At 71.4% G+C, this 57,330-nt stretch carries 48 protein-coding genes; 26 read left to right on the plus strand and 22 right to left on the minus strand.

Going from position 1 to position 57,330, the window contains the following annotated elements:
- Positions 1 to 35: 35 nt before the first annotated feature.
- Positions 36 to 674, minus strand: a complete 639-nt coding sequence (locus tag PSH03_RS02310; RefSeq protein WP_210784652.1) for a response regulator — start codon at positions 672 to 674, stop codon at positions 36 to 38.
- Positions 671 to 1,870, minus strand: a complete 1,200-nt coding sequence (locus PSH03_RS02315; protein WP_238688101.1) for a sensor histidine kinase — start codon at positions 1,868 to 1,870, stop codon at positions 671 to 673. The genes PSH03_RS02310 and PSH03_RS02315 overlap by 4 nt, the downstream gene beginning before the upstream one ends.
- A gap of 146 nt (positions 1,871 to 2,016) precedes the next feature.
- Here PSH03_RS02315 and PSH03_RS02320 point away from each other — a divergent pair, with 146 nt between their 5' ends.
- Positions 2,017 to 2,775, plus strand: coding sequence for an ABC transporter ATP-binding protein (locus tag PSH03_RS02320; RefSeq protein WP_238688102.1), 759 nt, complete (start codon positions 2,017 to 2,019; stop codon positions 2,773 to 2,775).
- 8 nt (positions 2,776 to 2,783) lie between these two features.
- A complete protein-coding gene (locus PSH03_RS02325) occupies positions 2,784 to 5,303 on the plus strand; it encodes an ABC transporter permease (RefSeq protein ID WP_238688103.1) in 2,520 nt (839 codons plus the stop codon).
- A 52-nt stretch (positions 5,304 to 5,355) separates the two neighbouring features.
- Here the strand turns inward: PSH03_RS02325 and PSH03_RS02330 are convergent, their stop codons facing one another.
- Together PSH03_RS02330 and PSH03_RS02335 are read right to left on the minus strand one after the other, a co-directional pair.
- Positions 5,356 to 6,966: a ricin-type beta-trefoil lectin domain protein gene (locus tag PSH03_RS02330; protein WP_238688104.1), complete on the minus strand. Its 1,611-nt coding sequence runs from the start codon at positions 6,964 to 6,966 to the stop codon at positions 5,356 to 5,358.
- A gap of 96 nt (positions 6,967 to 7,062) precedes the next feature.
- Positions 7,063 to 7,485, minus strand: coding sequence for a DUF2000 domain-containing protein (locus tag PSH03_RS02335; protein ID WP_210784656.1), 423 nt, complete (start codon positions 7,483 to 7,485; stop codon positions 7,063 to 7,065).
- 50 nt (positions 7,486 to 7,535) lie between these two features.
- Here PSH03_RS02335 and PSH03_RS02340 point away from each other — a divergent pair, with 50 nt between their 5' ends.
- A complete protein-coding gene (locus tag PSH03_RS02340) occupies positions 7,536 to 8,339 on the plus strand; it encodes a helix-turn-helix transcriptional regulator (protein ID WP_210784657.1) in 804 nt (267 codons plus the stop codon).
- 6 nt (positions 8,340 to 8,345) lie between these two features.
- Here PSH03_RS02340 and PSH03_RS02345 read toward each other — a convergent pair whose 3' ends face one another.
- The 7 genes from PSH03_RS02345 to PSH03_RS02375 all read right to left on the minus strand — a co-directional run bounded on the left by PSH03_RS02345 (position 8,346) and on the right by PSH03_RS02375 (position 14,893).
- Positions 8,346 to 9,179 (minus strand): helix-turn-helix transcriptional regulator, encoded by an 834-nt coding sequence (locus PSH03_RS02345; protein WP_210784658.1) that lies wholly within the window; start codon positions 9,177 to 9,179, stop codon positions 8,346 to 8,348.
- Between the two features lie 98 nt (positions 9,180 to 9,277).
- Positions 9,278 to 10,702 carry an aldehyde dehydrogenase family protein gene (locus PSH03_RS02350; RefSeq protein ID WP_210784659.1) on the minus strand — a complete coding sequence of 475 codons (1,425 nt, stop codon included), beginning with the start codon at positions 10,700 to 10,702 and terminating at the stop codon, positions 9,278 to 9,280.
- 84 nt (positions 10,703 to 10,786) lie between these two features.
- Positions 10,787 to 11,752 (minus strand): quinone oxidoreductase family protein, encoded by a 966-nt coding sequence (locus tag PSH03_RS02355; protein WP_210784660.1) that lies wholly within the window; start codon positions 11,750 to 11,752, stop codon positions 10,787 to 10,789.
- Positions 11,749 to 12,111 (minus strand): hypothetical protein, encoded by a 363-nt coding sequence (locus tag PSH03_RS02360; protein WP_210784661.1) that lies wholly within the window; start codon positions 12,109 to 12,111, stop codon positions 11,749 to 11,751. Before PSH03_RS02360 ends, PSH03_RS02355 begins: the two co-directional genes overlap by 4 nt.
- Positions 12,108 to 12,971, minus strand: a complete 864-nt coding sequence (locus PSH03_RS02365) for a DODA-type extradiol aromatic ring-opening family dioxygenase (protein ID WP_210784662.1) — start codon at positions 12,969 to 12,971, stop codon at positions 12,108 to 12,110. The genes PSH03_RS02360 and PSH03_RS02365 overlap by 4 nt, the downstream gene beginning before the upstream one ends.
- A 30-nt stretch (positions 12,972 to 13,001) precedes the next feature.
- A complete protein-coding gene (locus PSH03_RS02370; RefSeq protein ID WP_210784663.1) occupies positions 13,002 to 13,772 on the minus strand; it encodes a citryl-CoA lyase in 771 nt (256 codons plus the stop codon).
- On the minus strand, positions 13,757 to 14,893 hold the full coding sequence (locus PSH03_RS02375) for a CaiB/BaiF CoA transferase family protein (RefSeq protein WP_238688105.1): 1,137 nt from the start codon (positions 14,891 to 14,893) through the stop codon (positions 13,757 to 13,759). Before PSH03_RS02375 ends, PSH03_RS02370 begins: the two co-directional genes overlap by 16 nt.
- 196 nt (positions 14,894 to 15,089) lie before the next feature.
- On the opposite strand from PSH03_RS02375, the gene PSH03_RS02380 reads away from it, so the two are divergent.
- The 5 genes from PSH03_RS02380 to PSH03_RS02400 all read left to right on the plus strand — a co-directional run bounded on the left by PSH03_RS02380 (position 15,090) and on the right by PSH03_RS02400 (position 21,481).
- Positions 15,090 to 16,526, plus strand: a complete 1,437-nt coding sequence (locus PSH03_RS02380; RefSeq protein WP_210784665.1) for an amidohydrolase family protein — start codon at positions 15,090 to 15,092, stop codon at positions 16,524 to 16,526.
- Positions 16,527 to 16,530: 4 nt separating this feature from the next.
- Positions 16,531 to 17,334, plus strand: coding sequence for an IclR family transcriptional regulator domain-containing protein (locus PSH03_RS02385; protein WP_210784666.1), 804 nt, complete (start codon positions 16,531 to 16,533; stop codon positions 17,332 to 17,334).
- A gap of 78 nt (positions 17,335 to 17,412) precedes the next feature.
- Complete coding sequence (locus PSH03_RS02390) at positions 17,413 to 17,988, plus strand: DinB family protein (protein WP_238688106.1); 576 nt, start codon at positions 17,413 to 17,415, stop codon at positions 17,986 to 17,988.
- Between the two features lie 108 nt (positions 17,989 to 18,096).
- A complete protein-coding gene (locus PSH03_RS02395) occupies positions 18,097 to 19,347 on the plus strand; it encodes an HNH endonuclease signature motif containing protein (protein ID WP_210784668.1) in 1,251 nt (416 codons plus the stop codon).
- Positions 19,348 to 19,900: 553 nt separating this feature from the next.
- Positions 19,901 to 21,481, plus strand: coding sequence for a DHA2 family efflux MFS transporter permease subunit (locus PSH03_RS02400; RefSeq protein ID WP_210784669.1), 1,581 nt, complete (start codon positions 19,901 to 19,903; stop codon positions 21,479 to 21,481).
- A 53-nt stretch (positions 21,482 to 21,534) separates the two neighbouring features.
- Here PSH03_RS02400 and PSH03_RS02405 read toward each other — a convergent pair whose 3' ends face one another.
- The 4 genes from PSH03_RS02405 to PSH03_RS02420 all read right to left on the minus strand — a co-directional run bounded on the left by PSH03_RS02405 (position 21,535) and on the right by PSH03_RS02420 (position 25,104).
- On the minus strand, positions 21,535 to 21,996 hold the full coding sequence (locus PSH03_RS02405) for a DUF5709 domain-containing protein (RefSeq protein ID WP_210784670.1): 462 nt from the start codon (positions 21,994 to 21,996) through the stop codon (positions 21,535 to 21,537).
- 121 nt (positions 21,997 to 22,117) lie between these two features.
- Positions 22,118 to 23,002 carry an alpha/beta fold hydrolase gene (locus tag PSH03_RS02410; protein ID WP_238688107.1) on the minus strand — a complete coding sequence of 295 codons (885 nt, stop codon included), beginning with the start codon at positions 23,000 to 23,002 and terminating at the stop codon, positions 22,118 to 22,120.
- A 114-nt stretch (positions 23,003 to 23,116) separates the two neighbouring features.
- Entirely contained in the window at positions 23,117 to 24,040 is a 924-nt protein-coding gene (locus PSH03_RS02415) for an RNA polymerase sigma factor (RefSeq protein ID WP_238688108.1), read from the minus strand.
- A gap of 95 nt (positions 24,041 to 24,135) precedes the next feature.
- The gene (locus PSH03_RS02420; protein WP_210784673.1) at positions 24,136 to 25,104 is read right to left on the minus strand and encodes a helix-turn-helix transcriptional regulator; all 969 of its coding nucleotides are present in this window, start codon (positions 25,102 to 25,104) and stop codon (positions 24,136 to 24,138) included.
- A gap of 62 nt (positions 25,105 to 25,166) precedes the next feature.
- On the opposite strand from PSH03_RS02420, the gene PSH03_RS02425 reads away from it, so the two are divergent.
- The 3 genes from PSH03_RS02425 to PSH03_RS02435 are packed head-to-tail and all read left to right on the plus strand — an operon-like array spanning position 25,167 to position 28,256.
- Positions 25,167 to 26,300 carry an epoxide hydrolase family protein gene (locus PSH03_RS02425; protein ID WP_238688109.1) on the plus strand — a complete coding sequence of 378 codons (1,134 nt, stop codon included), beginning with the start codon at positions 25,167 to 25,169 and terminating at the stop codon, positions 26,298 to 26,300.
- Positions 26,297 to 27,454 (plus strand): winged helix DNA-binding domain-containing protein, encoded by a 1,158-nt coding sequence (locus PSH03_RS02430; protein WP_238688110.1) that lies wholly within the window; start codon positions 26,297 to 26,299, stop codon positions 27,452 to 27,454. Before PSH03_RS02425 ends, PSH03_RS02430 begins: the two co-directional genes overlap by 4 nt.
- A 37-nt stretch (positions 27,455 to 27,491) precedes the next feature.
- Positions 27,492 to 28,256, plus strand: a complete 765-nt coding sequence (locus tag PSH03_RS02435; protein WP_238688111.1) for a YqjF family protein — start codon at positions 27,492 to 27,494, stop codon at positions 28,254 to 28,256.
- On the opposite strand, the gene PSH03_RS02440 is transcribed toward PSH03_RS02435, so the two are convergent.
- Positions 28,250 to 29,227, minus strand: a complete 978-nt coding sequence (locus tag PSH03_RS02440) for an aldo/keto reductase (RefSeq protein ID WP_238688112.1) — start codon at positions 29,225 to 29,227, stop codon at positions 28,250 to 28,252. The two genes, PSH03_RS02435 and PSH03_RS02440, sit on opposite strands and share 7 nt — an antisense overlap.
- 170 nt (positions 29,228 to 29,397) lie before the next feature.
- Between PSH03_RS02440 and PSH03_RS02445 the strand changes: the two genes are divergently transcribed.
- The 5 genes from PSH03_RS02445 (at position 29,398) to PSH03_RS02465 (ending at position 33,124) form a co-directional block, all read left to right on the plus strand.
- Positions 29,398 to 29,757, plus strand: coding sequence for a hypothetical protein (locus tag PSH03_RS02445; protein ID WP_210784677.1), 360 nt, complete (start codon positions 29,398 to 29,400; stop codon positions 29,755 to 29,757).
- 34 nt (positions 29,758 to 29,791) lie between these two features.
- Entirely contained in the window at positions 29,792 to 30,352 is a 561-nt protein-coding gene (locus tag PSH03_RS02450) for a carboxymuconolactone decarboxylase family protein (protein ID WP_238688113.1), read from the plus strand.
- 4 nt (positions 30,353 to 30,356) lie between these two features.
- Positions 30,357 to 30,923, plus strand: coding sequence for a TetR/AcrR family transcriptional regulator (locus PSH03_RS02455; RefSeq protein WP_238688114.1), 567 nt, complete (start codon positions 30,357 to 30,359; stop codon positions 30,921 to 30,923).
- 135 nt (positions 30,924 to 31,058) lie between these two features.
- Positions 31,059 to 31,661, plus strand: a complete 603-nt coding sequence (locus tag PSH03_RS02460; protein WP_238688115.1) for a dihydrofolate reductase family protein — start codon at positions 31,059 to 31,061, stop codon at positions 31,659 to 31,661.
- 110 nt (positions 31,662 to 31,771) lie between these two features.
- A complete protein-coding gene (locus PSH03_RS02465; protein WP_238688116.1) occupies positions 31,772 to 33,124 on the plus strand; it encodes a cellulase family glycosylhydrolase in 1,353 nt (450 codons plus the stop codon).
- 124 nt (positions 33,125 to 33,248) lie between these two features.
- Here the strand turns inward: PSH03_RS02465 and PSH03_RS02470 are convergent, their stop codons facing one another.
- On the minus strand, positions 33,249 to 34,193 hold the full coding sequence (locus PSH03_RS02470) for a GlxA family transcriptional regulator (protein WP_238688117.1): 945 nt from the start codon (positions 34,191 to 34,193) through the stop codon (positions 33,249 to 33,251).
- Between the two features lie 53 nt (positions 34,194 to 34,246).
- On the opposite strand from PSH03_RS02470, the gene PSH03_RS02475 reads away from it, so the two are divergent.
- The 6 genes from PSH03_RS02475 to PSH03_RS02500 all read left to right on the plus strand — a co-directional run bounded on the left by PSH03_RS02475 (position 34,247) and on the right by PSH03_RS02500 (position 42,532).
- Entirely contained in the window at positions 34,247 to 34,813 is a 567-nt protein-coding gene (locus PSH03_RS02475) for a DJ-1/PfpI family protein (RefSeq protein WP_238688118.1), read from the plus strand.
- Between the two features lie 114 nt (positions 34,814 to 34,927).
- Positions 34,928 to 37,597, plus strand: a complete 2,670-nt coding sequence (locus PSH03_RS02480; protein ID WP_238688119.1) for a carboxylate--amine ligase/circularly permuted type 2 ATP-grasp protein — start codon at positions 34,928 to 34,930, stop codon at positions 37,595 to 37,597.
- Between the two features lie 99 nt (positions 37,598 to 37,696).
- Positions 37,697 to 39,475, plus strand: coding sequence for an N-acetylglutaminylglutamine amidotransferase (locus PSH03_RS02485; protein ID WP_238688120.1), 1,779 nt, complete (start codon positions 37,697 to 37,699; stop codon positions 39,473 to 39,475).
- Complete coding sequence (locus PSH03_RS02490) at positions 39,476 to 41,320, plus strand: S9 family peptidase (RefSeq protein WP_238688121.1); 1,845 nt, start codon at positions 39,476 to 39,478, stop codon at positions 41,318 to 41,320.
- 17 nt (positions 41,321 to 41,337) lie between these two features.
- Complete coding sequence (locus PSH03_RS02495) at positions 41,338 to 41,904, plus strand: hypothetical protein (protein ID WP_238688122.1); 567 nt, start codon at positions 41,338 to 41,340, stop codon at positions 41,902 to 41,904.
- 73 nt (positions 41,905 to 41,977) lie between these two features.
- Positions 41,978 to 42,532 carry a dihydrofolate reductase family protein gene (locus PSH03_RS02500; protein WP_238688123.1) on the plus strand — a complete coding sequence of 185 codons (555 nt, stop codon included), beginning with the start codon at positions 41,978 to 41,980 and terminating at the stop codon, positions 42,530 to 42,532.
- A 7-nt stretch (positions 42,533 to 42,539) separates the two neighbouring features.
- On the opposite strand, the gene PSH03_RS02505 is transcribed toward PSH03_RS02500, so the two are convergent.
- Positions 42,540 to 45,581 carry an AfsR/SARP family transcriptional regulator gene (locus PSH03_RS02505; RefSeq protein WP_238688124.1) on the minus strand — a complete coding sequence of 1,014 codons (3,042 nt, stop codon included), beginning with the start codon at positions 45,579 to 45,581 and terminating at the stop codon, positions 42,540 to 42,542.
- A gap of 323 nt (positions 45,582 to 45,904) precedes the next feature.
- Here PSH03_RS02505 and PSH03_RS02510 point away from each other — a divergent pair, with 323 nt between their 5' ends.
- Positions 45,905 to 47,779, plus strand: coding sequence for a pectate lyase-like domain-containing protein (locus tag PSH03_RS02510; RefSeq protein WP_238688125.1), 1,875 nt, complete (start codon positions 45,905 to 45,907; stop codon positions 47,777 to 47,779).
- Here PSH03_RS02510 and PSH03_RS02515 read toward each other — a convergent pair.
- On the minus strand, positions 47,703 to 48,140 hold the full coding sequence (locus tag PSH03_RS02515; protein ID WP_210784690.1) for a hypothetical protein: 438 nt from the start codon (positions 48,138 to 48,140) through the stop codon (positions 47,703 to 47,705). The two genes, PSH03_RS02510 and PSH03_RS02515, sit on opposite strands and share 77 nt — an antisense overlap.
- Positions 48,141 to 48,233: 93 nt before the next feature.
- Positions 48,234 to 49,541: a glycosyltransferase family 2 protein gene (locus PSH03_RS02520; RefSeq protein ID WP_238688126.1), complete on the minus strand. Its 1,308-nt coding sequence runs from the start codon at positions 49,539 to 49,541 to the stop codon at positions 48,234 to 48,236.
- Positions 49,542 to 49,842: 301 nt separating this feature from the next.
- On the opposite strand from PSH03_RS02520, the gene PSH03_RS02525 reads away from it, so the two are divergent.
- Both PSH03_RS02525 and PSH03_RS02530 read left to right on the plus strand, forming a co-directional pair.
- Complete coding sequence (locus PSH03_RS02525) at positions 49,843 to 50,895, plus strand: NAD-dependent epimerase/dehydratase family protein (protein WP_238688127.1); 1,053 nt, start codon at positions 49,843 to 49,845, stop codon at positions 50,893 to 50,895.
- A gap of 124 nt (positions 50,896 to 51,019) precedes the next feature.
- Positions 51,020 to 53,407, plus strand: a complete 2,388-nt coding sequence (locus PSH03_RS02530; protein WP_238688128.1) for a glycoside hydrolase family 99 protein — start codon at positions 51,020 to 51,022, stop codon at positions 53,405 to 53,407.
- A gap of 303 nt (positions 53,408 to 53,710) precedes the next feature.
- Here the strand turns inward: PSH03_RS02530 and PSH03_RS02535 are convergent, their stop codons facing one another.
- Entirely contained in the window at positions 53,711 to 54,547 is an 837-nt protein-coding gene (locus tag PSH03_RS02535) for an NAD(P)H-binding protein (protein ID WP_238688129.1), read from the minus strand.
- Positions 54,544 to 55,437: an NAD(P)H-binding protein gene (locus tag PSH03_RS02540; RefSeq protein WP_238688130.1), complete on the minus strand. Its 894-nt coding sequence runs from the start codon at positions 55,435 to 55,437 to the stop codon at positions 54,544 to 54,546. Before PSH03_RS02540 ends, PSH03_RS02535 begins: the two co-directional genes overlap by 4 nt.
- Before the next feature lie 357 nt (positions 55,438 to 55,794).
- On the opposite strand from PSH03_RS02540, the gene PSH03_RS02545 reads away from it, so the two are divergent.
- Positions 55,795 to 56,544 carry a DUF429 domain-containing protein gene (locus PSH03_RS02545; RefSeq protein WP_238688131.1) on the plus strand — a complete coding sequence of 250 codons (750 nt, stop codon included), beginning with the start codon at positions 55,795 to 55,797 and terminating at the stop codon, positions 56,542 to 56,544.
- The last annotated feature ends 786 nt before the right edge of the window (positions 56,545 to 57,330 follow it).

Genomic DNA, 57,330 nt, shown 5'->3' on the forward strand with positions numbered 1-57,330 from the left:
CGCCGCCCGCGAGCCGCCGCCCACCAGAGCCCGATCTAGCCGACGAGGCGGCGTTCCCACGCCCAGGCGGCGATCTCGACCCGGTTGCGGGCCTTGAGCTTCATCTGCACGCTCGCCAGGTGGGTCTTGACAGTGCCCACGGCGATGAAGAGCTGGGTGGCGATCTCGGCGTTGGTCAGGCCGCGGGCGACGAGCTTCACGACGTCGAGTTCCCGGGGCGACAGGCCACCGTCGTCGCGCGCCGGAGCCGGCGAGCTGAGGTGCGCCAACAGCCGTACCGTGATCGAGGGGCTGATCAGCGCGTCGCCGGACACGGCCGCGCGGACCGCCTCCACCAGCAGGGCCGGGCCGGAATCCTTGAGCAGAAAGCCGCACGCGCCGTTGGAGAGCGCGGTGTGCACGTACTCGTCGAGGTCGAAGGTCGTCACGACGACCACTCGGATCGGGTCGGCGACGCCCGGCCCCGCGAGCAGCCGCAGTGCCTCAAGACCGTCGAGGCGGGGCATCCGGATGTCCAGCAGCACCACGTCCGGGCGCAGTCGTCGGGCCAGTTCGACGGCCTGGACGCCGTCGGCGGCCTCGCCGACCACCTCCATGTCCGACTGGGCTCCAATGATCATGCCGAAGCCGGTCCGGACCATGGCCTGGTCGTCGGCGATCAGCACCCGGATCACCGCGTCACCGCCACCTGGAGCGGGAACGCCGCGTCGAGCACCCAGCCACCGGCGACGCCGGGCCCGGCGGTGATCGTGCCGCCGAGGGCGCGTACCCGCTCGGTGAGGCCGATCAGGCCGAAGCCGTGCCCCCGGGCCGGCGCGGTCCGCGGCGACGCGCCGTCGTCGGCGACGCGGACCAGCAGCCAGTCCGGGGTACGCCGCACGGCCACGGTCACGGACCGCGCGTCCGGCGCGTGCTGGCGGGTGTTGGTGAGCCCCTCCATCACCACCCGGTACGCCGACGTCGAGACCTCCACCGGCAGCCCGTTCAGGTCGCCGTCGACGTGCAGTCGTGCCGGCGCGTTCGCCGCGCCGTTGAACCCGGTCAGCAGCGGCTCCAGTTCGGTCAACCCGGCCAGTGGAGCCAGCGGCGCGTCCGGCGGGGCGTCCGGGTTGCGCAGGATGCCGACCATCCGCCGCATCGAAGCCATCGTCTCCGCGCCGGCCCGCTCGATCTGCTCCAGGGCGACGATCACCCGTCGCGGGTCCTGCTCGGCGACGAACCGGGCACCCTGTGCCTGCACCACGATGCCGGTGACGTGGTGGGCGATGAAGTCGTGCAGATCCCGGGCGAACTCGGCACGTTGCTCGGCCCGGACCAGCGCGATGGCCCGCTCCCGGCCGGCGGCCACGATGCGCAGGTAGAGCCCCACCCCGGCGGCGCCGGCCGCGGCCAGCACCTGGAGCAGGCCGAAGATCACCAACAGGCTCTCGGTGCCGACGCGCAGCGGCATCGCGGCGACGGCGAGCCCGGCGGCCACCGCGGCCCACGGGGCGAGCCGCGGCGCGCCCCAGCGGGCCACCACGAAGACCACGCCGATCAGCCCTGCCGACTCGGCGAGCCCCCAGGTGCGGGCGAGCAGGATGCCGCCGCCTCCGGAGAGGAGCACCACCCCTGCGGTCACGGCCAGTGAGGCGGTGGCGAGTGCCAGCGCGGCCAGCGGCAGCCGGCGGGAGCCCAGCCGGTGCACCGGCAGCCACAGCGGCACCGTCGCCACCGCCAACCCCATCGGCACCAGGAGCAGGAGAGTACCGATGCCGGAGTCATCCGCCGTGCTGGCCGCAAAGTCGAAGAGGGCGAGCAGGCCGAAGGCCACCAGCCCGGCCGCCTGGGCCAGGCGTACCCACAGTCGTCGAAGATCCGGCGTGCTCATGGTGACCCAGCGTAGCCAGCCGGGTGGAGGTGGCGGATCGGCCAAAAGGCAGACCCGGCACCGGCGATACCCGGCCCCGGGCCGATGCGAACACCTGCCGGCGGCGGCGACGCTTTCCGGGTCACCACGCAGCCACTGGAGGAACGATGACAACCCACGCCCCGCCGGAGACCAGCCACGCCGCGGTCGCCGCGGTCGACCTGGTGAAGGTGTACGGCAGCGGCGACACCGCCGTCCGTGCCCTGGACGGGGTCTCGGTCGGCTTCGGCCGGGCCGAGTTCACCGCGATCATGGGCTCGTCCGGGTCCGGCAAGTCGACCCTGATGCACTGCCTCGCCGGCCTCGACACGGCCACCTCCGGTCGCGTCCTGCTCGGCGGTACGGAGCTGACCGGCCAGTCGGACCGGACGCTGACCCGGGTACGCCGGGAGCGGATCGGGTTCGTCTTCCAGTCCTTCAACCTGCTGCCGCAGCTCACCGCCGCACAGAACATCACGCTGCCGCTGGACCTCGCCGGTCGGCAGCCCGACGGTGAACTCCTCGCGCACCTGGTGCGGGTGCTGGGCCTCGGCGATCGCCTGGACCACCGGCCCAGCGAGCTGTCCGGCGGCCAGCAGCAGCGGGTGGCGCTGGCCCGGGCGCTGGTGGCGCGGCCCGAGGTGGTCTTCGCCGACGAGCCGACCGGCAACCTCGACTCCCGCTCCGGCGCGGAGGTGCTCACCATCCTGCGCGACTCGGTGCGCGACCTCGGTCAGACCGTCGTCATGGTCACCCACGACCCGATCGCCGCGGCGTACGCCGACCGGGTGGTGCTGCTCGCCGACGGGCGGCTGGCCGGCGAGATCGACAAGCCGAACCAGGTGTCGGTCACCGACGCCCTGCGTGACCTGGCGGCCCGCCGATGAGGGCGACAGTGTTGCGTACCCAGACGACCGCCGCGGCCCGGCGGCCCGGCCGGCTGATCCTGACCGGCCTGGCGATCCTGGTCGCGTCGTTCGTCGTCTTCGGCACCGTGCTGGTGCAGCAGATCACCGAACGGACCGTGCGGGACAACCTCAGCGGCACCCCGTCCGTCACCGACCTGGTGATCGGCAACGTCGACGTGCCGCCACCCACAGTGATCGACGTGCGGCAGATCCGGGCCGTGCCGGGGGTGGCCGAGGCGGTGGCCCGGGTCTCGACCGGGGTCTCCATCGGCGAGGGGTACCTCAACCTCCAGTCCGATCCGGGCACCGGCCCGCTGAGCACGGTCCGAGTCATCGAGGGCAGCTACCCGGATCAGCCCGGCGAGATCGCGATCACGCCGCGCACCGCCGAACGGCTCGGGCTCTCGGTCGGCACCACCACCAGCGGCACCGGCGGTGAACTCACCACGCCCGCCCCACTCACCGTGACCAGCGTGGTGGAGACCAGCGCCGACGCCGGCTACGACGCGTACGCCCCGGACAGCGCCGTGATCGCCTGGGCGCGCCTGACGACTGTGGAGCGCGTCGACGTGCGGGTGGCGCCCGGCGCCTCGACCGACGCGGTCCGTCAACGGGTGACCGCAGCGGTCGCCGGCCAGCCGATCCGCTCCGGCGCCGAGGTGCGCGAGGCCGAGGCCCAGGCGGCGGCCCAACAGGTCGGGAGACTCTTCATCCTGGTCGGCATGTTCGTCTCCATCGCTGTCGTCGCGGCCGCGCTGGTGGTCACCTCGACCTTCCGCATCGTCTTCGCGCAGCGGATGCGGCAGCTCGCGCTGCTACGGGCGGTCGGTGCGAGTCGGGCCACACTGGTCGCGGCCTTGACCGCCGAGGGAGCCCTGACCGGGCTGGTCGCCGGCGTCGTCGGGGTCGCCAGCGCCCTCACCCTCGGGTACGCGCTGCCGGCGATCCTGCGCACCGCCGGCCACGCGGTCTCCTCGCCGGGCCTGCCACTGGTGGAGGCGGTCACTGTGGTGATCGGCGCCGTCGTGATCACCGTGCTGGCCGTGCTGGCACCGGCGCTGTCGGCCGCCCGGGTCTCCCCGCTGGAGGCACTGCGGGCGGCGAGCGTCACCGCCGGCCGTCGCGGCATCGGCCTGCTGCGTCTGATCTTCGGGCTACTCCTGGCCGTCGGCGCGATCCTGGCGGCGGTCGGGACGATCAACCAGTTGCCGAAGCCGGAGCAGTCGGACTACGACCCGTCGATACCGCTGCTCCTGCTGGTCGGGTCCGGCGCGTTGGCGTTCTTCGCGCTGGTGGCTCTCGGCCCGCTACTGGTGCGCCCGGTGCTGGCCGTTGTGGGTTGGCCGCTGCGCCAGCTCGGGCCGGTCGGGCGGATGTCGGTCGGCGGGATCGGCGGGACGCCGCGCCGCGCCGCCGCGGTCTCCGTCGTGGTCGCCCTGGGCGTGACCCTGATCTCAGGGGTGGTCATCGGCGGCGCGTCCTTGCAGATTCTCGCCGACCGCGAGATGGCGCTCTCGGCCCCTACCGACTTCGAGGTCACCAGCAACGGTGGGACGCTGCCGCCGGCCGTCGTGACCCGGGCCGAGGCGGCACACGGCGCGCTGGCGAATGTGGTGCCGTACCGGATGGTCGGCGACGTCACGCTGCTGCGCGGCGGCGACAAGCTCGGCGACGTCGAGTCCGGTTATCCGACCAGCGACCTGGACCTGGGCGCGTTGCCGAGCACCGGTGCCCTGGACGTGGCCCAGGGCACCCTGGCCGATCGTGGCCCCGGCCGGATCGTGCTCAACAGCTGGGTCGCGCGGGACGCGGGTCTGCGGGCCGGCGACACGGTCACGCTCGCCGTCGCCACCGGCAGTGTCGACGTGCGGGTGGCAGCGGTCCTGCCCGGCGACGGGCCGCTGCACGCCGGCATCCTCGCCGATCCGGCCGACCTGGACCGGCTCGGTGTGCCGGCCGCGTACACCGGTCTGCTGGCCGACGCGGCCGGGGCCGGCGAGGACGGTCGTACCGCCGGCGTGCGGGCGCTGCGGCAGGCGATCGGGGGCAGCGACGGGGTGGGCCTCGCGGTGCTCGCCGACGAACGGGACCGCAACGACGCGTTGGTGCGCACCCTGGTCTGGATCGCTGTCGGTCTGGTCAGCCTGACCGTGCTGATCGCTGTGGTCGGCGTGGGCTCCACGACCGCGCTCTCGGTGGTGGAGCGGGTACGCGAGTCCGGGTTGCTCCGGGCGATCGGGCTGTCCCGGCCCGGTCTGCGCACCATGCTGACCGTCGAGTCCGGCCTGTACGGGGTGATCGGCGCGACCATCGGCCTGGTGCTCGGCATTCCGTACGCCTGGTTGGCGGTCCAGACCCTCGGGATCGAGGCGCCGCTGACCGCGCCGGTGCTGCCGTTGGCCGGGCTCTTCGTGGTGCTGGTCGGGCTGACCGCGCTGGCCGGGGTGCTACCGGCCCGTCGGGCGTCGCGGGTCAGCCCGGTGGAGGCGCTGGGGGCCGACAACTGAGCACCGCCGTGGGGTGACGCCGCGCCTTCGGCGCCACCCCACGGCAGCATGGTCAGTTGGGGTTGTTGGCGTGGGTCAGCGTCTCCCAGGCGACGAAGAGGTTGTTGGTTCCGGCCGGACGTTGTTGCAGCGTGAGGGTCTGGGTGTTGGTCATGACGTTGCCCAGCCGGGTGCTCATCGCGTTGAAGCCGACCTCGGTGATCGGCCCGAGGCCCCGGGTGAGGCTGCCACCGCAGAGCCAGGAGGGCGGCGCCTCGCCGAGCTGGTAGCGCGAGTGGAATCCCAGCGCCTGACGCAGCCGCTCACCGACCTGTGGGTACAGGTCCCGTCCCTGGATCCGGGAGGTCTCCGCGACGTGTGAGATGGCGGAGATCCCGTATCCGGTGTGGACGAAGTCGCGGCAGGTTTCCTGCGCGAGGCCGGCGACGAAGGTGGACTGACCCTGCCAGTAGCCGATGATCTCCGCGCTGGTGTCCAGGCCGCTGCCGGGCATCGTGTACGGCAACGCGCCATCGCTGGGCAGGTAGACGAAGGCCCGGGTGCGGTTGAGGAAGCGGCTGACCGCCGCGTCGTAGGCGGACCGGTCCTCCAGGAAGACCGAGATGCCGACGGCGGCCTCCATCATTGTCAGTTCCCAGTTGCCGTTGCTGTTCGAGCCGTTGCGCACCACCGGCAGGTAGACGTTGCGCAGCATGGTGGCGAAGCGGTTGGCGTTGGGCCAACTCGTGTACGTGTACTTGATGATCTCGGCGGCCCGGGGCCAGACCGAGGCGGCCCAGCCCGTCTGCAGTGGGGCGTTGCTGCCGGTGTGGGCGGTGAGGGTGGCCGACCACGCATCCATGATCTGGATCGACTTCTGCGCGTACCGGGCGTCGCCGGTGACGTACCAGGCGAGCGCGTCGGTGTACGCCGCGATCGCGTCCTCCCGCTCGTCGGTGCAGCCGTTGTTCGGGTTGGAGTAGGAACCGCACTCGACCACCGAACGGGGCGCCGGTGTGCGCGACAGGGAGGCGTACCGGCTGCTCATCATCTGGTTGTAGGCCGCCGCCCACGGCTGTGCGCCGGCCTGCACCCGGCCGCGGACGAAGTCGAGCTGGCCTCGGCTGACCAGCACGCCGGGGTGGGTGAAACCACCGGAGGGCGGTGGTGTGCCGCCGCCGGTCGGCAGCGCCCAGGTCTGGTTGGCGGTGCCGGTGCAGCTCCAGATCTGCAGCGGGGTGCCGTCGGCCGAGCTGGGACCGGTCGCGTCGAGGCACTTGCCCGAGGTCGGGTTGACCAGTTGCCCGGCGCTGGGCGACCACTGCTGCGCTCCGGTGCCGTTGCAGTCGTAGATCTGCACCCGGGCACCGTTGGCGGTGCTGGCGGCGGCGATGTCGAGACACTTGCCCAGCGCTCGGATCGTGCCGTCGTCGGCCACCGTCCACTGTTGCGCGGTGGAGCCGTTGCAGGTGAAGAGCTGCACCGGTGTGTTGTTGGCCGGGTTCGCGGCGGCCACGTCGACGCACTTGCCGCCGTACCCGGTGATGGCGCCGGTCGCGGCTGCGATGGCGGGCGATGCGCCGACGACCAGGCCGGTCGGTACGGCGAGCAGGGCCGCGGCGAGCGCGGAGGTCAGTCTGATGCGGGGGCGGCGGGGCAGGAGCCCGGCCGATCGTCGCGCCATGTGGGGGTCCTTCCGGGGCGGCGAAACAACTGTAAAGTGTGTTAATCATTACAGTCATACACACCGATATCAATGTCTTCGTCGCCACGGATGCCGTTACGGGTGCATGGACGCGCCCTTGAGTACCTTGTCCACCACGTTGCGCGGCGCGTGCAGGGCCAGGCCCACCAGGTCGAGCTTCTCCCGTCCGACCGCCCGAACGGCGGCGCGGTTGTCCCGGTCGTTGCCGGTGGCGAACAACTCGGCGGTGAAGATCGCCAGCCGCAGGCCACGGGCGAGGGCGCGCGAGTGCGCGCCGACCAAGGTTGCCCGGTCCCCGGCGAAGACCAGCACCGGCTGGCCGAACATCGGCAGGTAGCTGGTGCCGTCCGCGTCGCGGTACTCCTCGCCGACCAGCTCCGGCAGCGTGCTCGCGATGCCGCTGACCAGGAAAGCGGTAATGTTCAGCCGTTGCCAGCTCGCCAGGTCGTTGCGGAGCAGTACGGCGATCTTGGTGGGAAAGCGGATCGGTTCGGTCATGGCGTCGAGCCTGCCCGCCCCGACGCCCACCGGTCTTGTACGTTCTTAGCGTGGACACCCGCCCGGCGGGCTCGCACGTCAGCGCGTGGCGACCCGCGGTAGCCGGGGTCGCCGAGGTCTTCCACGCCCATTTCGTCGACCACGCCTACCCCCGGCACATCCACGAGGTGTGGACGCTGTTGATCGTCGACGACGGCGCGGTCCGCTTCGACCTGGACCGGCACCGGCACGGCGCGCTGCGCACGTCGGTCACCCTGCTGCCGCCGTACGTGCCGCACGACGGCAGCTCCGCCACACCCGACGGCTTCCGCAAGCGGGTCCTGTACCTCGACACCTCGGCGCTCGACGCCGAGCTGGTCGGCCGGGCCGTCGACGAGCCGGACCTGGCCGATCCGCAGCTGCGCGACCGGGTCCACCACCTGCACCAGGTGCTCGCCGCACCCGGTGACGAGTTCGAGGCCGAGAGCCGGCTCGCGTTCATCCTGGACCGGCTCCGCCGCCAGCTCCGCCAGCGCTCCCCGGCCGCTGTCCAGCCTCCCGGACGCGGCCTCGCGGTGCGACTACGGGAGCTGCTGGACGCCCGGACCGTCGAGGGCGTCACGCTGGGGGAGGCCGCGGAGCTGCTGCACGCCCACCCGACCCACCTGGTCCGGACGTTCACGCAGGTGCACGGCGTGCCACCGCACACGTACCTGACCGGCCGTCGGGTCGACCTGGCACGTCGCCTGCTCCTCGCCGGGCAGCGGCCCGTCGAGACCGCCGTCGCGGCCGGGTTCTTCGACCAGGCGCACCTGACCCGCCACTTTCGGCGCTACCTGGGCGTCAGCCCGGCCCGCTACCCCCGCCCGAGCTGAGTGGGGTCAGACGCGCTGGCCGCCGATGACGGCGAGCAGGCGCAGCTTCTCGTCACTCGGCGACCCGGGTACGGCGGTGAAGACCAACAGTGTCTGTGACTGGTCGGGATCCACCAGCGTCTGGCAGTGCAACTCCAACGCCCCGACCTCCGGGTGGACGAAGTGCTTGGGCGGGCAGTAGCCGGCGGGCACCGGGTGCTCCCGCCACAGTTGCGCGAACTCCGGGCTCCTGGCCAGCAGGTCGTCGACGAGCGCGGCGGCCCGCGAGCCGCGCCCGTCGCGGCTGTAGGAGGCATGCAGGTGTGCCACGAGGAGTCGACTCTGCGTCTCGTGGTCCTGCACCGGGTGCAGCTGCCGTGCCGTCGGGTCGGTGAACCAGCGGTGGTGCGCGCTGCGCGCCAACCCGCTGTACCGGGTCTCGTCACCGAGCAGGGCGACAGCCGGCGCGGTCTGCGCCAGGGTCTCGCCGAGGTGGTTCACCACCTGGGCGGGAGTGTCGTGCATCCGGTCGAGAATGCGCATCATCCCCGGGTTGACATGGTCGGCCCGGACCGCGCGGTGTGGGACGGCGTGACCGGCGAGCTGGAACAGGTGGTCCCGTTCGGCGAGGGAGAGCCGCAGGCCCCGGGCCAGGGCGGCGAGCATCTGCTCCGACGGGTGCGGCCCGCGCTGCTGCTCCAACCGGCTGTAGTAGTCGGTGGACATTCCGCTCAACGTGGCGACCTCCTCGCGCCGCAGCCCTCCGGTGCGCCGGCGCGGGCCCCGGGGCAACCCGACGTCCTCGGGCTGGAGCGCCTCTCGGCGGGTGCGCAGGAAGCTGGCGAGTTGGGCGCGGTCCACGGTTTCTCCGATCACTGCATGCCGGCTGTCGACCGGCGCATCGAGTGCAACAGGGGAGACCCGGCAGGGTGTTCCGCCTCCCGGGCCGTCCCGTGCCGTCAGCGCTGGATGGACTTGGTCTCAAGGAATTCCTCCAGCCCGAAGCGGCCGAACTCGCGGCCGTTGCCGGAGTGCTTGTAGCCGCCGAACGGGGCGAGCGGGTTCCAGTGGCCGGCGTTCACGTCGACCTGGCCAACGCGCAGCCGCCGGGCGATCGCCAGCGCGTGCTCCGGCTCACCGAAGACGCCGCTGGTCAGGCCGTACAGCGTGCCGTTGGCGATGGCCACGGCCTCCTCCTCGTCGGCGTAGGGGATGATCGTCAGCACCGGGCCGAAGATCTCCTCCTGGGCGATCGCGGAGGCCGGGTCGACGTCGGCGAAGATCGTCGGCTGGACGTAGGCCCCGACGGTCAGCCCCTCGGGCCGCTGCGGGCCGCCGAACACGAGCCGGGCGCCGTCGGTGATGCCCCGCTCGATGTAGCCGACGACCTTCTGCCGGTGGGCCTCGGAGGCCATCGGGCCGATCCGGGTGGCCTCGTCGCCCGGGTCGCCGACGGTGTACTGCTTCGCGGCCTCGACGGCCAACGCCACGGCCTCGTCCTGCCGGGAGGCGGGCACCAGCATCCGCGGCCACGCGCCGCAGACCTGACCGCCGTTGCTGAACGCCATCATGAGACCCCGCTCGACAGCGGCGGGCAGGTCGGCGTCGTCGAGGATGATGTTCGCGCCCTTGCCACCCAGCTCCAGCGCGACCCGCTTGACGGTCGCCGCGGCCACCGCGGAGATCCGCTGCCCCGCCCGGGTGGAGCCGGTGAACGAGATCATGTCGATGTCCGGGTGGGCGGAGATCGCCTCACCGACGGTCGCGCCGGTGCCGTAGACGACGTTGAAGACACCCGCCGGTACGCCGGCCTCGGCGGCGGCCTCGGCGAGGACGCGCGCGGTCAGCGGGGCGTTCTCGGACGGCTTGAAGACCATCGTGTTGCCGGCGAGCAGGGCCGGCGCCAGCTTGGAGACGATCTGCTGAAGCGGGAAGTTCCACGGCGTGATCGCGCCGACCACGCCGATCGGCTCGCGGACGATCAGCGAGTTGCCGACCTCCTCGGCCCAGGCGAAGTCGTCGGCCAGACCGGCGACGGACTCGACCACAGCGGCCGGGAACGCGACCTGGGCGGTGCGGGACATACCGATCGGAGAGCCCATCTCGGCGGTGATCGCCTGGGCGATCTCCTCCGTGCGGGCGGCCAGGCCGGCGCCGAGGCGGCGCAGCACGTCCGCCCGGTGCTGCGGCGTGGTCGCCGACCAGGCCGCAAAGGCGGCTCGGGCGGCGGCGACGGCGCTGTCGACGTCGTCGGCGGTGCCGGCCGGGGTCTCGGCGACGACCTCGCCGGTGGCTGGGTTCACGACGGGAAGGGTGCCGGCGGAGCCGGTGACGGTCTCGCCACCGATCCAGTGGCCGGCGACGGTGTAGGTGGAAGGTGCCATGGACCGACCGTCGCACCGCTGCCGAACCCCAACCAGGTGCGGTTTATCCACGGTTCCGCGATCCCTGGCTGGGGCCCGGCCCCCTCAGAGCGCGAGGACGATCCGGCCGGCTGTGGTGCCGGCGCCCTGCCGGGCCCAGGCGTCCGCGACGGCGTCGAACGGCACTGTCTCGTGGTCGACGGTGAGCCGGCCGGCCGCCGCGTGCCCGGCCACCACTGTCAGCGCCGCGGCCCGCTCGCCGGCCGACAACCCGTTGTTCGTGTAGCCGACCATCCGCAGTGCGCCGCTGCGCAGCACGGCGGACTCGATGGGTGCTGTCGCGCCGGCCGCGCTACCCAGGTTGACCAGCCGCCCACCCGGGCGCAGCACCCGCAGCGCCGCCGCTGCCGGGACACCGAAGACCGGGTCGAGGACGAGGTCGACCGGCCCGTCGGCGGCGTGGCGCAGCCGGTCGGCCACCGACACGACATCGTCGTCGGGGAGCAGCGGGACCGAGACGGCGGCACCGAGCTTCTCGGCTCGGGCCCGCGCTGCGGCGGACCGGGCGACGGCGATGACCCGGCGGGCGCCGCCGAGCAGGGCGAGCTGGACGGCGGCCTGACCGACCACACCCCCGGCGCCGAGCACGATGACCTGTTCGCCGGCCGCCAGGCCGCCGGCGTGGGTCAGCGCCGCGTGCGCGGCGACCGCGGAGAGGCCGAGGGCCGCGAGCAGGGTCAGCGGTACGCCGGCCGGCAGCGCCACCACGTCGACGGTGGGGACTGTGACAGTGGTCGCCATGCTGCCGTCGACACCGGAGCGCATCCCGGCCGACGTGCCGAACCAGACCGCTGTGCCGTCGGCGAGCCGACCGACCCCCTGCACACCCGGCACGTACGGGGTGCTCGGCGGCCCGAAGTAGCTGGTGCCGCTGGCGCAGAGCACGTCCAGCGGGGTGATCGGCACGGCCTCGACGGTGACCGCCACCGCGCCGTCGGCCGGCACCGGCGCCGGCCGCTCGGCGATCGTCGGTGCGACGCCGCAGGTGGTGAGCACTGCCGCGCGGATCACGTCGCGATGTCCGGGTAGGGCATCGAGAAGTGGGCCAGCCGCGCGCCGTACGACTTCTGGTATTCCAGCGGCTCGGTGTTGTCCCGCTCGAAGAGGGCGATGAAGAGGGTCAGGGTGAGGAACGGGTGCGCGCCCAGCTCGAAGAGCTTCACGTGGTCGTGGGTGGCCAACGCCTCGCGTTCCACGTCGTCGAAGCGCAGCCAGGTGCTCGCCTCGCCGGTGTGGCAGTTCAGCACCGTGTTGGCGCACTCGGCCTCCCACCAGGCGACCAGCTCACCCGGCTCGCTGCGGTAGCGCTCGACCAGCTCAGGATCCCGGTCGACCATGAAGAGGAACTTGTTCAGCAGATACTTGCTCACGTCGGCGCTCCGTTCGGGTACCAGGTGAAGTACGCCTCCATGGTGTGGAACAGATCGAGGGTGTCCACGTAGTCGGCCTTCACGCCGGCGCCGGCCACGCCCATCATCAGCATGAAGTCCATGAAGCCGTGGGTGGCGTTGCCCGGTGAGTGCAGGCTGTCCAGGGTGACCTCGCGCAGGCACTCGTCCAGGTCGCCGTTGGCGATCCACTCGACGGCCCGCTGGTCGAACTCCGGGTCCGGGCCGTGCGGGCCGAACTGCCGGGGGCCGCCCAGCTCCAGCGAGAGGTGGCCGGTGCCGATGACCGCCACCCGCAGGTGCGACGGCCACGACTCGACGATGTCGCGGATGCTCTGGCCGAGTTGGACGAAGCGCTTCGGCTGTGGCAGCGGCGGCGCGAAGATGTTCGTGTAGATCGGCACGATCGGCAGGTCGGCTTCGGGCCGCAGCGTGATGATCGGGCAGGTGATGCTGTGGTCGATGCGCAGCTCGTTGCTGAACGCGAGGTCGAAGCCGGCGTCGAGCCCGGCCCGCAGGATGTGGCCGGACAGGTCCTCCTGGCCCTTGAGCAGCATCCGGGGCAGCCCGAACTCGCGCTCCTCGTTGTACCAGTTGGCGTCGTAGTGGGGCGCCTTGCCGACCAGGAACTGCGGCATGTTGTCCAGCCAGAGCTGGTGGAAGTGGTCGGAGCCGACCATCACCAGCACGTCGGGTCGGGCCCGGGTCAACGTTTCCCGGAACGCCAGGATCTTGCGGGTCCACTCGTCGGCGAACGGTGGCCGGTCCTCGCCGGTGGCGGTGCTGGCCCGGTAGTAGAAGGGGTGGTGGGTGGAGGCGATGACCGCGACGATGGAGGCCATTCCCGCTCCTTTCGGGGGTGGAGGAGGAGATCAGGGTTCGTAGACGGCGTTGCGGTCGACGGTGCGGTAGATGTCCATGCCGAGCGGTCGTCGTCGCTCCTCGGCGAGGTGCCCGAGCAGCCCCGCCGCGCGGGCCAGCAGGGCGAAACCGCGCAGCATCTCGACCGGTAGCCCGAGGTCGGCGAGGGCCGCCCCGCAGACTCCGGCGCCGTTGAGTGGCAGGGTGCGGCCGAGCACCTGCGGGTGTACGCGTCCGATCGCCTCGAACAGCCGCAGGTGCGGGCCGTGCGAGCCTTCCTCGGTGGCGATCCTGATCAGCACGGGGGTGCGCGGGTCCTGCTCCTTGTGCACGGGGTGCCCGAGCCCGGGGACCAGTCGACGCTCCCGTTTGGCCCGGGTGACCGCGTCGAGCGCCACCGCGTCGTAGTCGGTCACCTCGCCGGCCTGGGCGAGCGTGTCGGTGAGGAAGCGTCCACAGTCCTCGGTGACGCCGAGGAAGCGGGAGCCGCCGCCGAGTAGGCCGGCGGCGAGTGCGCCCTGCAACGACTCGGGCGCGGACAGGTACGTCAGCCGGGCGGCGATCGCCGTCGGGGTGAAGCCGTGGTCGGCGAGGGCCACCAGCACCGCCTCGAAGACCCGCACCTCACCAGGGGTGGGGCGGCGGCCGGCGACCAGCCAGTACGCCAGCTCGCCGAAGCCCACGGTGCCCATCAGGTCGGCGGCCAGGTCCTGCCCGAGCAGGGAGATGGTGGTCGGGTCGGAGGTGCCGATCCCGGTGGGGAAGCTCAGTTCTTCAGCCATGCGCGGATCTCCTCGCCGTGTTCGTCCAGCCCCGGCGGCGGCAGCTCGTACCGGGCCGGGGTGTCGGAGAAGGTGATGGGGTTGCGGACACCGGGCACGTCTCCGACGGTGACGACCGGGTCGAGCCCCAGCTCCTCGGCGAGCGCCACACCACCGTCGATGGTGTTGATCGGCGCGCACGGGACGCCGGCGGCGAGCAGGTCCCGGAACCACTCGTCCTTGGTCCGCTTGGCGAGGCGTTCGACAAGCAGGGGCCGCAACTGTTCGCGGTTGGCCGTGCGGTCCTGGTTGCGCCCGAAGCGCGGGTCGTCCGGCAGGCCGGGCAGGTCGAGCACCTGGCAGAGCTTGCGGAACTGCCCGTCGTTGCCGGCGATGACGATCAGCTCGCCGTCGGCGGTGGGCAGTGGCTCGTACGGGAAGAGGCTGGGGTGCGCGTTGCCCATCCGGAACGGGACGGTGCCGCCGGCGACGTAGCCGCTGGAGTGGTTGACCAACCCGGACAGGGCGGAGCTGAGCAGGTTGACCTCGACGTGCTGGCCTCGTCCGGTCTCGCCACGGTGGTGCAGCGCGGCGAGGATGCCGATGCTGGCGTGCAGCCCGGCCATCACGTCGAAGACCGAGATGCCGGCCCGGTACGGCGAGCCGTCCGGGTCGCCGGTGAGGCTCATCAGGCCCGAGATGGCCTGCACCATGAGGTCGTAGCCGGGGAAGTCCCTACCGGCGCCGGTGCCGAAGCCGCTGATGCTCGCGTACACGATCTTGTCGTTGGTCGCGGTGACGGTGTCGTAGTCGAGGCCGAACCGGGCGAGGCCACCGGGCCGGAAGTTCTCGATCAGCACGTCGGCGCGGCGGGCCAACTCCTGCGCGGCGGCCAGGTCGTCGGGTTTCCTCAGGTCCAGGGCGACCGACCGCTTGTTGCGGTTGATGCCGAGGTAGTAGGTCGAGACCCCGTCGCGGGTGGGCGGCATCCAGGTGCGGGTGTCGTCGCCACCGGGGCTCTCAACTTTGATCACCTGGGCGCCCAGGTCGGCCAGGAGCATCGTCGCGTACGGCCCGGCGAGGATCCGGGAGAAGTCCGCGACGAGCAGGCCGGCCAGGGGGCCTGTCGAATGCTGCACCATGTTTCCGCCCGTTCTGCGGACACCTGTCCGCCGAGACAGCTTGCGATACCGCACGGTGCGTGTCAACGGTGCGTCTATCGAAAGGGATCGCACTCTTGACACGTTGCGTGACCCGGACCACACTTGCGCCACTCGGGCTGGCCGCACAGCGGACAACAGTCCGGATTCCCCTCGTACTCCGAAAGGAGGGTGGCGAATGAGCGCAACTGACCGGCCGGTGGTCTTCCGTAACGGCCTGGTTCTCACCATGGACGACGCGCGCACGGTGCTGCCCGGCGCCGACGTGCTGGTCATCGGCGGCCGGATCGCGCAGGTCGGCGTCGGCCTCACCGCACCCGACGACGCCCTGGAGATCGACGCCACCGACGGCATCCTCATGCCCGGCATGGTCGACACCCACCGGCACCTGTGGCAGACCGCGATGCGCGGGTACGGCGCCGACTGGACCCTGACCCAGTACTTCGTCTGGTACTACCTCGAGTCGGGCAAGCTGTTCCGGCCCGAGGACGTCTACGCCGGCAACCTGCTCGGCGCGATCGAGGCGATCGACGCCGGCGTCACCACCACTGTCGACTGGTCACACGGGTTGCAGACACCCGAGCACGCCGACGCCGCCGTGGACGCCCTGGAGGCGGTCGACGGACGGTTCGTGCTCGCCTACGGCAACATCCAGCAGGGGCCGTGGGAGTGGGCCACCTCGCCGGAGTTCCGCGACTTCCACCGCCGCCGCATCGACGGTGGCAAGCTGGCCGGCTTCCAGTTGGCGTTCGACGTCACCGGCGACCCCGCCTTTCCGGAACGGGCCGCGTTCGAGGTGGCCCGGGAGTTGGGCGTCGCGGTGACCACCCACGCGGGCGTGTGGGGCGCCACCAACGACGACGGCATCCGGCTCATGCACGAGAACGGCTTCATGAACCCGTCGACCGTGTACGTGCACGCGGCGACGCTCACCCAGGACTCGTACAACCGGATCGCCGCGACCGGCGGCTCGGTCTCCGTCTCGACCGAGAGTGAGCAGAGCGCCGGCCAGGGTTACCCACCCACCTGGCAGTTGCGCCACCACGACATCCCGGTGTCACTGTCGATGGACACCAGCGTGTGGTGGAGCGGCGACCTCTTCTCCGCGATGCGGAGCACGCTCGGAGCCGACCGCTCCCGGGAGCACCTGGAGGCGCACGCCAAGCAGGAGACCATCACCCACTGCCACCTGCGCGCCGAGCAGGTCGTCGAGTGGGCCACCCGAGGCGGCGCCCGCGCGCTCGGCATGGACGCCACCATCGGCGCGCTCACCCCCGGCCGCCAGGCCGACGTCGTCCTGATCAAGAACGACGCCTCGCCGGCGATGTTCCCGATCCTGAACCCGCACGGTCACGTCGTCTTCCAGGCCCAGCGTGCCGATGTGCACACGGTGCTGGTGGGTGGCCGGGTCGTGAAGCGGGACGGTCGCCTCGTCGGCGTCGACCTCGCCGCCGCGCGGGCCAGGGCGGCCGCGACCATCGAGCACCTGCGCGAGACGATGGGGGAGGAGGCGTGGCAGCGGGGAATGAACCCGGACGTCCCCGAGACCGCGATCCTGGAGAACCCGTACCAGTACACCGAGTGGGACGCCGGGTCGGCGCAATGGAAGCATTAAGGACATGAGTGACAACGGAAGGGGCGCCGGGCCCGACTTCATCGAGGCTCTCGCCCGTGGCCTCGACGTCCTGCGCTCCTTCCGTCCCGCCTGCCCCTCGATGACGCTCAGCGAGCTCGCCGCCGCCACCGGCCTGGCCCGCCCCACCGTCCGGCGCATCCTCATCACGCTCGAATCGCTGGGCTACGTCCGCGCGGTCGGCCGCGGCCACACCCTCACCCCGCGCGTCCTGGAGCTGGGGATGGCGTACGTCAACGCGCTGAACATGTGGGACGTCGCCCGGCCGCACATGGAGAAGCTCGTGGCGCAGACCAACGAGTCGACCTCGATGGCCCAGCTCGACGGCAGCGACATCGTCTACGTCGCCCGGGTGGCCGTCCCCAAGATCGTCACCCTGGGCGTCACCATCGGCACCCGCTTTCCGGCATCCGCGACGTCGATGGGCAAGGTGCTGCTCGCGGCCCTCCCACCGGACACGCTGGCGACCGTCCTCGCCGAGCCCAGCCGCTCCGGCATCACGGCGCGCTGGCAGCCCGCGCCGGGTGAGCTCGACGCCGTGCTGCGCGAGGTCCGGGCAAAGGGCTGGGCGCTCGCCGACCAGGACCTGGCGCCGGGGATCCGGTCCGTCGCCACCGGCGTACGCGACGGCGACGGGCGGGTCGTCGCCGCCATCAACGTGACAGTGCACGCCGCCGAGACCTCGCTGGAGACCCTGCGCGAGGAGCACCTTCCGAGGTTGCTGCGCGCGGCCGCCGACATCGGGCACGACTGGGCGCTCACCGCCGCCGTGCCGGTGGTCACCGCCTAGGGCCGCGACCTACTGATCCTGAGCTTCGCGCGTCGTCCGGGACAACGGGGACACCCAACCGGATGCCATAGTGCCGCGATGAAGGCGGATCTGCACAGTTACTTGAAGGGCGGCCGCGAGTCGCTGCTGTGGAAGCTCGACGGGCTCGGCGAATGTGACATCCGGCGTCCGTTGACCCCGACCGCGACCAACTTGCTCGGTCTGGTGAAGCACTCGGCGGCCATGGAGATCCTCTACTTCGGCGTCGTGTTCGGCCGACCGTTCGAGCAGGAGCTGCCCTATGTGGGCGACGGGGCGGAGACCAATGGCGACATGTGGGCGAGCGCTGATGAGACCCGCGAGGAGATCGTCGCACTGTACCGTCGCGCGATCGCCCACGCCGACACCACCATCGATGCCCTTGCACTGCATGAGGTAGGCCACGTGCCATGGTGGGGCGATGCGGCGGTCACGCTGCACCACGTCCTGGTCCACGTCATCGCGGAAACCCAACGGCACGCCGGCCACGCCGACATCGTGCGTGAACTCATCGACGGCACGGCCGGGCTGCTGCCCAGGAACGACAACCTGCCCCCCGTGGACGAGTCATGGTGGCTGGACCACCGCCAGCGAGTGGAGCAGGCTGCCCTCGACGCCAGCAAGCGCAGCAACTAGCTCTCTGCCGGTCATGGCGGCCAGGTCACCGGCTTGCCGCCTGGGCGGGGCTGGCGTGGATCGATCATGATGACTGAAAGTGTCGTACGCCTGTTCTAGATTCGGGTCGTGGTCGAAGAGTTGACGCAGGCAGAGGGCGCCATCGCGGCCTGCGCCGATACGCCCACGTGGGCACGACACGAGGACGAGTTGATCGCCGCACTCGACACCGCGTACCGCATCGAGCAGCGGCTCGCAGCGGTGAAACTGGCTCTGATCCGTGAGCTCGACGGCCGCGGCGTCCCTACCGCGCAGGGCGCCTCCTCCACAGCGGTCTGGCTCCGCGAACGCTTACGCCTCACCATCCCGGCCGCCCGCCGCCTCGTCGACCTCGCCGAGGTTCTGGAAACCGGCAACCCTGGGGTACGCCACGCACTGGCCAATGGCCACATCGCCGTCGACCAGGCCCGGGTCATCGCCGACACGGTCGACAGCGTGCAGACCACCGCCGGTCCCGAGGTTGCCCAGAAGGCCCTCGGCGTGCTCATCGAGTGGGCCGGGCAATTCGATCCCACCCTCTTACGCAAACTCAGCACCCGCATCCTCGCCCACGTCGCACCCGACATCGCCGACGCCGCCGCCCAAGCAGCCCTGGACGCCGAAGCCCGCCGTGCCACCCGCGACCGCCACCTCACCCTCTCCACCCTCAGCGACGGCCGCCTGCGACTCACCGGCATCCTCGACACCGAGACCGCTGGGCTGTTCCGTGCCGCCATCGACCCGCTCAGCGCACCGTCGGGCCCTGACGACCAGCGCTCTCCCGGGCAACGCCGGCACGACGCTCTCAGCGACGTGTGCCGCCTCGCCCTGCGCACCGGCGAGTTGCCCGAGCACAGTGGTGATCCCGCCCAGATCGTCGTCACCACCAGCTACGACGGGTTGACCCGGCAATTGGGCAGCGGTGCCCTCGACTCCGGCCTGCGCCTCACCCCCGAGGCCGTGCGCCGCCTCGCCTGCGACGCCGCCATCCTCCCCGCAGTCCTCAGCGGAGCCGGCCAACCACTCGATCTTGGCCGACAACGTCGTCTCATCACCGGCTCCCTCCGGCGAGCTCTGGTGCTGCGGGACGGGGGCTGCGCCTTCCCGGGCTGCGACCGACCACCGCGCTGGTGCGACGCCCACCACATCAAGCACTGGGCCGACGGCGGCGATACCAGCCTCGCCAACGCCGTCCTGCTCTGCGGCCACCACCACCGGCACCTGCACCACAGCGACTGGGCGGTGCGACTGGCAGGCGACGGCCACCCCGAGTTCGTGCCACCGGCCTGGCTCGACCCCGAACAGGTTCCCCGCCGCAACCACTACCACCGACGGACGTGAGCATCACTAGCACACAACGATCACCCCGGTCAGCAGGCCGTTCGTGGCCAGCCCCACACGCCCCACGGCCAGTGGGCCAATGGAGTGCCCAGCCCAGCACGGCCCCACGCCCGCGGGTCCACCGACGCGGAGGGAGACGCGCAACGCAGGGCCCGGCACGCAGCTCCGCCGCGATCTCGTACCCGACTCCCTCGTTCGTGCCGGGGCCAGCGCGATTCTCGGCTCGACCTCGCCGCTGTGCCGTGGGTGGACGCGCTAACCCTCACGACGGTGATCGCTTGGCCGCCGCACAGCCGACCCCCCGGGCCGCACTGGGCGAAACACCTGGCTCGCGGCTCTGCCGGCTGATTGCCACCCCGACGTCCGGCCACAGTCGCACGGCCGATCGGATACGTGGCCGGGCCGTCACGAAATCCGGCGGCGAATCGTCACAGCTGGCGGTTAGTCTTCCTCCGCGCGCCGTCGTCCTGGCACGTCGCGCCCCGCGCCCGGTTGGCGCGGCATCGCCGCCACCGCCCACCGTCGGCCGGCTCAATCGACTTCAGGAGAGTTAGTGACACAGCAATCCCTCGCGACATCGGACAAACTCGACGCCGCGGTGCTCAAGGTGGCGGGCGTCGTCGTCCTTGGCGCGATCATGTCGATCCTCGACGTAACTGTGGTCAGCGTGGCGCTGCCCACATTCCAGAGCGAGTTCGACGCGTCCTACGCCCGCGTGGCCTGGACCATGACCGCCTACACCCTCGCGCTCGCCACCGTGATCCCGCTCAGCGGGTGGGCGGCGGACCGGTTCGGCACCAAACGGCTCTACATGGTGGCGCTGGCCCTGTTCACGATCGGGTCGGGGCTCTGCGCCATGGCCGACACGATCGGCGAGCTGATCGGCTACCGGGTCCTGCAGGGCCTCGGTGGCGGCATGCTCATGCCGCTGGGCATGACCATCATGACCCGGGCGGCTGGGCCGCACCGGATCGGCCGGCTGATGGCCGTCCTCGGCATCCCGATGCTGCTGGGGCCGATCGGCGGCCCGATCCTCGGTGGTTGGCTGATCGACACCGCGAGCTGGCACTGGATCTTCCTGATCAACCTGCCGATCGGTCTGATCGCCCTGATCTACGCGCAGGTAGCGCTGCCGAAGGACGCGCCCGAGCCGTCAGAGTCGTTCGACTTCGTCGGCATGCTCATGCTCTCGCCGGGCCTCGCGCTCTTCCTCTACGGCGTCTCGTCCCTGCCGGAGGCGGGCACCTTCGCCGAGGCCAAGGTCTGGGCCCCGATGTTGGTCGGCGGCGCGCTGGTGGTGGCGTTCGTGCTCTACTCGTTCAAGCCCCGGCACCCGCTGCTCGACCTGCGGCTGTTCCGCAACCGCAGCCTGACCATCGCGTCGGTGACGATGTTCGTGTTCATCATCGCGTTCATGGGCGCCGGCCTGCTGTTCCCGAGCTACTTCCTGCAGGTGCGCGGTGAGTCGACGCTGGCCGCCGGTCTGCTGATGGCGCCGCAGGGCATCGGCGCGATGATCACCATGCCGATCGCCGGCACGCTGGCCGACCGGGTGCCGATCGGGCGTACCGTCCCGTTCGCGCTGGGTCTCATCGTCGTCGGGTTCTTCGGTTTCACCCAGGTCGACCCGCAGACCTCGTACTGGCTGCTCGGTGGGTCGTTGTTCGTGATGGGTCTGGGCATGGGCGGCACGATGATGCCGATCATGACGTCGGCGCTGCGGACGTTGTCGGCCAACGACGTGGCTCGCGGCTCGACGCTGGTCAACATCCTCCAGCAGATCGGCGGCTCGGTCGGCGCCGCCGTGATGTCGGTGATCCTCACCAACGAGCTGAACGGCTCCCGGCCGATCCCCGGCCTGGTGGACGAGAGCGGCAAGCCGGTCACCGAGGCCGGGCTGGCCATCGCCGCCCAGCAGCGGCCGGAGCTGCTCCAGCAGATGCCGGTCGACCCGTCGATCATCGAGCGTGGGCTGGACTTCGCCGCCAAGTCGTTCGCGACCACGTTCTGGGTCGCGTTCGCGCTGGTCGTGCTCACGATCATCCCGGCGGCGTTCCTGCCGCGCCGACGTCAGCCGGCGCAGCTCGACGACCCGCAGGGCGAGCAGGTCAGGACGCCCGTCGTCATCCACTGACCGACCCCGCCGCGCCCGGCATCCCGTGAGGTGCCGGGCGCGGCGGTTCGGCGTCAGCGCAACGGACCGTCGCCGGGCCCGTCCGGGTCCTCGACCACGTGGACCGCCGCTTCCTCCGCGCTGGCGGCACCCGCGTCGATGCCAGCGTCCCACGCCACCGACTCGGCCTCGTCGTCCTCGCGGACGCCCTCGTCGTAGGCGACGAGACGGCCGGCGCGCGCCTCCGCCTCGTACCCCCGACGGGTCAGCTCGTCCTCGTCGTCGCCACCCTCGGCGTACGGGTCGACATCCGGCACCTCCTGAGCGAGGTGTTGCGCCAGGGACTCGCCCGCGCGTTCCTCGGCCGGCGTGGTGCCGAACCGGTTTGCCGCCGTCCAGTGGTCCTCGGCGATGATGCCGGTGTCGAGGGGGTCGCCGACCCGGTCGTCGTCGAGGGTGTCGGAGGCGTCCAGGACCCCGTCGTCCTCGGCGACGTTCCACTCGTCGACGGAATCCATCCGTTCGGTCTGGCTCACGGCGGTCTCCTCTTCGTCACGGTGCAGCAAAGCGCTCAGCCTATGACCATGCAACGCGTCCGCCCGCCGAGGTCTGCCCGCTGTGACGAACGGACCTCGGGACGGGCGGTGCCACTGTGGGTCACCGCTTCAGCAGCTCCGCCACGGCGTCGGTGAACTCCACCGGCTGCTCGATGTGCGCGAAGTGTCCGCTTCGCTCCAGCGTCACCAGCCGCGAGTCCGGAAGCCCCGCGTGCAACTGCTCGGCCCAGCGAGGGCCACAGATGAAGTCGTACGCCCCGACGATCACCACGACGGGCACGGTGATCTCACCGAGGTTCTCCCGCACGTCGAAGGGCGTGGGGTCCTGCGCGCCGGCCGGCGTCGCCCAGATCCGGACGGCCGCCTGAAACGGGGCGAACTCGTCCTGTCGGCCCCAGAAGTCCGCGAAGTAAACCGGCAGGGCTGCGCGCAGAGCGGCCCCCAACGACTCGTCGTCCGTCGCGCCGCCGATCTGCGCGAAGGCAGCCGGGACCGCTGCCGCCTCCGGCCGGTCCGGGTGCCGCTGCGGGTAGGCGGCGAGGCCGGCCATGGCCTCGCCCCAGAACTCGGCGCCGGTGACGGGCGAGGTGTCGTACAGGGCGAGGCCGGAGATCCGGTCCGGGTGGGCGAGCGCGTACCGCTGGACGACGAAACCGCCGTGCGAGTGCCCGAGGAGGTACACCCGGGGTTCGCCGAGGTGCTCGACGACGGCGTGCAGGAACCGGACATACGTGTCGAGACGGTAGTTGTCGGGGTTGTCGAGCTGCCCCGACGCGCCAGTGCCCACCGGCTCGACGTAGACCATTGTGAAGTGCGTCTCAAGGCTGGGCGTCCGCAGGTAGGCCCACTCGATGCCCGGCCCGCCGGAGTGCGCCACGCAGACCGGACCGGTGCCGGCGACGTGGTAGACCTGCCGAACGCCATCCACTGTGAACGTGTGGGCGCCGGGTGCGAGGGCGCTGACGTCGTGGCTGGTGAAACCCATGAACTATCTCCCGATCCGAGACCCGCGCGGCGTCGGCCGACACGGCGACTGATGCAATGACGCGGACCAGATGCGCGGGTCGGGAGGAAAGTTCGCTCGGTCGGAGAAGTTTTTTCAGACCAGCGCGGGGACGGGATGAAAGAGGGTGAGCTGGCGCACCCGGCCCTCGCGTAGCACCTGCAACCACAGCGCCGCGGGTGGGCAGTGCTCCGGGTCGTCGGGTGGGCTGATCAGGTCGGTTTCCCAGATCAGCACGTCGCCGCTGGCCACCACGTTGCGCAGCCGCTGACGTACCCCGGCGGTCAGGTCGCGGTTCATACCGTTGATGGCCAGGTCACGGCCACCGCGCGGACCGCCCGGCACGATCATCTCGGCGTCCGGCCACCAGCTCTCGTGGACCACCCGCTCGAAGTCGCCGCCCATCGCCGTGGTGATCATGTCTTGGCCCTCCCGCCACCGCGAGTCGTTCGAGGCGGCGACGTCCGGGTGCGCGGCGTCCGCCGCCGTCCGCAGGCCGCCGGCGAGCGCCCGGCGGGCGTGGCTGAGGCGGCTGCGGACGGTGCCGACCGGCACGCCACACACGGCCGCGATCTGCTCGTACGAGGACGCGTCGCTGAAGTACCGCAGCAGGGCGACGAGCCGGTCAGGTTCGGACAGTTGACCGATGGAGTGCCACACCCAGTCGCGCATCGCGGCCCGGTCCAGTGCCTCCTCCGGGGTGGGTGTGTCGGCGGGGCGGGTGAACCACTCGGGTTCGGCGACCGGGACGGCTCTGGGCCCGCGCAACGCCATCCGGCTGTTGTTGCGGACGATGGCCCGCAACCAGGGGCCGACGGCGTTCGGGTCGCGGACCTCGCCGATGCGACGCAGGGCGACGACCATCGTGTCCTGCACCGCGTCCTCGGCGTCCGGCCCGTAACCGAGGACGCTCAGCGCGACGGCCCGCATCGCGGCCTCGTGCCGTGCCAGCAGCGCCCCCAGCGCGGCCGCGTCTCCCGCCTGCGCGAGCACTACCAGCTCCCCGTCGCTCTGCGTCACGCCCAGTTCCTCCCCGAAACGCCTGTTCTGAACGCATATGCTCCATCAAGCGTACGGCGCAGCGGCGTGCCGGTGCCCCGGGCCGGTCGGCCGTCCTACGCTGCGGACGAGCTGGCGGCGCGGGTCGCCCGGGAGCCGATCTGCCGCAGGTGCACGATCAACTCCGGAGGCTCGTGCACCTCCATGTCGCAACCGAGAGTCAGCAGGCGCCACGCCAGCCACTCCAGAGTGTCGGCATTGCTGCGTAACCGGCACGAGGTCGCGTCGATCGGCTCCAGATCGACGCCGGTGCCACCGAGCGGGCCCGCCATCCGCTCGATCGGCGCGTGCAACGTCACCACCGCCCGGTAGACGGGCGTCAGCTCAAGCAGCTTCTCCGTCATGAACGAGGCGGCGTCGGACGCCGGCAGTTGCCGGGCGGCGACCCGGGCCCGGGTGGGCCGCAGGTCGGTGATCCGGTCGAGCCGGAAGATCCGCCAGTCGTCGCGGTCGTTGTCGTAGCCCACCAGATACCAGCGCCGGCCCGCCGACACCAGCTTGTACGGCTCGACGAGCCGCTCGGTGTCCACGCCATCGCGACGGCGGTAGGTGAACCGTAGCTGCTCACGATTGTTGACGGCGGCGGCCAGCGCACTCAGGTGCTCCGGGTCGACAGTCGGTTGGTCCCAGGTGAGCAGTGGTTCGGTGGCCGCCCCCAGCGCGCTGACGCGGTGCCGCAGCCGGGACGGCAGCACCTGTTCGAGCTTCGTCAGCGCCCGCACCGAGGCCTCCTCGATGCCGGCCACCGCGTGACCGGCGGCGGTGCGCAGACCGACAGCGATCGCCACCGCCTCGTCGTCGTCGAGCAGCAGCGGCGGCATCGCCTTGCCGGCGACCAGGCGGTATCCGCCGATCGCGCCCATCGTCGCCTGCACCGGGTAGCCGAGGTCGCGCAGTCGTTCCACGTCGCGGCGGATGGTGCGCAGGCTGACGCCGAGCCGGGTGGCCAGCTCGCTGCCGGGCCACTCGCGGGGCGTCTGCAACAGCGACAGCAGGCCCAGTAGTCGGGCGGGGGTGTCGGACATGATCACAGGATGCCAGCGATGTGTGCCAGAACCTGTCCTATATGAGCCGTAGCGTTTCCGGCATGACGCCCTTTCGCATCGACATCCCGCAGGCGGACGTCGACGACCTGCGTGACCGGCTCTCCCGAACCCGGTGGCCCCGCTCGTTGCCCGGCACCGGCTGGAGCCGCGGGGTGCCGGTGCAGTACCTGCGCGAGCTGACCGAGTACTGGGCGAACGGTTACGACTGGCGGGCCCACGAGGCTCGTCTGAACGACTTCCCCCAGCTCGTCACCGAGATCGACGGTCTGGATGTGCATGTGTTGCACGTCCGCTCGCCGGAGCCGGACGCGTTGCCGTTGTTGCTGACGCACGGCTGGCCGAACTCGGTGGTCGAGTTCACCGAGCTGATCGGCCCGCTGTCCGACCCACGCGCTCATGGCGGGGATCCCGCGCAGGCGTTTCACGTGGTGGTGCCGTCGGTGCCCGGATACGGTTTCTCGCAGGCGCCGCCGGCCGGGTTCACGATCGACCGGCTCGCCCGGATGTGGGCCGAGCTGATGGTCCGCCTCGGCTACCACCGTTACGGCACCCAGGGTGGCGACCTCGGCGCGTACATCGCGCCACGGGTCGCCGCAGTGGCGCCGGAGCAGGTCGTCGGCGTGCACATCGACGGCGGGTTCGGCTTTCCGACGGCCGCCGACGTGCCGGACATGAGCGTGGCGGAACGCGCCGAGTGGGATCAGATGCAGCAGTGGATGAGCGGCGGCGTCGACCATCACGCGTTGCTGCGGGCGGCGCCGCAAACCTTCTCGTACGCCTGGAACGACTCGCCGGTCGGGCTGCTGGCCTGGATGATGCACAAGTTCAAGGAGTTCACCATGACGGTGCCGACGCCGGAGCAGGCCATCGACCGGGACCACCTGCTCACCAATGTGAGCCTCTACTGGTTCACCGGCACCTCGGGAACGTCGTCGTGGCCCATGTACGAGCGACTCACCGTCGCCGACGACGGCGGTTTCGTCTGGCCGACGGGCCAGCGGCGGGTGCCGTCCGGTGTGTACGGCGGCGGCTCCGCGCTGATGCGCCGCATCGCCGAGCGTGACAACACCATCGTCCACTGGCCGCAGGGCAACCCGGGCAGCCACTTCGTGGCGATGGACGAGCCGCTGGCGCACGCGGCGGACATCCGCGCGTTCTTCGAGGGCCTGCGATGACCGAGCTGAGCTGGGCGCAGGTGTCCGCCCGACGACTACAGCGGCACCGGCTCCGCACGCCGGCGGCGGACGCGGCACCGGACGCGGTGCGCGTCGCCGAGGTGGTGTCGGCGATCAGCGGCGCGCACGCCCAGGTCGCGTCGGCCGCCGAGCTGTCCATCGGGCTGCGGGTGCCGGGCACGACCCGCGCCCTGGTGCGCCGGGCACTGTGGACCGACCGCACCCTGGTCAAGACCCGTGGGCCACGCGGGACCGTGCACCTGCTCGCCGCGGCGGACCTGCCGATGTGGGTCGGCGCGCTGACCACGTTGCCGACCCCCTCGTGGGAGCGCAGTGCGGTCCTGCTGACGCCCCGGCAGACCGAGCAGGTCCTCGCGGCCATCGCCGACGCCGTTGCCGAGGCCGACCTGACCACCGCCGAGCTGACCGAGGAGATCGTCGCCCGCACCGGCCCATGGGCGGGTGACCTGGTCATGGAGGCGTTCCAGGACAAATGGCCCCGGTGGATCGCCGCGATGACCGCCGCCACCCGGGGCGGAGTGATCTGCTTCGGCCCGAATCGCGGTCGGGCCAGCACGTACACCAGCCCGACCCGGTGGCTGCCCGACTTCGCGCCGATGCCCGGTCCCGCCGCCCTGGCCGCCCTCGTCCGCAGCTACCTGCACGCGTACGGGCCGGCCACCCCGGCACAGTTCGCCCGGTGGCTCGGGGTGCCGGCGGGGTGGGGGACGTCGCTGTTCGACTCGCTGGACCTGGCCGAGGTGACGGTGGAGGGCACCCGGTCCTGGGTGAGCGCCGACGACACCGAATTCCCCGACGACCGGCCGTCCGGGTTGCGGCTGCTGCCGTACTTCGACGCGTACGCCGTCGGCTGCCACCCCCGCGAACGGGTGTTTCCCGGAGCCGCCGCCGAGCGGGCGCTCGCCGGTGGCCAGGCCGGCAACTATCCGGTGCTGCTGGTCGACGGGGTGGTCGCCGGCGTGTGGCATCAACGCCGCTCCGGCCGCGCGATCCGGGTCACCATCGAGCCGTTGCGGACGCTCGGAGCCGCCCAGCAGCGGGCGTTGGGGGAGGAGGTCGAACGGGTCGGCGAGATCCTGGAGGGCAGGGCGTCGCTGACCATCGGCACCGTCAGTGTCGGTCCGCACGCCTGAGGCCACGCCGGCCCACCGCCTGGGCCACTATGAGAGCGTGCACCCCGAGCCGGTCGACCACGCGCCCCGGCAGGCGTTCCCCTGGGCGCTCCTGCGTCAGCGCTGGGAGGACCTCACCTTCCTGCACTGGGCCGTCGCTCCGGAGGTGGTCGCGCCGTTGCTGCCCGCCGGCACTCGTCCGGACACGCTGCAGGGGATCAGCTACGTGGGCCTGATCGGTTTCCGGATGGTCGGGCTGGGCTTCGGCCGCGGCCCGGGGGTGCCGTACTTCGGCACCTTCTGGGAGACGAACGTCCGGCTCTACTCAGTCGACGACGCCGGCCGACGAGCCGTCGTGTTCCGGTCGCTCGACGCGTCTCGACTGCTGCCGGTGCTGGTGGCGCGGGCGACGCTGCGCCTGCCGTACCTCTGGTCGTCGATGCGGTTGGACCGCGACGGCGACCGTCGCACCTACCGCTGCCGGCGACGCTGGCCGGGGCCGGCGGGCGCGACGAGCCGGATGGTGGTGCGGGTGGGGGAGCCGATCGCCGAGCCGACCCCGCTCGAACACTTCGTCACCGCCCGCTGGGGGCTGCACACCCGGGCGTACGGGCGCACGTTGCACCTGCCGAACTGGCATCCGAGCTGGCCGCTGCACCGGGCCGAGGTGCTGCACCTGGATGACGAGTTGGTGGCCGCCGCCGGGCTGCCGGCACCGGTCGGGCCACCGGTCAGCGTGCTCTACTCGCCAGGTGTCGGGGTCAGGTTCGGCCCGCCGGTGGCGGCCCGGCCGCCTGGTGCCGGGCCGCCGGAGCCTCAGTAGCGGCCACCCTCGGGCGCGGGCAGCGCGTCCAGGTCGGCCAGGTCCTCGGCGCTGAGCCGCACGTCAGCGGCCGCGCAGTTGTCCACCAGGTACTTCGGGGTTTTGGTGCCGGGGATCGGGATGACCTGGTCACCCCGGGCGACCACCCACGCGAGGGCGACCTGCGCGGGGCTGAAGCCGGCCCGGTCGGCGATCTCCCGGACCCGGGCGACGATGGCGAGGTTGGCGCGCAGCGCGTCCTGCTGGAAGCGCGGTAGGCCGCGCCGGAAGTCGTCGGCGGGCAGGTCGTCGAACGAGCTGAACCGGCCGGCGAGGAAACCGCGACCGAGTGGGGAGAACGGCAGGAAGGCGATGCCCTGCTCGGCGCAGTACGGCAACACCTCGGTCAACGGGTCGCGCGTCCACAGTGACAACTCGGACTGCACCGACGCCACCGGGTGCACCGCCTGGGCCCGCGCGATCTGCGCGACAGTCACCTCGGACAGGCCGAGCTGCCGGGCCTTGCCCGCCGCCACGACCTCGGCCATCGCACCCCAGGACTCCTCGATGGGCACCTCCGGGTCGACCCGGTGAAGCTGGTAGAGGTCGACGTGGTCGGTGCCGAGCCGGCGCAGGCTGTCGTCGATCGCCGCTCGGATGTGCTCCGGACGGCCGTTGTTGCCGATCTTCGGTGAGTTGCCGGGGCCGCCGGTGGGGGAGGTGGCCACCAGGCCGACCTTCGTGGCCAGCACGGCCCGATCCCGGTGCCCGCCGGCCAGCGCCCGCCCGACCAGCTCCTCGTTGGTGTACGGCCCGTACACGTCCGACGTGTCGATCAGCGTCGCGCCCAGGTCCAGTGCCTGTCGGATGACGGAGATCGAGGTGTCGTCGTCGCGAGGGCCGGTGATGTCGTAGCCGTGGCTCATGCCCATGCAGCCGAGGCCGATGACGCCGACCTCGGGCCCGGTGCTGCCCAGCGTGGTGGTTCGCATGCGCCCCACGCTACGACCGGACCGGCGGACCCGCACCCGCCGTGGTGGGTGCGGCTGCTCCCCGGGCACGTGACGACTCTCACCGGAAGTGGACTCGGGAGTCCGGTACGGTGGGCGCTAAGCGGACCTACGAGTCCGGATGTGCCCGACGGCGACCCACGAGGAGCCCCATGAATCCGGTACGGATCAGCGACGCCCTGCGCGCCGTGGTCTTCGAGCCGACGCGCGACCTGACCGAGGCGCTCGACGAGTTCTACGCCCCCGACTACACCCACCGCAGCGACGGCGAGACCCTCGACCGGGCCGGATTCGTCGCGATGGTGACCCGGGTACGCGGTCAGATCGCCAGCGGCACCGTGCGGGTCCTCGACGAGCTGCGCGACGGTCTCCGCTACGCCGAACGACACGTCTACGAGATCACCCTGGCCGACGGGTCGACCGCCCGACGGGAGATCGCCATCTTCGGGACGTACGCCGAGGACGGCCGCTTCCGCCACCTCAGCGAGACGGGTTTCGACCTGCCCGCCTGAAACCGTCTCGACGACCAACGCAGGAGAGAGAGCCATGCCCCGCCTTGCCGACCCCGACCCGAACGCGATTCCGGCCGACGTCCGCGACGTCCTGTCCGCCCTGCCGCCCGACCCGATGGTCAAGATGCTGACCCACTCGACCGGCACGGTGAACCTCTTCATCCAGCTCGCGAGGGCGCAGTTCACCTCGTTGGAGCTGCCCGCCCGCTCGCGGGAACTGGTCATCCTCACCGTGGCCGAGTACACCGATTGCGAGTTCGTGGCGGCCCAGCATGGCCCGATGTCGGCGGCGGCCGGCGTCGACGAGCGCACCCGGGAGATCATCAGCAGCCGGGACATCGACGACCCACACCTCTCCGGTCATGACCGCACGCTCATCCGGTTCGCCGCCGAGGTGGTGCGGTCACCGCGCGTTCCCGACGACCTCTTCGAGCAGGCGCGGAACACCCTCAGTGAGCGCGAGATCGTCGAGGTGCTCCAGGTGATCGGCTACTACTGGTCGTTCGGCCGGGTGGCCACGGTGCTCGACGTCGAACTCACCACCGTTTACGGCGACGAGCCGCTGCTGACCGACGAGACCGAGCGGGCAGACTGAGGCCATGACCCCACCGACGCCGAGCGACCCGGATGCTCCCCACCGGCGTCTGGACGCCCGTCGTAACCAGGAGCGGGTCATCGCCGCCGCCCGGGAACTCTTCAGCGAGCAGGGTCTCCAGGTGACGGTGCCGCAGGTGGCGGAGCGGGCCGGGGTGGGACGCGCCACGGTGTACCGCAGTTACCCCAGCAAGGAAGACCTGATCGTCGCGGTCGTCCAGCGGCAGTTTCAGGAGATGGAGCAGCGCACCCGCGCGGCGCTCGACGGCGCCGACGCGTACCGGGAGTGGTGTTCCTTCGTGCCCGACCTGTTCGGACGCCTCGCCCGCGACCGGGTCCTCGCCGACGCGTTCTTCGAGGGCAGGCTGGTGCCCGCCGCGCGCATCCTGGATCTGATCGGGCAACTGGTGGCGGCGGCCCGAGCGTCCGGCAAGATTCGCCCGGACGCCGGGGAGCTGGACATCCGGGTAATCCTCTGCGGAGCGGTCCGGCAGCTCATCGTGCTCGACGAGCGCGACCCGGCGGTGTGGCGCCGGTACGCCGACCTCGTGCTCAACGCGCTGCGCCCCTGACGGCCAAGGCTGACACTGGGGGGAAGCTCGACCGACGGGTCGAGGGCGGTCGCGCCGGCTTCGACAATGGGTCGAGGGACGGAGGCAGCCGGCCTCGCCGACGAGTCGACACGGCACGGACCGAGGAGTGGATCGATGACGAAGGTGACGACCTGGGCGACGATGTCGTTGGACGGCTACATCGCGGACGCGTCCCACGGTGGTTTCGAGTACCTCTTCCAGTGGTACGAGAACGGCGACGTCGAGACGCCGACGGCCGACCCCGAGCTGACCTTTCGGACCTCCGCCACGAGCGCCCGGCACCTGCGGGCTCTCACCGAGCGGACCGGCGCGCTCGTCGTCGGCCGGCGGCTCTTCGACATCACCAGCGGGTGGGGTGGCCGGCATCCGTTGGACGTGCCGGTCGTGGTGGTCACGCACAGCGTGCCGGAGGGTTGGGCACCCGAGAACGACTCCTTCGTCTTCGTCACCGACGGCATCGAGAGCGCGATCGCCCGGGCGAAGGCGATCGCCGGGGACAAGGAGGTCGGTGTCAACGGCGGCACCATCGCCGCCCAGGTCGTCGAGGCCGGCCTGCTCGACGAGGTGTACGTCGAACTCGTCCCGGTCCTGCTCGGTGCCGGCATCCCGCTCTTCGCCGACCTGAAGATCGCGCCACTTCAGCTGGACGGCCCGTTCAGCGTCGTCGAGGGCGACGGCGTCACCCACCTGGCCTACCGGGTACGCCCAACGACCTGAGCGCCGCGGGGACCAATCCCCCATCTTGCCCCCATAGGGATTGATCTATATCCTGCGCGCAGGCGCCGCCCCGCCTCAGGCCATCACCGTCGATCCGAAGCGGGTTCCGTATGCGCACACTGAGACTTGTCACGACCCTGGCCGTCGCCGGCCTGCTCGCCGGTGGGGTGGCACTTGTCGCCGCCACGCCGGCCGCTGCGGCGACAGCCGTGTTCTCCGTGACGAACAACTGGGGCAACGGCTACCAGGGGCAGGTCACCGTCACCAACGACACCTCCGCACCGATCACCAGCTGGCGGGTCGAGTTCGACCTGCCGTCCTCCTCGACCGTCAGCCAGTCGTGGAACGCGCAACAGAGCACCTCGGGCAGCCACTACACCTTCGCCAACGTGTCCTGGAACGGCACCCTCGCCGCCGGCGCCTCCACCTCGTTCGGCTTCCTCGTCAACGGCACCGGCACCCCGGTCAACTGCACAGTGAACGGCGCGTCCTGCGCCGGCGGCCCGCCCCCGACCACCCCGCCGCCCACGACCCCGCCGCCGACCACGCCGCCGCCGACCACCGGTACGCCGGTCGAGCGGCACGGGCAACTGCGGGTCTGCGGCACCACGATGTGCGACAGGTCCGGCGCGCGGGTGCAGCTGCGGGGCATCAGCAGCATGTGGCTCAACTGGGAGACCGCCCCGTACGCCGAGAACCTCTCCGCGTTGACCTGGATGCGCGACAACTGGAACCTGCAGGTGATCCGCGCGGCAATGGGCGTGGAGCCGGCCGGGGCGTACCTCAGTGATCCGGCCAAGGCGCGCGCGCAGGTGGAGACCATCATCAACAACGCGGTCACCGCCGGGGTCTACGTGATCGTCGACTGGCACGCGCACGAGGCGCAGAACAACCAGTCCCAGGCGGTGGCGTTCTTCGGCGACCTGGCCCGCCGGTACGGCCACCTGCCCAACGTCATCTGGGAGCCCTACAACGAGCCGCTCCAGGTCAGCTGGACCAACGTCATCAAGCCGTACCACCAGGCGGTGGTGTCCGCGATCCGCGCCGCCGACCCGGACAACATCGTCGTGCTCGGCACCCCGACCTGGTCACAGGACGTGGACGTCGCTGCGGCCAGCCCGGTCACCGGCACCAACCTGATGTACACCCTGCACTTCTACTCCTGCACGCACGGGGCGTCGCTGCGCGCCAAGGGCGACGCGGCGATCCGCGCGGGTCTGGCGCTGTTCGTCACCGAGTGGGGCGCCAGCAACGCCGATGGCGGCCTCGACGGTCGGGCCTGCCTGCCGGAGGCACAGTCCTGGATCGACTGGATGAAGGCGAACGGCATCTCCTGGACGGCCTGGAAGCTCGACGTCGGCACCGACACCACCAATCTGCTCAGCCCGGGGGCGCCGGTGACCGGTGGGTGGACCAACTACCTGCACGGCCACGCGCCGTTCGTGGTGACGAACATGAGGTGATCCCGGCCCCTGCTTGACCGGGATTGATCGAATCGAGACTGCTGATGTCGGGGTGTCCAGGCCGGCGGGACACCCCGACATCACCGACCGCCACCACGGCCACGCCACCGCCACCGCCGAAGGGTCACTGTGTGAAAGCCCGCCGGTACGCGGTGGGGGTGGTGGCGAAGGCCCGCTGGAAATGCGCACGGAGGTTGGTCGCCGTGCCCAGGCCGGTACGCCGTGCGACCTCGTCGATGGTGATCCCGCCGTTCTCGAGCAGGGTGCAGGCCGCACGCAGCCGTTGCTGGATCAACCACGCTCGTGGGCTCATCCGGAACCGACTCTGGAAGGTGCGGTGCAGCGTACGGCTGGACATCACACCCTGCCGGGCAAGGTCCGCGACGGTGATCGGGCGGTGCAGGTTGCCGCTCGCCCACGTGATGACGCCGGCCAACTCGTCGCCCTCACCCGGGACGCCGACCGGGATGAACTGGGCCTGACCGCCGGCTCGGTGCAGCGGCGTGACCATGTGGCGGGCCCGTTGGATGGCGGCAGCCTGCCCGTGGTCGCGGCCGACGAGGTAGAGGCACATGTCCAGACCGGCGGCGAGTCCGGCGCTGGTGATCACCTCGCCTTCGTCGACGTACAGCGCACTCGCGTCCACGAACACCAGTGGATGCTCGCGAGCGAGCGCGTCGGCGTGTGCCCAGTGGGTGGTCGCGCGGCGACCGTCGAGCAGGCCGGCCTGGGCCAGCGCGAAGGCGCCGGTGCAGATCGACGCGATGCGGGCGCCACGACTGTGTGCCTGCCGCAGCGCATCGAGAGCACGCGGCGGTGCCGGACCACGGCGGAATCCGGGCACGATCACCGTGTCGGCATCGTCGAGCGCGTCAAGCGTCGCGGCGACGCTCAGCTCCAGACCGTCCGTGGTGGTGGTGACCGAACCACCGTCCAGTGCGCACACCGTCATCGCGTACCGGCCGTGACCCTCGTGGCCGAACACCTGCGTCGCGATGGTCAGATCGAAGGCGACGACAGTGGGTAGGGCGAGGACGGCGACCCGATGCGTGGCGGGTTTCTTACGCATGATGGCAAGGATGCCACTCGCCGCCGCCCGGTCGGCAGGAGATTCTGGGCCGTATGCGAATCGAGATCGTGGTGTTCGACGGCTTCGACGAACTGGACGTCTTCGGGCCGTTCGAGGTGTTGTCGATGGCCGGCTTCGACGTGGCGCTGGTCGCCGTCGAACGATCGGGGCCGGTCACCAGCATGCGTGGTGTCCAACTTCAGGTGCCCGAGGTGCTGAGTCAGACCGACGGCGTGGTCGTCCCAGGTGGCGGATGGCTGAACCGGGCCCCAGAGGGCGCCTGGGCGCAGGCGCAGCGCGGTGTGCTGCCGGCGAAGCTGGCCGCGTTGGCGCCATCGGCGCGGTGGATGGCGTCGGTGTGCACCGGTGCGCTGTTGCTCGCCGCCGCCGGCCTGCTGACCGGCCGGCGGGCGACCACCAACCGCAACGCGTACGACGAGTTGCGCGCCCACGACGTCACAGTCCTCGACGAGCGGGTGGTCAACGACGGTGACCGGGTCACCGCTGGCGCGCTCTCGTCCGGGCTCGATCTGGGTCTGTGGCTCACCGAACGGGAACTCGGCGCCGCCACTGCCGACCGGGTCGCCGCCTCCATCGAGTACCGGGCGCCGCGTCGCTGAGCAGCCCGGACAGAACGGGCGCGTCACCTTAACGCGCCGGAAACACCCCCGGTACCAACCCTGGGAACGCTCGTCGGACAGTCGAGACCACCGACACGCGAACCCGGGGTGACCATGGCCGACAACACCACGAACGCGCCGACGTACGACGAGCCGGTGGGCCGGTCCGGCAACGGCCGGACGCTGCCCACCCCCCGTACGAACCCGCTCCTGTCGCTGGACGACGGCGACCCGGCGGACCTGGCCACGATCGGGGTGGAGGAGGAGTTCCACGTCGTCGACCTGCACACCCGGGAGTTGGTGCCCCGCGCCGGAGAGTTGCTCGACCGGTTGCCGGCGGCCTCGTTCACCGCCGAGCTGCACCGCAGCGTGGTGGAGACCAACACCGCGGTCTGCCGCACCCTGGACGAGATCCGTGCCGAGCTGACCCGGCTGCGTCAGGCGGCCGTCCAGGTCGCCGACCGGGCCGGTCTGGGCATCGTGGCGGCCGGCACGGTGCCGCTGCGCGCCGACGGCGACCCCAGCGTCACCCCCACCTCCCGTTACCGGCGGATGCTCGACGAGTACCAGCTGCTCGCCCGGGAGCAGTTGATCTGCGGCGCGCAGGTGCACGTCGGCGTCTCCGACCGGGACCTGGCGGTGGCGGTCACCCGCCGGGTCCAGCCGTGGCTGCCGGTGCTGCTCGCCCTCTCCACCAGCTCGCCGTACTGGATGGGCCAGGACAGCGGCTACGCCAGCGTCCGGTCCCTGGTCTGGCAGCGCTGGCCCACCGCCGGTGACCCGGGCGAGGTGACCAGCGCCGCGGACCACGAGGCGCTGGTCGCCGAGCTGATCTCCTCCGAGACCATCACCGACCCCGCAATGATCTATTTCGACGTCCGGCCGTCGGCGCACGTGCCCACGGTGGAGCTGCGGATCACCGACGCCAACGCCGACGTGGAGACCATCGTCCTGCTCACCGGCCTGTTCCGGGCGCTCGTCCGGCGGGAGGTCGCCGCCCTGCGCGCCGGGGCGGAGCGCACTGCCGTACGACCACCGGTGCTGCGCGCCGCCGTGTGGCGGGCCGCCCGCTCCGGGTTGGAAGGTGACCTGCTCGACCTGCCCCGGTCGGCCCGACCGGTGCCGGCCGCCCAGGCGGTCCGCCGCCTGGTGACCGACCTGCGCCCACAGTTGGAGGCGACCGGGGACTGGGAGCAGGTCGGCGAGCTGACCCGGTACGCGCTGGAACGCGGCAGCTCCGCCGCCCGGCAGCGGCGGGCGTACGAGCGACGGGGCCGGTTGGCCGACGTGGTCGACCTGCTGCTCGACGACACCCGGGGCCGGGTCCGCGGTCCGCTGCCGGGTGCGCCGACACCGCCGGCGCTGCCCACGTACGCCGACGCCGGCGACGAGGTCTTCGGACCGGCCGGACCGCAACCGGCGTACGCCCCGATGCTCGCGGCCCTGCGCCAACTCGGTGCCGGCGCCCTGCGCCAACGCGAACACGACCGGGACGAGGAGCAGCGGGCCCGGGGCGTGACGTTCAGCGTGGCCGGCGAGGCGAGCACCCGGCTCTTCCCGGTCGACCTGGTGCCCCGGGTGGTGCCCGCCGCCGACTGGCGGACCCTGCGTACCGGCCTGGTGCAACGCGCCCGCGCCCTCGACGCGTTCCTGCGCGACGTCTATGCCGACCGGGCCGTGGTGGCCGACGGCGTGGTTCCGGCGTGGGTGGTGGAGTCCTCACCCGGGCTGCGCCCGACCGGGGCGCTGATGGGCCGACGGAGCACGCGCGCCCAGGTGTCCGGCACCGACCTCGTCCGGGACCCGGACGGCGGCTGGTACGTGCTGGAGGACAACCTGCGGGTGCCCTCCGGGATCGGCTACGCGGTGCAGAACCGTCGGCTGACCCAGGCGGTGCTGCCGGAGCTGCCGGTGCCGGAGGATCTGCTGCCCGCCGACGAGACGCCGGCGATGTTGTACCGGGCGCTGGTCGCCGCCGCGCCCGCCGCGGCCGACGACCCCGCCGTGGTGGTGCTCAGCAGCGGCCCCGGTGATCCGGCGTGGTTCGAGCATCGGCTGCTCGCCGACGAGATGGGGGTTCCGCTGACCGAGACCAGCGACCTGCTGGTGGAGGAGGGTCGGGTCCGGCTGGTCCGCGAGGGCTGCCGCCGCGAGGTCGACGTGATCTACCTGCGGATGGACGAGGAGGCGCTGCTGCACGCGCCTGGCGCGGACGGGGTGCCGCTGGGCTGGCCGCTGCTCGCCGCCGTGCACGCCGGACGGCTCACGCTGGCCAACGCGCTGGGCAACGGTGTCGGTGACGACAAGGCGCTGTACGCGTACGTGCCCCGGCTGATCGAGTACTACCTGGGCGAGAAACCGCTGCTCGGGGACGTGCCGACGTACCTGTGTGGGCTGCCCGAGCAGCGGGCCGAGGTGCTGGGCCGGCTCGACGAGCTGGTGCTCAAGCCGGTCGACGGGTACGGCGGTGACCGGGTGGTGATCGGCCCGCGTGCCGAGGCGGAGGAGCTGGACGCCGTCCGGGAGCAGATCCTCGCGGCCCCGCACCGGTGGATCGCCCAGGAGATGATCGCGCTGACCACCCACCCGGTCTTCGACGGCACGGCGCTGGCTCCCCGCCACGTCGACCTGCGGGCGTTCGTGTTCCTCGGCGACACCGCCGAGGTCGCGCCGGTGGCGCTGACCCGGGTGGCTCCGGCCGGCAGCATGATCGTCAACTCGTCACGCGGCGGCGGGTCGAAGGACACCTGGCTGCTCGGTGGAGCCGACGAACCGTCGGCGTAACCGACGCTTGACCCACCCGTCATCGGGACGCAACCCGGTCCGCCAAGCCTGGACCGGTCAGCGGCCCTCAGCGGATTCAGCCGACGAAAGGTGTGTGCCATGTGCGGTATCGGAGGCGAGTTCCGCCTCGACGGGGCGCCAGCGGACCTGGCCGCCGTCGAGCGGATGCTCCCCGCGCTGGCCTCCCGGGGCCCGGACGGCGAGGGTCGGTGGCAGCAGGGGCCGGTGGCCCTGGTGCACCGCCGGCTGCGCATCATCGACCTGTCCGACGCGGGCGCCCAGCCGATGGTCGACACCGAGCTGGGTCTGGCAATGGTCTTCAACGGCTGCATCTACAACTATCGGGAGTTGCGCGACGAACTGACCGCCGCCGGCTACTCCTTCCGGTCCACCTCGGACACCGAGGTGATCCTCAAGGCGTACCACCGGTGGGGGACGGCCTGCGTCGAGCGGTTCTACGGCATGTTCGCGTTCGCCCTGGTCGAGCTGGCCACGCACACCCTGGTGCTGGCTCGCGACCGGCTCGGCATCAAACCGCTCTACCTGGCCGAGGGACATGGCCGGGTGCGTTTCGCCTCGACCCTGCCGGCGTTGCTCGCCGCCGGTGACGTGGACACCGACCTCGACCCGGTGGCGTTGCACCACTACATGAGCTTCCACTCGGTGGTGCCGCCGCCGCGCACGATCCTCGCCGGGGTCCGCAAGCTGCCACCGGCCACCGTGCGGGTGATCACCGCGGACGGGCGGAGCACCGACACCACCTACTGGCGGCCGGAGTTCAACCGGGGCGCCGTCCCCGCCATGTCCGCCGACGAGTGGCAGGAACGGCTCATGGCGGCGTTGCGCACCGCCGTACGACGGCGGATGGTCGCCGACGTGCCGGTCGGCGTACTGCTCTCCGGCGGTCTCGACTCCAGCCTGATCGTCGCCCTGCTGGCCGAGCAGGGTCAGACCGGCCTGGCCACCTTCAGCATCGGCTTCGAGGCGGCGGCGGGGGAGAGCGGCGACGAGTTCCACTACTCCGACCTGATGGCCCGCCACTTCGACACCGACCACCAGCAGATCCGCATCGGCGCGAAGCGGTTCGTGCCCGCCGTGCACCAGGCCATCGCGGCGATGAGCGAGCCGATGGTCAGCCACGACTGCGTCGCGTTCCACCTGCTCTCCGAGGAGGTCTCGCAGCGCATCACAGTGGTGCAGTCCGGGCAGGGCGCCGACGAGATCCTCGCCGGCTACGACTGGTACCCGCCGATGGCCAACGTGGCCCGCGCGGACGCCGTCGAGGCGTACGCCCGGGTGTTCTTCGATCGTCGCCACGACGTGCTCGGCGGGCAGCTGGCGCCCGAGTGGATGCTCGACCACGACGCCAGCCTGGAGTTCGTCGCCGCGCACTTCGGCGCGCCCGGCGCGGACACCGCGCTGGACGCGGCGCTGCGTCTGGACAGCCTGGTGATGCTCGTCGACGACCCGGTCAAGCGGGTCGACAACATGACGATGGCGTGGGGGTTGGAGGCGCGGGTGCCGTTCCTCGACCACGAGGTGGTCGAGCTGGCCGCCGCCTGCCCACCCGGCATGAAGCTGGCGCAGGGCGGCAAGGGGGTGCTGAAGGCGGCGAGCCGGGGCATCGTCCCGGACGAGGTGATCGACAGGCCGAAGGGCTACTTCCCGGTGCCCGCCATCCGGCACCTCTCCGGCCCACTGCTCGACGATGTGCGGGACGCGCTGACCGCCCGACCGGCGCGCGAGCGGGGCCTGTTCCGCAAGGACTACCTGGAGGAGTTGCTGGACGCGCCGAACGCCCAGCGGACCACGCTGGGCTCCAACGCGCTCTGGCAGCTCGGGCTGCTGGAGCTCTGGTTGCAGCGGATCGGGGTTTAGATGAGCGTACGGATTGAGCCGCCGCGCACCACCCGGCGGCCCCGACCCGCGAGCCACCGGCCGGTGTCGCCGCCGGTGCCGATCAGCGAGGACTTCGCCCCCGCGCCGTCCCCCGACGGGCGCCAGGTGGCATTCCTCTCCGACCGCGCTGGCACGCCCGGCGTCTGGGTCTGCCCGGTCGACGCGGGCCCGCCCGTCGCGCTGCCCGTCGGCGACGAGCCGGTCCTCGCGCTGAGCTGGTCCCCGGACGGCAAGTGGTTGGCCTGTGTCGTCGCCCCCGGTGGCGCGCCCCGCACCGAGCTGTGGGTGTTGCGCCCGGACGGCACGCGACGCCACCAGGTCGCCGGGTTCGGTCACCGCAGCGCCGCGCTGGCCGGCTGGCTGCCCGACGGCGCGGTGCTGGCGGTCACCGAGACCGACGAGCACGGGCAGGCCCTGCTGGTCGACGCGGCCACCGGGCACCGGCGGGTGCTCGCCCAGGGCGACCTGCTCACCCTCCTGGACGTGACCCCGGACGCCGGCACCGCGCTGCTGCGCCGCGGCCCCCGTAACGCCCGCTGGCTGGAGGTGCTCGACGTGGCCACCGGCGAACGGCAGCGACTCTTCCCGGACACCGGGCGGGGCAGCACCGACCAGGGTTGGTTCGGCCCGGACGGCACGAGCGTGCTGGCCCGCACCGACGCGTACTCCGAACTCGCCGCGCTGGTACGGGTCGACCTGGCCCGACCGGAGCAGCCGCCGACCCGGCTGGCCGGGCGACCGGACGCCGAGCTGGAACACGTCACGCCCAGCGCGGACGGGCAGCGCGGGGCGTTGCTGTGGAACACCTACGGCGGGCGCAGCGAGCTGAGCCTGCTCGACTTCGCCAGCGGTGTGCAGCGTGCCGTCACCGCACCCGGCGAGGTGCTCGGCGACGCCGTCTTCGCCGCCGACGGCGGCCTGCTCTGCCTCACCGCGCAGGGGTCGGTGCAGCCCCGGGAGGTGTGGCTGGTCGACCCGTCGACCGGGGCGCCGCGCCCGCTGCGGCCGGACACCGGCCCGCGCACTGACGATGCCGGTGTCGCGCCGCAACTGGTCGACCTGCGCGCCCGTGACGGGCTGCCGCTCTCCGGCTGGCTCTACCGCCCGGCCGGGCCGGGCCCCTGGCCGACGGCGATCAGCCTGCACGGGGGCCCGGAGGCGCAGGAGCGCCCCGGCTACAACCCACTGTTCCAGGCCCTCGTGGCGCAGGGCATCGCGGTCTTCGCGCCCAACGTCCGGGGGTCGTCCGGGTTCGGCCGCTCGTTCGTCGCCGCCGACAACCTCGCCGGCCGCTACGGTGCGATCGCCGACGTGGCGGCCTGCGCCGACTTCCTCGTCGACTCCGGGGTCGCCCGGCCCGGCCAGCTCGGCGTTCTGGGCCGCTCCTACGGCGGTTACCTGGTCCTCGCGGTGCTGGTGAACTTCCCCGGTCTGTTCGCCGCCGGGGTCGCCGAGTGCGGCATCTCCGACTTCCGGACCTTTTTCGCCGGCACCGAGCCGTGGATCGCCGCCGCCGCCGTGAGCAAGTACGGCGACCCCCAGCGGGACGCCGACCTGCTGCGCGACCTCTCCCCGCTGACCCACATCGATCGGCTGGACGTGCCGGTGCTGCTGATCCACGGCGCCAACGACACCAACGTGCCGGCGGGCGAGTCGGCGCAGGTAGCCCAGGCCCTCGCCGACCGGGGGGTGCCGCACGGGCACCTGGTGCTCGCCGGGGAGGGGCACGACTTCCTGTCGCGGGCCAACGCCGAGGCGGCCCGTACGGCCACCACCGGTTGGCTGACCCGGCACCTCGCCGCGACCGCGACCGTCGTCGGCTGAGGCGTTATCCTGCGCCGGTGGAGGTCGCTGCGCAGGACGAGCGGTTGGCCGCGGACCTGGGTCGCTGGCTGGCCGAGGTGACCTTCGTCGACCTGGACACCGACGAGGTCACCGCGCGGGTGATCGACTCGGTGGTGCGGTGGGCCGAGGCCCAGGGCTGGCGGGTCTACCGGCGTGCGCCCAGCGTGTTGCCGTTGCCGCCGCCGCTGGAGCAGCGGCACTCGGTGCTCGACGTGGCGTGTGCCCGTCCCGACGGTCCGCCCGTCGTGGTGGAGGTCGACCACACCGATCGGGCCCGTACGGTGCAGAAGCTGCGCGCGGAGGCGGACGCCGGCCGGATCCCGATCTGGGTGCGGTGGGGCGTCGGGCGTTTCGCAGCGCCGCCACCGCCGGTGCGGATGGTGACCGTCGAGGTGACCCGGCGGGCCGGTCCGGCCGGGCGCGGACGGCTGCACAGCCGCGGCGGTGACCGCCCCGCCCCGGTCCACTCGACCGGCGGCGGCACGGTGACCTCGCAGGCGCTGCCGATCCCGTTGACCGACCCGGCGCAGGGCCCGGTCGACGACGCGGGTAAGAGCATCTGAAGCGAATCGTAAGCGGGCTCCGGCAGAGTTCTGGGTGTCACCGGAGAGCACGACAAACACCCAGGAGATCCCGATGCGCAAGCTCGTCAACTCGACCTACATCACCCTCGACGGCGTCATCGAGAACCCGATGTGGACCGCGCCGTACTTCGACGAGGAGGCCGCCAGCCTGGCCGGGGCGCAGACCGAGGAGGCCGACGCGATGCTGATGGGCCGGGCCACCTACGACGGCATGTCCGCCGCCTGGCCGAACATGGACGAGAGCGACCCGACCACTGGCGCCGCGTACTTCAACAACGTCAAGAAGTACGTCGCCTCGACCACCCTGACCAACCCGACCTGGAACAACACGGAGGTGCTCCAGGGCGATCTGGTCGAGGCGGTCACCGCGCTCAAGGCCCAGGAGGGCAAGAACATCATCCAGTACGGCTTCGGCTCGGTCACCGCCCAGCTGATCCGGGCGGGCCTGGTGGACGAGGTCCGGTTCTGGATCCACCCGGTGCTGGAGGGCGGCCCCAGCCTCACCGCGCCGCTGACCGACGTCAAGGGGTCGTTCGACCTGGTCGACACCCGGGTGCACAAGAGCGGCGTGATCGTCGCCTCGTACCAGCCGAAGGTGACCTCCTGAGCACCGCTCAGAGCTGGGCCCGGGCCTCGCCCGGGCTCAGCCGCGCGCCCTCGGCGAGCAGCGCGTCGAAGCGTTCCGGCCCGAGTTCGGCCCGCAGTCGTGCGGTCACCCGGTCGGTGTCGTCGCGTTCGGCCGGCGCGGCGGGGGACTGGGTGGCGATCCGGGCGGCGGCCGCGGCGCCGAGCAGCCGGGCGGCGACCTCGGGTGAGCGCACCGCCGCCGCCATCCCCTCCAGGGGGCCGACCGCGTCGCGCATCGTCGCCATCGCCTCGGCGACCTCGAACGCCTCGATGTGCAGGGCCAACGCGGCGTCGGGGTCGCCGCCCTGCTCGATCGCGTAGCCCAGCTCCACCAGCACCATCGGCAGGTAGAGCGCGGGTTGGCTCTCTCCCCGGCCCAGGTCGGCGAGGTGGCTGAGGTGGGTGACGGCCAGGTCGAGCTTGCCGTCGCGGCGGGCGGCCAGCCCGAGGCTCATCTCCGCGAAGATCAGCGCGCCGGGCGAGCCCTGCTCCACCGCCAGGTCATAGGCGCGTTCGGCCAGTTCCCGAGCCTGGGCGTAGTCGCGGGTCTGCACGGCGAGCCAGGCCAGCCAGGACAGCTCGGCGCAGACCTGCGGCCACAGCGCCAATTCCTCGGCCCAGCGCAGCCCTTCCCGGTGCAGCGCGGTGGCGCGCTCGTGCTCGCCGCGCATGTCGGCCAGCCCACCCACCCACTCGGTCGCCCGGAGCCGACCCCACCGGTCGCCGAGGTCGGCGAAGAGCGCGGCGCTGCGGGTCGCGGTGCGCTCCAGGGTGGCCTGGTCACCGTTGGCGTGGGCGATGTGGGCGAGGGAGGTGAGCACCGCGGCCTCGGTCCACGGGTCGGTGGCGGCGGTGGGTAGCAGCTCCGACACCAGGGCCAGGTCGCCGTGTTCGATCAGCGCGTTGACAGCGAACCACGCGGCGTGACTGCTCGGGTCGGCGGCCACTGCGGCGCGCACGTCGTCCGGGGCGATCACCTCCCCCTGCGACAGGGCGAAACCGACCCGCCAGGGTGCCGCGCGGGCCTCCTGCTCCGGGTCGCCGGGTACGGCCAGCGCCCGCCGTGCCTCGGTGAGCCGGCCGCGCAGGAACCAGTACCAGCTCAGCGCGACCGCCAGGCGCAGCCCGCCACCGTGCGCCAGCGCCGACCGCAGGTTCGCCAGCTCGGTGTCGAGCAGCGCCAGCCACCGCTGCTGGTCGGCCCCGCGCAGCCCGGGGTCGGCGCGTTCGGCCAGCTCGGTGTAGTAGCTGGCGTGCCGCCGGCGTACCTCGTCGGCGTCGGTGAGGCGTTCCAGGCAGAACGCGGCCACCGACTCGAGCAGCCGGTAGCGGGGGGCCGCGCCGGAGTCGTCGAGCACCACCAACGACCGGTCGACCAGCCGGGCGAGGGCGTCCAGGTCGGTTCGGCAGACCTGTTCGGCGGCCTCCGGGGTGCAGCCGTCCGGGAACACCGCCAGTTGGGCGAGCACCACCCGGTCGGACTCGTCGAGGAGGTCCCAGCTCCAGCCGATCACCGCGGTGAGCGTCCGCTGTCGGGGCGGCATGTCCCGCTGCGCGGTGGTGAGCAGCCGGAACCGGTCGTCGAGCCGGTCCACCACCCCGCGTACGCCCAGCGCGCGGACCCGGGTCGCGGCCAGCTCCAACGCCAGCGGCAGACCGTCGAGGCGGCGGCACAGCTGGGCCACCGCCGTCGCGGTCTGCCCGTCGAGGCGGAAACCGCGCTGCTGCGCGGCGGCGCGGGCGACGAACAGCCGGGCCGCTGCCGAGCGCCGGACCGCGTCCAGGTCACCGTCGTCCGGCACCGGCAGTGGGGGTACCTCCCAGAGCAGCTCACCGGTCAGCCCGAGTGGCTCTCTGCTGGTGGCCAGCACGCTCACCCCGGACACGTCGCGCAGCAGCCGGGCGACCAGCTCGGCGACCGGTTCGATGACGTGTTCGCAGTTGTCCAGCACGAGCAGCAGCTGCCGGTGCCGCAGGGCCGTGACCACCCGGTCGGCGGGGGACTGGGTCGTTCCGGCGGCCTCGTGGGCGCCCAGAGCGCCGAGCACCTGTTCGGCGACGCCGGCGTCACCGGCCGGGAGCGGGGCCAGCTCGACCAGTCGGACACCGTCCGGGTAGGACGTCGCGCGGGCCGTCTCGGTGGCCAGCCGGGTCTTGCCGACGCCGCCCGGCCCGACCAGCGTGACCAGCCGCTGCCGGGGCAGCAGCGCCCGCAGCTCGGCCAGCGCCTCGTCCCGCCCGATCAACTCGTCGAGCGGGGCCGGCAGGTTGTTCCGGATGATCGCCGCCTTCGGCGGGGCGTTCAGGCCGGCGTCCTGGTCGAGGATCCCGCGGTGCAGGGCGACCAGCTCCGGGCCGGGGTCGAGGCCCAGCTCCTCGGCGAGCCGGGCCCGCAGCTCGGCGTAGCTTTCCAACGCCTCGGACTGGCGGCCGGCCGCGTACAACGCGCGTAGCTGCACCGCCCGCAGTCCTTCGCGCAGCGGGTGTTTGGCGACCAACTCGGCCAGGTCCGCGGCCACCAGGTCATGCTCACCCCGGGCCAGCCGGGCCTGCGCCAACCGCTCCTGGACGACGAGGCGCTGTTCGGCGAGGCGGGCCGCCTCGGCCCGCACGAACTCGGCGTCGGCCACGTCGGCGTACGCCTCGCCGCGCCACAACGCGAGGGCCTCGGTCAGCCGCTCGACGTCGGCGCAGCGGGCCAGCTCGTCGAAGCGGCCGACGTCGACCGCGTCGACGCGCAGCAGGTAGCCGGGTGGCCGGGACTCGACCAGCTCGCGGGCGCCGGGCTCGGCATCGTTGAGCGCCTTGCGCAGCTGCGACACCCGCACCTGGAGGGCTCCGGCCGGATTGGCGGGGGCGTCGTCACCCCACAGGTCGTCGATGAGGCGGTCCGCCGAGACCACCTGGTTGCGGTTGGCCAACAGGTCGGCCAGCAACGCCCGTACCTTGGTGCCGGGCACCACCACCGGCTCGCCGGCGTCCGTGGTCACGGCGAGCGGCCCGAGCACCCCGAACTGCACGGCGGTCATCCTAGTGCCGGTAACGCGCGACCCGAAGTGGACCGTCAGCGCGCCGACTGAACTCCACGATCTTGCGCTTTGTGCAGCGCCATAAGCCGCGAAAGCCGCCTAACGCCCGCAGAAAGTGCAAGATCGCGGGGGGAGTGGGCTCGCGTCGCGGCCCGGCGCGAAGGTTCGCCACCGGTGGTCGTGGCGTGTGGGCGGATTAACGGGTAGAAACATCTCAACCCCCTTCCGGCCCGGCCCAACCTCCGGCGGCAAGGGTCAGAGAGCGCTCTCACCGCCCCCAGCTGCGCCGGAAGTACGCCCGGCCAGCGGAGAGGACGAACCACATGACAACCCCGTCCCGAGACGTGCGCCGGAGATCCGGTCGCGCCCTCCTGCTCGCCCTGGTGCTGACCACCGCCACCACGATGACCAGCACGGTGGCCAGCGCCGGCCGCCCGCCGCACGGCGCACCCGACTTCGGCCCGAACGTGACGATCTTCGACCCGTCCATGCCGGTCGGCGAGATCCAGCAGACCCTCGACGCGGCGCACGCCCGGCAGGTCGACAACGAGATGGGCACCGAGCGGCACGCCTACCTGTTCAAGCCCGGCACGTACGGCACGGCCGCGCAGCCGTTGCAGGCCAAGGTCGGCTACTACACCGAGGTGTCCGGCCTGGGCGCCTCGCCCACCGACGTCACAGTCAACGGCAAGTTGGAGGTCTACAACCGCTGCCTGGCCGACGGCGGGACCGGCAACTGCCTCGCGCTGGTCAACTTCTGGCGCACCCTGTCCAACCTCTCGCTCACCATCAACGCGGCCGGCCAGGACGACTGCCGGTCGTCGGCGAACTTCTGGGCGGTCTCCCAGGCGGTCTCGATGCGCCGGTTGAACATCGGCGGCGGCGGTCTGTCGCTGATGGACTACTGCACCGCCGGCCCGCAGTACGCCAGCGGCGGGTTCATCGCCGACTCACGGCTGCCGGCCACGACGAACGGCTCGCAGCAACAGTGGCTGACCCGCAACAGCGAGATCGGTAGCTGGTCCAACGCGGTGTGGAACCAGGTGTTCGCGGGGGTCGAGGGCGCGCCGGACGACGCCACGTTCCCCGACCCGCCGTACACCACACTGGAGACCACCCCGCTCAGCCGGGAGAAGCCCTACCTCTTCGTCGACGGCAAGGGTCGCTACCAGGTGCGGGTGCCCGCCGCGCAGCGCGACAGCCGGGGCGTCTCGTGGGCTGACGGCATCACGCCGGGGCGGACCATCGGGATCGGCGACTTCTTCGTCGCCAAGCCGTCGGACTCGGTGCGCGTCATCAACAGCCAGTTGGCGCGCGGCAAGCACCTGCTGCTCACGCCCGGCACGTACGACATCGCGCGCAGCATCGAGGTCCGGCGTCCGAACACAGTGGTGCTGGGGATCGGGCACGCCACGCTGACCGCCGTGAACGGCGCGATCCCGCTGGACGTGGCCGGTGTCCCCGGGGTGGTCGTCGCCGGTGTCACGATCGACGCCGGCCTCGTCGAGTCGCCGGTCCTGCTGCGGGTCGGACGTGAGCACGGCCGCAACGCGAGCAGCCCGCACAACCCGACCACGCTCTCCGACGTGTACTTCCGGGTCGGCGGCCCGCACATCGGGCGTACGAACACCGCGCTGGAGGTCAACAGCGACAACGTGCTCATCGACCACACCTGGGTGTGGCGCGGCGATCACGGCGTCGAGGGCTTCACCGAGGGCGTCAACGGTGACACCGACCGCTGGCGTACCAACACCGGTCGCTACGGGGCCGTGATCAACGGCGACCACGTGACCGCGACCGGCCTCTTCGTCGAGCATTTCCAGCGCTACAACACGGTCTGGAACGGCGAGCACGGCACCACGATCCTCTACCAGAACGAGCTGCCGTACGACCCGCCGACGCAGGCCGACTGGATGAACGGCGCGGTCGAGGGCTGGGCCGGGTACAAGGTCGGTGACCGGGTGCGTCACCACACCCTGTACGGGGGCGGGGTGTACGTGTTCAACCAGAACAACCCGTCGATCCACACCGAGAACGGCTTCGAGGTGCCGAACCGGGCCGGGGTGCGGCTGCACCACATCATGACCGTCAACCTCAGCGCCGGCACGATCGACCACGTGGTCAACGGCGTCGGGGACGCTGCCGACATGACCAAGGTCGGCGCTCCGGTCTACCTGACCCGGTATCCGACCCCGTAACGGGGATCGGGCGTACCGATGGGGCCGGAGCCAGCCTGGCTCCGGCCCCATCGTCGCGGGGCCGTCTCGAACCCAGCCGGTGACGCGCGGCCAGCGCGGCGCCGCCAGCGGCCAGCAGCAGCACCTCCACCACGTTGTAGCCGCGTACGCCACCGCCGCTGAGCAGGGCGCCGACCACCGTGCCGCCGATGATGCCGACCGGCAGCACGGCCCAGGGCCAGAGCAGGAACACACCGGCACACAGCACGCCGATGGCGGCTGCCAGACCGACCGGCCCGGGGAGCAGGGTGACCACAGTGACCACGCCGCCCAGCCCGGCACCGGCGAGCAGCACACCGGGCGCGACGATCGGCGTTCTCATCGTGGCAACCCCTTTAACAGGGAACGCAGCTGGACACCCCGTGCCGACCAGCTGTTGCCGGTGGCGACCTCGCGGCGCCGGGCGGCGCTGTGCTCAGCCACGGCCCGACCGTTCCATCGGCCGTGGCGCTCCGGCGGGCAGCAACTCGTCCTCGCCGAGGCGGCCGAGCACCGGACGGGCGCGCTCGTCGTCGAGTCGCAGCAGGCGGGCGCCGGCGTGCCGGTCCAGCCAGCCACGCAGTGCGCCGGCCGCGATCCGCCGGTTGATCCAGTTCACCAGCGGCACCGCATCACCCAGCGGCAGCGCGGTCGGTGCGACGGCGTGCCAGGCCGCCGAGCCGATCGGGGTGACCTCGCACCGCCAGCGCGGCCGGCGTCCCGGCGGGTCGACGAAGAGCAACCGTTGCCCGGGCGCCAACTGCCCCAGCACCGTCGAATGCCCGTCGACGGACCATCGGGTCCGGCTGAACAGCACCACCCAGTCGCGGGTGTCACCGTCGGGCAGCGGGCCGACGTCGCCGCGCAGCGCGGCGAGCAGGTCGCCCAGGCCCAGCTGTACGGATCGACCGAAGAGCCGCTTGACCAGGTGGTCGGCGAGCAGCGCGGCCCGGAACACCGGCAACCGGTACCAGGGCTGGGTCAGCCGCAGATATCCGACCAGACTGCCCAACAGGTGTCGGAAGCGGATGGTCGGCCCGAGCAGCCGGCAGGAAGCGCCCCGGCTGTGCGTCACCACGGCGTCCGGGAGCATCCACAGCTCGTGCCCGGCCTGGTCGAGCTGCCGCGCGAGGACCGCGTCGGTCCAGTAGACGGGGAACGTCTCGTCGAAGATGGTCTGCTGCCCGAGCACCGTGCGGCGCAGCAGCACGCAGCTGCCCGAGGCGAGTTGCCGGGGACGGCTGAAGTCCTCGCCCCGCATCTGGAACCGGTGCAGCGCCTGGCGGAACCCAGGCAGCCGACGCAGCGCGGTCACCAGCGCGATGGTGGCGGCGAAGCTGGGCTGTTGAACGTAGTGCTGCTGAAAGGTGCCGTCCGGGTTGAGGTACAGCGGGCTGACCCCTGCGACGTCCGGCCGCTCCCGCAGGTGGTCGACCATTCGGGACAGCGCGCCCGGGTGGAACCGGATGTCGCTGTTGAGCAGCAGGATCAGATGCCCGTTCGCCCGGCGGTACGCCTGGTTCACGGCGGCGGCGAAACCGTTGTTGTGCTTGTTGCGGATCAGTCGTACCCGGGGTTGGTCGGCGAGCAGGTCGGCTGAGCCGTCGGACGAGCCGTTGTCGACGGCCACCACCTCGTAGTCCAGATCGGGATCGGCGGTCGACGCCAGCGACTCCAGGCACTGTCGCGTCTGCTCGCGGGTGTTCCAGCTGACCAGCAGTACCGACAGCAGCGGAGCGCTCATCACGCCACCGCCCGGTTGTCGCGGCGGCGGACCCGCAGTCTCTCTCAACACGCCGTCCTCCCTCTCCGTCCGGTGCTCCGAGGGCATGCCGGCGGACACCCCCCCGGGGGAGAAAGTACTAGCGATAAAGGTTCAATAGTGACGAATAGGCCAAACAGGGACATTCGTATTAACCTCGCATATCTCTACGTAAGACATTCGGCTGATCGTCCGTTTGGTGGCTTTTTGGTGGGCTATGGTCGTGTCCGGCCGTCCGGTTGCCGCAGCGGGCCGACCGTTCCGTCGTTCCAAGGAGTCCGACATGGACCTGCCCGTTACCGCCGTCGGCGTCGGCCCGCCGACGGACCTGATTCCCGGGCGCGTGCTGGTGACCGGGGGTGCCGGCTTCATCGGCAGCCACGTGGTCGCCCGGCTGATGCTGATGGGCAGCCAGGTCCGGGTGCTCGACAACTTCTCCACCGGCCGGTTCGAGAACCTGGCCGACGCCGCGATCGGCGGACTGACCGAGGCGGACGTCGTCTCGGGTGACATCCGTACGCCGGAGGGTGTCGAGGTCATCCACCAGTGGCAGCCGGACGTGGTGGTGCACCTCGCCGCACAGCCGAGCGTTCCCGCCGCCCATCGTTCACCCCTGTACGACGCCGACGTGAACGTGTTCGGCACCGTCAACGTGCTGGACGCCTGCGCCCGCGGCGGCGTACGCCTGGTGATCAACGCGGCCAGCAGCGCCATCTTCGGCAACGTCGCCGCCCACGAGTTGCCGGTCCGTGAGGACCACCCGATCGCCCCGGTGAGCCCGTACGGCGTCAGCACCGCCGCCGGCGTTCATTACCTCGACTGGTACGGACGTCAGCACGGCCTGTCGTACACCTCGATGGTTTTCGGCAATGTCTACGGGCCCCGGCAGGACGGCAGCGACTGCGGCGTGGTGTCCCTGATGGTCGACGCGCTGCTCGGGGGCCGGCAGGTGGTGATCTACGACGACGGTACGCAGACCCGGGACTTCGTCCACGTCAGCGATGTCGCCGAGGCGATCGCGGTCGCCTGTCACCACCCCGGGGTGGGCATGGTCAACATCGCTTCGGGTCGGCAGACGAGCGTCAACGAGGTGTACGACACGGTCCGGGAGGCGTCCGGCGTCGACAACGTGGCCCGCTACGAGCCGCTGCCCTGGCCGGGCGAGGTGCGCAACATGGCGCTGGACACCAGGAAGGCGCGCGAGCTGCTCGGGTGGTACCCGAAGATCGGCTTCATCGAGGGCGTACGGATGACGGTGCGCGACGCCCGCCGCCGCCAAGCCCCAAGTCAGATCCTGTCTCCGGTGTGGGCGCTGGAGCGCGCCGTCAGCCAGTGACGGCTCAGCGCGTAATTCCCGTCATCTGATCGGGATTTTCATAGATCAGTCTCACTCTTGCGGGTCGGCATCCACTGCTGCCACGATGGCCGTCAATGCCTTCCGTCCCGAAGGAGTGGTCGTCATGGCGGTCTCCCGCCGCAGGTTCGTCACATCGGTGCTGGCCGGGTCCGCCCTCGCCACCGCCTCCACCACCGAGCTGCTCACCAGCATGTCCAGCCCCGCGAACGCCGCCAGCCCTCCCGGGGACGTGGTCGGCAAGGTGACGGTCGGCTACCAGGGCTGGTTCAGCGCACCCGGCGACGGGGCGCCGATCGGCGGCTGGTGGCACTGGGGCCGCGACCGGTTCCAGCCGCCCTCACCCGCCAACACCACGATCGTGTCCTGGCCGGACATGCGCGAGTACACCCGCACCTATCCCACCGCGTACCCCAACCTGGGCAACGGCCAGCCGGCCACCCTCTTCTCCTCGTACGACCAGCAGACGGTGGACACCCACTTCCGCTGGATGCAGGAGAACGGCTGCGACACCGCCGCGCTGCAACGGTTCAACCCGATGGGCGACGAGGGCCCTACCCGCGACGCGATGACCCAGAAGGTCCGCTCCGCCGCCGAGCGCCACAACCGCAAGTTCTACATCATGTACGACGTCACCGACTGGCTGACCTTCCAATCGGAGATCAAGACCGACTGGACGACGAAGATGGCCGCGCACACCGCGTCCTCCGCGTACGCCCGACAGAACGGCAAACCGGTCGTCTGCATCTGGGGTTTCGGCTTCAGCGAGCCCAGCCGCCCCTTCACTCCCGGGCCCTGCCTGGAGGTCATCAACTGGTTCAAGGCCCAGGGCTGCTACGTCATCGGTGGCGTGCCCACCTGGTGGCGGCAGGGCATCGAGGACTCCCGCCCCGGCTTCCTCGACGTCTACCACGCTTTCCACGCGATCTCCCCGTGGATGGTCTACCGGGCCAGGACCGTGGAGGAGCTGGACTCCTACTACAACAACGTCAACGTCGGCGACATGGCCGACTGCGCGGCGCGCGGCATCGACTACCTGCCCTGCGTGATGCCCGGCGACCTCGCCGGGGGCCACCGCAAACACGGCGACTTCTACTGGCGGCACATCTACAACATGGTCCGGCTCGGCTCCCAGGGCCTCTACGTGTCCATGTTCGACGAATACAACGAAGGCAACCAGATCGCCAAGACGTCCGAGACCCAGGCCACCACCCCGGCCGGCGCGAACATCCGGGCCCTCGACGAGGACGGCGTGGCCTGCTCATCCGACTACTACCTGCGGATCACCGCCGACGGCGGCCGGATGCTCAAGGGGCAACTCGCGCTCACCGCCGTACGCCCCACCCCGCCGATGGTCGGCACCCCGCCACCGGTCACCGGCAACCTGGCCGCCGGCCGACCCACCTCGGCGAGCAGCCAGGGCGGCGGGTTCCCGGCGTCGAACGCTGTGGACTCGAACGCCGGCAGCTACTGGGAGAGCGGCGGCGGCTCCTTCCCGCACTGGTGGCAGGTCGACCTCGGCGCCAGCCACCAGGTCAACAAACTCGTGGTGCGGCTGCCCGCCGGCTGGGGCGCGCGCACGCAGACCATCACCGTGCAGGGCAGCGTCGACGGCAACTCCTTCGCCACCATCGCCGGGGCCTCCGCGTTCGCCTTCGACCCGGCCACCGGCAACACCGTCACCCGCACGCTGACGACCACCACGGCCCGCTACGTCCGCCTCAGCATCAGCGGCAACACCGGCTGGCCGGCGGCCCAACTCGCCCAGGTCGAGGTGTACGCCGGCACCACCGTCCCGGACAACCCGCCGACCACCCCGAGCGGCCTCACCGTGACCGGCAAGACGTCGACGAGCGTGTCCCTGGCGTGGACGGCCTCCACCGACGACACCGGCGTGACCGGCTACCAGATACGCCAGGGCGGCAACGTCGTCGCCACCGTCACGGGCACCACGGCGACGGTGAGCGGGCTCAGCGCGTCCACCGCGTACACCTTCACGGTTGTGGCCCGCGACGCCGCCGGCAACACCTCCGGCGCGTCCTCGGCGGTCACCGTCACGACTGACGCCGCGGCGAACTCGGACCTCGCCCGGGGTCGGTCCACCAGCGAGAGCAGCCACGTCCAGAGCTACGGGTCGGGGAACGTTGTCGACGGTGACGCGAACAGTTACTGGGAGAGTGCCAACAGCGCGTTCCCGCAGTGGGTGCAGGTCGATCTGGGTTCCCCGCGCACTGTCGGGCGGGTGGTGCTGAAGCTGCCGCCGTCGTCGGCGTGGGGCAGCCGGACGCAGACCCTCGCCGTGCAGGGCAGCACCGACGGGGGGAGCTTCGGGACGCTCGTTGGGTCGGCGGGGCGGACCTTCAACCCGGCTACCGGTAATCAGGTGACGCTGACGTTCACCGCCGCGCAGGCGCGTTACGTGCGGATCACCGTCACCGGCAATACGGGGTGGCCCGCTGGGCAGCTGTCGACGCTGGAGGTCTACGCCAGCTGACCGAGGCGTGGGCGGCCGCCGGGGGAGCGGCGGCCGCCCATCCGGAGGACAGCACACTCTGCCTAGCCCGACTGTCGTACTCCGCTTGATCCGTTACACATCAGCTTCACTTGACCGTTTACACCGGCCTTGAGCATGCCGGACACGGTCCGTGACACTGGCCGTCCACCACGGTGATGCCCCCGGCATCCGCTTCTGCCGAGTTGAGGATGTTTGCGCCCAGGGTTCGTCGCGTCGTGCTGGGTTGACGGTCGTGTGGGGCATGTGGCCCGGGCGGCGAGCCCATGCCCCACGATGAACGGTCTACCGGAAGTCGGCCGCGTGGTCGGTGGCCCATTGCGCGAATGTCCGCGCGGGTCGGCCGGTCAGGCGCGGGACGATGTCGGCCCACTCCTGGTTCGTCGGGGCGGGATCACGCGCGGATTCCGCCCACATGGTGAAGATCCAGTCGACGAACGTCTCCGGATAGCCGTTGCTGATCCACTCGGCCCGGGCCTCGGCCGGATCGAGTTCGTCGAACCGCACCGTGGCACCGATCGCCGTGCCGATCGCGTCGACCTGCGCGACGGTGGTGAGCGCCTCGGGGCCGGCGAAGGTGTAGGTCCGGCCGGCGTGGCCGTCCTCGACGAGCACCGTCGCGGCGACCGCGGCGATGTCCGCCTCATGGGTGGGTTGGGTGACCGCAGCCCCGTATGGGCGGCGAACCACCCGACCTTTCTTGATGGCCGGGGCCCAGTCCAGCCAGTTCGCGGCGAACTCCCCGGGTCGGACGTGCGTCCACTCCAGTCCGGAGTCCTCGACCGCACGCTCGACCGCCAGGTACCCGTCCTCGCTGTCGTCGGTGTCGGCCAGCGCCCCGGACAGCACGACGATCCGCCGCACGCCGGCCCACTTCGCAGCAGCGACAACGTCACGCGCCGTCCGTCCGACCGAGAACAGGTACATCCTCTCGACGCCGTTCAACGACGGCTCCAGGGACGGCGGGTCCGTCAGGTCGCCGCCGACGACCTCCACCCCGTCCGGAAGGCTCGACGCCGACGGCGTCCGCGTCAGTGCGCGGACCCGATGGCCGGTCTTCACCAGTTCGGCGAGGACGTGTCGGCCCACCATGCCGGTGGCACCCGTGACCAGAATCGTCATCGCGTCACCTCTAGCCGGAAGTCGGCGGCGTGATCGTTGGCCCACTGGGCGAACGTGCGCGGTGGTCGTCCCGTCACCTGCAGATAGGCGTCCGTTGGCGGCAGCGCACCGGTCCCGTCGACCGCGTCGGCTAGCAGCGCGATCATCCAATTGGCGGTCTCCTCATCGAAGCCGTCGCGCAGCCACTGCCTGCGCGCCTCGGTTGGATCGAGCTCCTCGAACCGCACCTGCACGCCGATGGCGGCACCGATCGCGGTGACCTGCTCCGCCTGCGAGACCTTCACCGGGCCGGTGACGGTGTATGCAGCACCGACATGGTCGTCGGTCAGCAGCGCCGCGACCGCCATGTCAGCGACGTCGGCCTCGTGGACCACCGGGTAGCCAGCGGCCGCGTACGGCCCGCGCACCACCCGTCCGGACCGGATCTGATCGGCCCACCGCAGCGCGTTGGTGGCCAACAGGCCCGGCCGCACATGGGTCCACTCAGCGCCGGAGGCCTCCACCAGCAGTTCCAACCCACGGTGCGCTTCCCGCTCCTCGGCCAGGTGCCGCCCGAGGGCGCCGTCGCCTCCGGTTCCGGGTGCGAACCCGGCCGCCGCCGCCGAGTGCACGACGAACCGGGTGACGCCGGCCTTGACCGCCTCATCGACGAACCCATGGTCGGGCGCGGCGTACGCGAAGGGGAACAGGTACACCGACTGCACTCCGTCCAGCGCCGCTCGCCAGGTCTCGGGACGTTCGAAGTCTCCCTGGACCACCTCGGCCCCATCCGGCAGCCGACCCGGGTGCGGCTGGCGGGTCATCGCCCGCACCGGTCGCCCGGCCCGGACCAGTTGGGTCACCACCTGGCGACCCACATTTCCGGTCGCTCCGGTTACTAGGATTGTCACGTTGCTCCTTCTCGAATACCTGGAGTGGGCAATAGACCGCCGCCGCGAATCCACGGCCAATGGCGCGGCGGCGGTCACCACGCAGGCTAGGCGGAGATTTTTAAAGTCGCACATCGTACATATGTACGGCATGCGCGGCCACCCGCAGTCCGGTTGCGTTGGTGTTCCGGTTGGCGCGGGTACCCCTACGCACGGCGTTGCTCCGCCGGTGCGCTGCGCGCCGCCAGGGTCGACGCCGCCCGACTGCTCCACCTCGAGGCCCGGGATGAGACAGCCGCGGGCCAGGAACACCTGACCGCGCAACACCCGGCCCGGCTCAAGCCCAGTGAGTATCCGGATCTGCCGCTGGGTGCTCGGATGCGTCCGCGCGCCGTTCGCCAGCCCGTGATCGTCGAATGCTGGTCGTATCGTGTCCGGATGTCGTCAAGGGTGCTTGGTGTGGACGCGTACAAGGCTGGCTGGGTTGGAGTTGTCCTGCACGATGGCGCCGTGACGGTGCATGTCGGGAGAACGATCGTCGCGCTTGTAGTTGGTGCTGAGATGGATGGTCACCTCGCCGTCATCGGCATCGACATCCCGATCGGCCTGCCGGACAGCGGGCGGCGCCAGGCGGACGTGCTGGCGCACAAGTTGGTAGGGCCTCGACGATCGTCGGTATTCATGACACCGGTCCGGGCCGCGTTGGAGGCCGAGAGCCATGCGGCGGCGGTGCAGGTGAACAAGGAGCGGACCGGTGAGGGCGTCTCTGCCCAGGTGTATGGGTTGCGCGCCAAGATTTTCGAAGTCGACATCTGGGCCCGGCAGGCAGGGCGACAGGTCGTGGAGGTGCACCCGGAGGTGTCTTTCGCGAGGTTGGCCGGCTCGCCGCTGCCGGACGGTAAGCGCACCTGGGCGGGAGCGCATCATCGCCGGCGCTTGCTCAACCATGCTGGCATTCATCTTGCCGACGACGTGGGGGAGGCTGGCCACGCCGCGGCCGTTGACGACGTGCTCGACGCTGGTGTCGCAGCCTGGACGGCCGCACGAGTCGCCACCGGTGCCGCAACGTCTCTTCCAGAACCGCCTGTCGAATACTCGGATGGCTGGCCCTCAGCAATCTGGGTCTGATCCGACGTCCAAACGCGACGCATGAGGGCAAGCTTCGTCTGCAGTCTCAACTTGATGATCGACAGCGGATCAGGGCATAACGTGATGCTGCTGCTGGCTCGGGATGCCGCAATGAGGGATCGCTATCGTGCTCCGTTCCAAAGCGGTGACGCGGCCGACGCGTCCAGGACTGCTCGCTCGAGTGTCACTGCAGCTTGCCGGTCCTCCGTCACAGCCCACCTGATATGCAAGTCCGCCCAGTTCAAGGCGTCTTGAGCCCAAGCCGCCGCGCGCTTGGGCTGGCCGCCGATGAGTTGCTCAAGGTGCTCCTGCACGAACGCGGCATCGGCAAGGGCTCGATCCAGGACGGCTTCTCCCAACCCGCTGACCGCTGCCTTCCCACGGCGGTACGCGGTGAGCCGTCCTCGAAGTCCTTGGCCACGACGCTCGCCGGCCATGCCCACATAAGCGAGACCGCCTGCTGCCCCTTGCCGAGCGAGGTACACGCCCGAAAGACGCGGCGCCGAGACAGCCGCATCGTGGAAGGGTAGCCACGGCGACCACTGTGCAAGGGCTGCGACTACGTCGTCGGCGAACACCAGACCAGCATGCCGCAAGTGGGAACGAGGTGAACCTCTGGAGGTATCGCGCTCGCATGCCGCGCCGGGTTGATTGGTGTTCATCGATGGTGGTGACGCACGGTGATGTATGACTATCTCTCCTGCTCCTGCTCCTGCTCCTGCTCCTGCTCCTGTTCCTGTTCCTGTTCCTGTTCCTGTTCCTGTTCCTGTTCCTGTTCCTTTTCTT

This window comes from Micromonospora salmantinae (assembly GCF_022230905.1).
Taxonomy (GTDB): Bacteria; Actinomycetota; Actinomycetes; order Mycobacteriales; family Micromonosporaceae; genus Micromonospora; species Micromonospora salmantinae.

Coding starts and splice junctions, on each gene's coding strand:
- PSH03_RS02505 (WP_238688124.1), bottom strand. CDS start 45,581: ATGACCGCCGTGCAGTTCGGGGTGCTCGGGCCGCTCGCCGTGACCACG.
- PSH03_RS02485 (WP_238688120.1), top strand. CDS start 37,697: ATGTGCGGTATCGGAGGCGAGTTCCGCCTCGACGGGGCGCCAGCGGAC.
- PSH03_RS02410 (WP_238688107.1), bottom strand. CDS start 23,002: ATGGGTTTCACCAGCCACGACGTCAGCGCCCTCGCACCCGGCGCCCAC.
- PSH03_RS02480 (WP_238688119.1), top strand. CDS start 34,928: ATGGCCGACAACACCACGAACGCGCCGACGTACGACGAGCCGGTGGGC.
- PSH03_RS02330 (WP_238688104.1), bottom strand. CDS start 6,966: ATGGCGCGACGATCGGCCGGGCTCCTGCCCCGCCGCCCCCGCATCAGA.
- PSH03_RS02315 (WP_238688101.1), bottom strand. CDS start 1,870: ATGAGCACGCCGGATCTTCGACGACTGTGGGTACGCCTGGCCCAGGCG.
- PSH03_RS02455 (WP_238688114.1), top strand. CDS start 30,357: ATGACCCCACCGACGCCGAGCGACCCGGATGCTCCCCACCGGCGTCTG.
- PSH03_RS02320 (WP_238688102.1), top strand. CDS start 2,017: ATGACAACCCACGCCCCGCCGGAGACCAGCCACGCCGCGGTCGCCGCG.
- PSH03_RS02365 (WP_210784662.1), bottom strand. CDS start 12,971: ATGGCCTCCATCGTCGCGGTCATCGCCTCCACCCACCACCCCTTCTAC.
- PSH03_RS02500 (WP_238688123.1), top strand. CDS start 41,978: ATGCGCAAGCTCGTCAACTCGACCTACATCACCCTCGACGGCGTCATC.
- PSH03_RS02350 (WP_210784659.1), bottom strand. CDS start 10,702: ATGGCACCTTCCACCTACACCGTCGCCGGCCACTGGATCGGTGGCGAG.
- PSH03_RS02440 (WP_238688112.1), bottom strand. CDS start 29,227: ATGCGAACCACCACGCTGGGCAGCACCGGGCCCGAGGTCGGCGTCATC.
- PSH03_RS02510 (WP_238688125.1), top strand. CDS start 45,905: ATGACAACCCCGTCCCGAGACGTGCGCCGGAGATCCGGTCGCGCCCTC.
- PSH03_RS02475 (WP_238688118.1), top strand. CDS start 34,247: ATGCGAATCGAGATCGTGGTGTTCGACGGCTTCGACGAACTGGACGTC.
- PSH03_RS02490 (WP_238688121.1), top strand. CDS start 39,476: ATGAGCGTACGGATTGAGCCGCCGCGCACCACCCGGCGGCCCCGACCC.
- PSH03_RS02465 (WP_238688116.1), top strand. CDS start 31,772: ATGCGCACACTGAGACTTGTCACGACCCTGGCCGTCGCCGGCCTGCTC.
- PSH03_RS02460 (WP_238688115.1), top strand. CDS start 31,059: ATGACGAAGGTGACGACCTGGGCGACGATGTCGTTGGACGGCTACATC.
- PSH03_RS02385 (WP_210784666.1), top strand. CDS start 16,531: ATGAGTGACAACGGAAGGGGCGCCGGGCCCGACTTCATCGAGGCTCTC.
- PSH03_RS02450 (WP_238688113.1), top strand. CDS start 29,792: ATGCCCCGCCTTGCCGACCCCGACCCGAACGCGATTCCGGCCGACGTC.
- PSH03_RS02525 (WP_238688127.1), top strand. CDS start 49,843: ATGGACCTGCCCGTTACCGCCGTCGGCGTCGGCCCGCCGACGGACCTG.
- PSH03_RS02535 (WP_238688129.1), bottom strand. CDS start 54,547: ATGACGATTCTGGTCACGGGTGCCACCGGCATGGTGGGCCGACACGTC.
- PSH03_RS02380 (WP_210784665.1), top strand. CDS start 15,090: ATGAGCGCAACTGACCGGCCGGTGGTCTTCCGTAACGGCCTGGTTCTC.
- PSH03_RS02335 (WP_210784656.1), bottom strand. CDS start 7,485: ATGACCGAACCGATCCGCTTTCCCACCAAGATCGCCGTACTGCTCCGC.
- PSH03_RS02370 (WP_210784663.1), bottom strand. CDS start 13,772: ATGGCTGAAGAACTGAGCTTCCCCACCGGGATCGGCACCTCCGACCCG.
- PSH03_RS02520 (WP_238688126.1), bottom strand. CDS start 49,541: ATGAGCGCTCCGCTGCTGTCGGTACTGCTGGTCAGCTGGAACACCCGC.
- PSH03_RS02445 (WP_210784677.1), top strand. CDS start 29,398: ATGAATCCGGTACGGATCAGCGACGCCCTGCGCGCCGTGGTCTTCGAG.
- PSH03_RS02425 (WP_238688109.1), top strand. CDS start 25,167: ATGACGCCCTTTCGCATCGACATCCCGCAGGCGGACGTCGACGACCTG.
- PSH03_RS02390 (WP_238688106.1), top strand. CDS start 17,413: ATGAAGGCGGATCTGCACAGTTACTTGAAGGGCGGCCGCGAGTCGCTG.
- PSH03_RS02470 (WP_238688117.1), bottom strand. CDS start 34,193: ATGCGTAAGAAACCCGCCACGCATCGGGTCGCCGTCCTCGCCCTACCC.
- PSH03_RS02530 (WP_238688128.1), top strand. CDS start 51,020: ATGGCGGTCTCCCGCCGCAGGTTCGTCACATCGGTGCTGGCCGGGTCC.
- PSH03_RS02515 (WP_210784690.1), bottom strand. CDS start 48,140: ATGAGAACGCCGATCGTCGCGCCCGGTGTGCTGCTCGCCGGTGCCGGG.
- PSH03_RS02420 (WP_210784673.1), bottom strand. CDS start 25,104: ATGTCCGACACCCCCGCCCGACTACTGGGCCTGCTGTCGCTGTTGCAG.
- PSH03_RS02375 (WP_238688105.1), bottom strand. CDS start 14,893: ATGGTGCAGCATTCGACAGGCCCCCTGGCCGGCCTGCTCGTCGCGGAC.
- PSH03_RS02430 (WP_238688110.1), top strand. CDS start 26,297: ATGACCGAGCTGAGCTGGGCGCAGGTGTCCGCCCGACGACTACAGCGG.
- PSH03_RS02545 (WP_238688131.1), top strand. CDS start 55,795: ATGCGTCCGCGCGCCGTTCGCCAGCCCGTGATCGTCGAATGCTGGTCG.